This window comes from Streptomyces sp. NPDC054883, from assembly GCF_053610645.1.
In genome coordinates this window covers 1-57,023 of the sequence record NZ_JBSGYT010000017.1, presented here as the reverse complement: position 1 = coordinate 57,023, position 57,023 = coordinate 1, and the positions used below count along the sequence as shown (strand labels likewise).

General features: G+C 73.3%; 49 protein-coding genes, 1 rRNA gene and 1 pseudogene (1 of these 51 running past the window's edge). 13 read left to right on the top strand and 38 right to left on the bottom strand.

Features of this window, described 5'->3' with window-relative positions; translation table 11 throughout:
- The 3 genes from ACWGH1_RS15420 to ACWGH1_RS15410 all read right to left on the bottom strand — a co-directional run.
- Positions 1-282, bottom strand: partial view of a S1 family peptidase gene (locus ACWGH1_RS15420; RefSeq protein ID WP_453355138.1) — the start only. It extends 600 nt beyond the left edge of the window; the window shows 282 of its 882 coding nt (coding positions 1-282); it begins with the start codon at positions 280-282; its stop codon lies beyond the left edge, outside the window.
- 138 nt (positions 283-420) lie between these two features.
- Complete coding sequence (locus ACWGH1_RS15415) at positions 421-1,254, bottom strand: DUF1684 domain-containing protein (protein WP_453355139.1); 834 nt, start codon at positions 1,252-1,254, stop codon at positions 421-423.
- A gap of 79 nt (positions 1,255-1,333) precedes the next feature.
- Complete coding sequence (locus ACWGH1_RS15410; protein ID WP_453355140.1) at positions 1,334-2,611, bottom strand: DUF5685 family protein; 1,278 nt, start codon at positions 2,609-2,611, stop codon at positions 1,334-1,336.
- A 283-nt stretch (positions 2,612-2,894) separates the two neighbouring features.
- On the opposite strand from ACWGH1_RS15410, the gene ACWGH1_RS15405 reads away from it, so the two are divergent.
- Positions 2,895-3,356: a cell division protein SepF gene (locus ACWGH1_RS15405; protein WP_453355141.1), complete on the top strand. Its 462-nt coding sequence runs from the start codon at positions 2,895-2,897 to the stop codon at positions 3,354-3,356.
- A 172-nt stretch (positions 3,357-3,528) separates the two neighbouring features.
- Here the strand turns inward: ACWGH1_RS15405 and ACWGH1_RS15400 are convergent, their stop codons facing one another.
- Positions 3,529-4,698 (bottom strand): acyl-CoA dehydrogenase family protein, encoded by a 1,170-nt coding sequence (locus ACWGH1_RS15400; RefSeq protein ID WP_453355142.1) that lies wholly within the window; start codon positions 4,696-4,698, stop codon positions 3,529-3,531.
- A gap of 103 nt (positions 4,699-4,801) precedes the next feature.
- On the bottom strand, positions 4,802-6,466 hold the full coding sequence (locus ACWGH1_RS15395; RefSeq protein ID WP_453408718.1) for an MFS transporter: 1,665 nt from the start codon (positions 6,464-6,466) through the stop codon (positions 4,802-4,804).
- Between the two features lie 281 nt (positions 6,467-6,747).
- Between ACWGH1_RS15395 and ACWGH1_RS15390 the strand changes: the two genes are divergently transcribed.
- Positions 6,748-7,857, top strand: a complete 1,110-nt coding sequence (locus tag ACWGH1_RS15390) for a mannosyltransferase family protein (protein ID WP_453356467.1) — start codon at positions 6,748-6,750, stop codon at positions 7,855-7,857.
- Between the two features lie 239 nt (positions 7,858-8,096).
- Positions 8,097-9,134 carry a phosphatase PAP2 family protein gene (locus ACWGH1_RS15385; protein ID WP_453408717.1) on the top strand — a complete coding sequence of 346 codons (1,038 nt, stop codon included), beginning with the start codon at positions 8,097-8,099 and terminating at the stop codon, positions 9,132-9,134.
- Between the two features lie 362 nt (positions 9,135-9,496).
- On the opposite strand, the gene ACWGH1_RS15380 is transcribed toward ACWGH1_RS15385, so the two are convergent.
- On the bottom strand, positions 9,497-10,462 hold the full coding sequence (locus ACWGH1_RS15380; RefSeq protein ID WP_453357693.1) for a helix-turn-helix transcriptional regulator: 966 nt from the start codon (positions 10,460-10,462) through the stop codon (positions 9,497-9,499).
- A 221-nt stretch (positions 10,463-10,683) separates the two neighbouring features.
- Positions 10,684-11,355 carry a LysM peptidoglycan-binding domain-containing protein gene (locus ACWGH1_RS15375; RefSeq protein WP_453357562.1) on the bottom strand — a complete coding sequence of 224 codons (672 nt, stop codon included), beginning with the start codon at positions 11,353-11,355 and terminating at the stop codon, positions 10,684-10,686.
- 308 nt (positions 11,356-11,663) lie between these two features.
- On the opposite strand from ACWGH1_RS15375, the gene ACWGH1_RS15370 reads away from it, so the two are divergent.
- Positions 11,664-12,482, top strand: coding sequence for a hypothetical protein (locus ACWGH1_RS15370; RefSeq protein ID WP_453357561.1), 819 nt, complete (start codon positions 11,664-11,666; stop codon positions 12,480-12,482).
- Positions 12,483-12,684: 202 nt separating this feature from the next.
- Positions 12,685-13,089: a hypothetical protein gene (locus ACWGH1_RS15365; RefSeq protein ID WP_453408716.1), complete on the top strand. Its 405-nt coding sequence runs from the start codon at positions 12,685-12,687 to the stop codon at positions 13,087-13,089.
- A 26-nt stretch (positions 13,090-13,115) separates the two neighbouring features.
- Here ACWGH1_RS15365 and der read toward each other — a convergent pair whose 3' ends face one another.
- The 4 genes from der to ACWGH1_RS15345 form a co-directional block, all read right to left on the bottom strand.
- On the bottom strand, positions 13,116-14,579 hold the full coding sequence (gene der, locus ACWGH1_RS15360; RefSeq protein ID WP_453355076.1) for a ribosome biogenesis GTPase Der: 1,464 nt from the start codon (positions 14,577-14,579) through the stop codon (positions 13,116-13,118).
- Positions 14,580-14,654: 75 nt separating this feature from the next.
- On the bottom strand, positions 14,655-15,242 hold the full coding sequence (locus ACWGH1_RS15355) for a lysophospholipid acyltransferase family protein (RefSeq protein ID WP_453355083.1): 588 nt from the start codon (positions 15,240-15,242) through the stop codon (positions 14,655-14,657).
- 56 nt (positions 15,243-15,298) lie between these two features.
- A complete protein-coding gene (gene cmk, locus ACWGH1_RS15350; protein WP_453355077.1) occupies positions 15,299-16,006 on the bottom strand; it encodes a (d)CMP kinase in 708 nt (235 codons plus the stop codon).
- Between the two features lie 184 nt (positions 16,007-16,190).
- Positions 16,191-17,279, bottom strand: a complete 1,089-nt coding sequence (locus ACWGH1_RS15345; protein ID WP_453355078.1) for a prephenate dehydrogenase — start codon at positions 17,277-17,279, stop codon at positions 16,191-16,193.
- A 97-nt stretch (positions 17,280-17,376) separates the two neighbouring features.
- Here ACWGH1_RS15345 and ACWGH1_RS15340 point away from each other — a divergent pair, with 97 nt between their 5' ends.
- The 3 genes from ACWGH1_RS15340 (at position 17,377) to ACWGH1_RS15330 (ending at position 19,006) form a co-directional block, all read left to right on the top strand.
- Complete coding sequence (locus ACWGH1_RS15340; RefSeq protein WP_453355079.1) at positions 17,377-17,715, top strand: DUF952 domain-containing protein; 339 nt, start codon at positions 17,377-17,379, stop codon at positions 17,713-17,715.
- Between the two features lie 96 nt (positions 17,716-17,811).
- A complete protein-coding gene (locus ACWGH1_RS15335) occupies positions 17,812-18,273 on the top strand; it encodes a Rieske (2Fe-2S) protein (protein WP_453355080.1) in 462 nt (153 codons plus the stop codon).
- A gap of 28 nt (positions 18,274-18,301) precedes the next feature.
- Positions 18,302-19,006 (top strand): nucleotidyltransferase domain-containing protein, encoded by a 705-nt coding sequence (locus ACWGH1_RS15330; protein ID WP_453355081.1) that lies wholly within the window; start codon positions 18,302-18,304, stop codon positions 19,004-19,006.
- 6 nt (positions 19,007-19,012) lie between these two features.
- On the opposite strand, the gene ACWGH1_RS15325 is transcribed toward ACWGH1_RS15330, so the two are convergent.
- From ACWGH1_RS15325 to ACWGH1_RS15265, 13 genes are all read right to left on the bottom strand, one after another.
- Entirely contained in the window at positions 19,013-20,062 is a 1,050-nt protein-coding gene (locus ACWGH1_RS15325) for an ADP-ribosylglycohydrolase family protein (RefSeq protein WP_453355082.1), read from the bottom strand.
- Positions 20,059-20,790 (bottom strand): NUDIX hydrolase, encoded by a 732-nt coding sequence (locus ACWGH1_RS15320; RefSeq protein ID WP_453408715.1) that lies wholly within the window; start codon positions 20,788-20,790, stop codon positions 20,059-20,061. The genes ACWGH1_RS15325 and ACWGH1_RS15320 overlap by 4 nt, the downstream gene beginning before the upstream one ends.
- On the bottom strand, positions 20,787-21,926 hold the full coding sequence (locus tag ACWGH1_RS15315; RefSeq protein ID WP_453356861.1) for an AAA family ATPase: 1,140 nt from the start codon (positions 21,924-21,926) through the stop codon (positions 20,787-20,789). The genes ACWGH1_RS15320 and ACWGH1_RS15315 overlap by 4 nt, the downstream gene beginning before the upstream one ends.
- The gene (pnuC, locus tag ACWGH1_RS15310; protein ID WP_453356860.1) at positions 21,923-22,531 is read right to left on the bottom strand and encodes a nicotinamide riboside transporter PnuC; all 609 of its coding nucleotides are present in this window, start codon (positions 22,529-22,531) and stop codon (positions 21,923-21,925) included. The genes ACWGH1_RS15315 and pnuC overlap by 4 nt, the downstream gene beginning before the upstream one ends.
- A gap of 148 nt (positions 22,532-22,679) precedes the next feature.
- Positions 22,680-23,954, bottom strand: a complete 1,275-nt coding sequence (locus ACWGH1_RS15305) for a pseudouridine synthase (RefSeq protein WP_453408714.1) — start codon at positions 23,952-23,954, stop codon at positions 22,680-22,682.
- On the bottom strand, positions 23,954-24,613 hold the full coding sequence (scpB, locus tag ACWGH1_RS15300; protein ID WP_453357513.1) for an SMC-Scp complex subunit ScpB: 660 nt from the start codon (positions 24,611-24,613) through the stop codon (positions 23,954-23,956). Before scpB ends, ACWGH1_RS15305 begins: the two co-directional genes overlap by 1 nt.
- A complete protein-coding gene (locus ACWGH1_RS15295) occupies positions 24,610-25,599 on the bottom strand; it encodes a segregation and condensation protein A (RefSeq protein WP_453357514.1) in 990 nt (329 codons plus the stop codon). Before ACWGH1_RS15295 ends, scpB begins: the two co-directional genes overlap by 4 nt.
- Positions 25,600-26,646: 1,047 nt before the next feature.
- The gene (locus ACWGH1_RS15290) at positions 26,647-27,156 is read right to left on the bottom strand and encodes a hypothetical protein (protein ID WP_453357509.1); all 510 of its coding nucleotides are present in this window, start codon (positions 27,154-27,156) and stop codon (positions 26,647-26,649) included.
- On the bottom strand, positions 27,141-28,301 hold the full coding sequence (locus ACWGH1_RS15285; RefSeq protein WP_453357508.1) for a ParA family protein: 1,161 nt from the start codon (positions 28,299-28,301) through the stop codon (positions 27,141-27,143). Before ACWGH1_RS15285 ends, ACWGH1_RS15290 begins: the two co-directional genes overlap by 16 nt.
- Positions 28,302-28,627: 326 nt before the next feature.
- Complete coding sequence (gene ald / locus ACWGH1_RS15280; protein ID WP_453354555.1) at positions 28,628-29,743, bottom strand: alanine dehydrogenase; 1,116 nt, start codon at positions 29,741-29,743, stop codon at positions 28,628-28,630.
- Positions 29,744-29,895: 152 nt separating this feature from the next.
- On the bottom strand, positions 29,896-31,860 hold the full coding sequence (locus ACWGH1_RS15275; RefSeq protein ID WP_453354554.1) for an AAA family ATPase: 1,965 nt from the start codon (positions 31,858-31,860) through the stop codon (positions 29,896-29,898).
- Between the two features lie 141 nt (positions 31,861-32,001).
- The gene (locus tag ACWGH1_RS15270) at positions 32,002-32,631 is read right to left on the bottom strand and encodes an NUDIX domain-containing protein (protein ID WP_453354557.1); all 630 of its coding nucleotides are present in this window, start codon (positions 32,629-32,631) and stop codon (positions 32,002-32,004) included.
- A gap of 120 nt (positions 32,632-32,751) precedes the next feature.
- Positions 32,752-34,422, bottom strand: coding sequence for a CTP synthase (locus ACWGH1_RS15265; protein ID WP_453354556.1), 1,671 nt, complete (start codon positions 34,420-34,422; stop codon positions 32,752-32,754).
- Positions 34,423-34,893: 471 nt separating this feature from the next.
- Between ACWGH1_RS15265 and ACWGH1_RS15260 the strand changes: the two genes are divergently transcribed.
- Positions 34,894-36,699 carry a glycoside hydrolase family 15 protein gene (locus tag ACWGH1_RS15260; protein ID WP_453354553.1) on the top strand — a complete coding sequence of 602 codons (1,806 nt, stop codon included), beginning with the start codon at positions 34,894-34,896 and terminating at the stop codon, positions 36,697-36,699.
- 91 nt (positions 36,700-36,790) lie between these two features.
- On the top strand, positions 36,791-38,173 hold the full coding sequence (locus ACWGH1_RS15255; RefSeq protein WP_453357061.1) for an FAD-binding oxidoreductase: 1,383 nt from the start codon (positions 36,791-36,793) through the stop codon (positions 38,171-38,173).
- 3 nt (positions 38,174-38,176) lie between these two features.
- Here ACWGH1_RS15255 and ACWGH1_RS15250 read toward each other — a convergent pair whose 3' ends face one another.
- Entirely contained in the window at positions 38,177-39,805 is a 1,629-nt protein-coding gene (locus ACWGH1_RS15250) for a flavin monoamine oxidase family protein (protein WP_453408713.1), read from the bottom strand.
- Between the two features lie 62 nt (positions 39,806-39,867).
- Positions 39,868-41,403: an APC family permease gene (locus ACWGH1_RS15245; protein ID WP_453356736.1), complete on the bottom strand. Its 1,536-nt coding sequence runs from the start codon at positions 41,401-41,403 to the stop codon at positions 39,868-39,870.
- 183 nt (positions 41,404-41,586) lie between these two features.
- On the opposite strand from ACWGH1_RS15245, the gene ACWGH1_RS15240 reads away from it, so the two are divergent.
- Entirely contained in the window at positions 41,587-43,218 is a 1,632-nt protein-coding gene (locus ACWGH1_RS15240; RefSeq protein WP_453356737.1) for a PucR family transcriptional regulator, read from the top strand.
- Positions 43,219-43,442: 224 nt separating this feature from the next.
- Here ACWGH1_RS15240 and ACWGH1_RS15235 read toward each other — a convergent pair whose 3' ends face one another.
- The 5 genes from ACWGH1_RS15235 to ACWGH1_RS15215 form a co-directional block, all read right to left on the bottom strand.
- Entirely contained in the window at positions 43,443-44,570 is a 1,128-nt protein-coding gene (locus tag ACWGH1_RS15235) for a glycosyltransferase family 4 protein (RefSeq protein ID WP_453408712.1), read from the bottom strand.
- 158 nt (positions 44,571-44,728) lie between these two features.
- Positions 44,729-46,447 carry a DNA repair protein RecN gene (recN, locus tag ACWGH1_RS15230; RefSeq protein WP_453408725.1) on the bottom strand — a complete coding sequence of 573 codons (1,719 nt, stop codon included), beginning with the start codon at positions 46,445-46,447 and terminating at the stop codon, positions 44,729-44,731.
- A 93-nt stretch (positions 46,448-46,540) separates the two neighbouring features.
- The gene (locus tag ACWGH1_RS15225) at positions 46,541-47,497 is read right to left on the bottom strand and encodes an NAD kinase (protein ID WP_453354462.1); all 957 of its coding nucleotides are present in this window, start codon (positions 47,495-47,497) and stop codon (positions 46,541-46,543) included.
- The gene (locus tag ACWGH1_RS15220) at positions 47,494-48,309 is read right to left on the bottom strand and encodes a TlyA family RNA methyltransferase (RefSeq protein WP_453354461.1); all 816 of its coding nucleotides are present in this window, start codon (positions 48,307-48,309) and stop codon (positions 47,494-47,496) included. Before ACWGH1_RS15220 ends, ACWGH1_RS15225 begins: the two co-directional genes overlap by 4 nt.
- A 7-nt stretch (positions 48,310-48,316) precedes the next feature.
- A complete protein-coding gene (locus ACWGH1_RS15215; protein WP_453354460.1) occupies positions 48,317-48,577 on the bottom strand; it encodes a hypothetical protein in 261 nt (86 codons plus the stop codon).
- Positions 48,578-48,641: 64 nt separating this feature from the next.
- On the opposite strand from ACWGH1_RS15215, the gene ACWGH1_RS15210 reads away from it, so the two are divergent.
- A complete protein-coding gene (locus ACWGH1_RS15210) occupies positions 48,642-48,989 on the top strand; it encodes an SCP2 sterol-binding domain-containing protein (RefSeq protein ID WP_453354463.1) in 348 nt (115 codons plus the stop codon).
- 34 nt (positions 48,990-49,023) lie between these two features.
- Here ACWGH1_RS15210 and ACWGH1_RS15205 read toward each other — a convergent pair whose 3' ends face one another.
- The 4 genes from ACWGH1_RS15205 to ACWGH1_RS15190 are packed head-to-tail and all read right to left on the bottom strand — an operon-like array spanning position 49,024 to position 53,055.
- A complete protein-coding gene (locus ACWGH1_RS15205) occupies positions 49,024-49,854 on the bottom strand; it encodes an ABC transporter ATP-binding protein (RefSeq protein WP_453354459.1) in 831 nt (276 codons plus the stop codon).
- Positions 49,851-50,927 carry a FecCD family ABC transporter permease gene (locus tag ACWGH1_RS15200; protein WP_453354458.1) on the bottom strand — a complete coding sequence of 359 codons (1,077 nt, stop codon included), beginning with the start codon at positions 50,925-50,927 and terminating at the stop codon, positions 49,851-49,853. The genes ACWGH1_RS15205 and ACWGH1_RS15200 overlap by 4 nt, the downstream gene beginning before the upstream one ends.
- Positions 50,924-51,970: a FecCD family ABC transporter permease gene (locus ACWGH1_RS15195; protein ID WP_453354457.1), complete on the bottom strand. Its 1,047-nt coding sequence runs from the start codon at positions 51,968-51,970 to the stop codon at positions 50,924-50,926. The genes ACWGH1_RS15200 and ACWGH1_RS15195 overlap by 4 nt, the downstream gene beginning before the upstream one ends.
- A 50-nt stretch (positions 51,971-52,020) precedes the next feature.
- Entirely contained in the window at positions 52,021-53,055 is a 1,035-nt protein-coding gene (locus ACWGH1_RS15190; protein ID WP_453354456.1) for an HAD-IIA family hydrolase, read from the bottom strand.
- A gap of 110 nt (positions 53,056-53,165) precedes the next feature.
- Here ACWGH1_RS15190 and ACWGH1_RS15185 point away from each other — a divergent pair, with 110 nt between their 5' ends.
- Positions 53,166-54,437, top strand: coding sequence for a DUF1015 family protein (locus ACWGH1_RS15185; RefSeq protein WP_453354455.1), 1,272 nt, complete (start codon positions 53,166-53,168; stop codon positions 54,435-54,437).
- A gap of 76 nt (positions 54,438-54,513) precedes the next feature.
- Here ACWGH1_RS15185 and ACWGH1_RS15180 read toward each other — a convergent pair whose 3' ends face one another.
- From ACWGH1_RS15180 to rrf, 3 genes and pseudogenes are all read right to left on the bottom strand, one after another.
- Positions 54,514-55,362, bottom strand: a complete 849-nt coding sequence (locus ACWGH1_RS15180; RefSeq protein ID WP_453408724.1) for a hypothetical protein — start codon at positions 55,360-55,362, stop codon at positions 54,514-54,516.
- A gap of 378 nt (positions 55,363-55,740) precedes the next feature.
- Positions 55,741-56,763: pseudogene (locus tag ACWGH1_RS15175) on the bottom strand (hypothetical protein); the annotation flags it as partial.
- A 168-nt stretch (positions 56,764-56,931) separates the two neighbouring features.
- Positions 56,932-57,023: ribosomal RNA gene (gene rrf / locus ACWGH1_RS15170) — 5S ribosomal RNA — on the bottom strand; the annotation flags it as partial.

Genomic DNA, 57,023 nt, shown 5'->3' with positions numbered 1-57,023 from the left:
GGCCGCGTCGGCCCCGGCCTCGCGGCGGATCCTGGCGATGTCGGCCGCCGTGACGGTGGAGTCGGCGGTGACCACGACGGTTCCGCTGGCGGGGTCGGTGTTCCAGGCGGTGCCGGCGACGTCGGCCCGCAGGACGGAGGCTTCGGCCGAGGCCAGCCGGGCGGCACTGAAGCCGCTGTCCTTGGTGTCCGCGCTGGCGGCGGCGGGCAGCGCGAGCGCGGCGACGGCAGCCGCGCCGACGGCCGCCGCGAGCAGCCTGGTACGGGTGATCTTGGTCCTCACTTCGTCCTCCCGGTAAGGGATCGGGGCCCGGCGGCTGTGGGGGTGCCGGTGCCTGTGCGGGACCGGCCGGGGGCAGCGGGTGGGTTCGCCGTGCCCCTGACAAGTCCCTTGAGAGACGCTGACGGGAGTGTCCTGGCGTCAGATTGCTGGAGCAAGGGCGGGTTTCGGCCTTCGCTCACCCGCCGCGACCGCGAACGGCAGGGTGTTGCCCGGCGGCGGGAAGGGGCAGATGAAGTGATCGGCGAAGGCACACGGCGGAAGCAGAGCCCGGTTGAAATCGACGGTCACCGACCGGTCCGCAGCGGGGGCTCCGGGCCTCAGGAAACGGAAACGGTAACTGGAGTCGCCGCTCGTGGAGTCGCCGAACACCGCCCAGAGGCCGCCGTCCTTGCGGTCCACCGCGACCTGGAGGGTGTGCTCCACACCTCCGTGCACGAAGCTCAGCTCGCCGCCGAGGCCGAGCCCCCGGGTCCGCCCGTCGACGTTCTCGACCTGGACGGTCTGGTCCTCGCCATAGGGGCGGAAGTGGCCCGCGAGCACGAAGTCGGGATCGTAGGGCCCCGCCTCGATACCGCCGAAGGCACGGCGGGCCGCGGCGGCCGGGTCGTAGACGCGGACCGCCCACTCCCCCTCCCGCCGGATCACCATGAGGCGTACGTCCCCTGCGGCGACCCGCGCGTGCCCGGCCGGGCCGTCGTCGGCGGCGAGTACGGCGTCACCCGTGAAGGCTGCGCCGTCGAGGCTGAGGCCGTCCCCGGGTCCGGCGGTCACCGCCACCCCGCCGCCGGTGGCGCGCCAGCGTCCCGGAACGGCCGGAATTCGACCGTCCGGGTGGTCGGCGAGCCAGTGCGTACCGATCAGGGAGAGTGGTCCGTAAGGGGCGGACACGGTGGCCAGGCGGCGCTCGTGCCATTGCTTCCAGGCGGTGTCCGGGTCGTCCGCTGCGTAACCGCCCGCTTCGTGATCGCTCATGGCCCTCAGCCCTTCCACACGGGCGCTGGGGAGAACCTCCCGGTACTCCGTCCGGGGCTGCGGGTCACCTGACAGGCGGTCAGCAGCCGTCGCAGGGGCAGCAGCAGTCGCACCCGTCACAGCCGCCGCAGTCGCACCCCCCGCAGTCGCCGCAGTCGCAGTCGTCGCACCACGCGTCGCGCTTCTTGCGCGACCATGGGCCCTCGTGATCGGTGCAGCACAGCCGGCACGTACAGAACAGCCCCACGGCCACCGCGCACCCCGCGAGCAGCCCGCGCCGCGGCTTCTGCGGGGGCAGCCCGCCCCCGCCGCCACCCCAGCCGGGGCCGCCCGGGCCGCCCGGGCCCATCGGCGGGGGCGTCCCCGGCCCGGCCGGCGGGTACGGGGCGTACGGGCCGCCGCTCCCGTACGGCGTCCCGCCCGCGCCCGGGCCCCCGTACCCCTGCGGCGCGGCCCCGAAGCCGCCCTGCCCCGCGGAGTTCACACCGGTGTGGGCGCAGCCGCCGGTCCCGAAGGCGCGGTCCACGGAGGTGCGCAGTTCGTGCACGAGCAGCCGGTGGGCGAGGCCCGCGTCGGTGAACTCCACCTCGCGCAGGGCGAGCCGGATGCCGTGAAGGGCGTCGTCGCACAGCCGCCGGGCCTCGGTGAGGGAGGTGCCGGTGGCCGTGAGGGGGTTCCAGGCGCCCGCCGCGGCGTCGGCGGCCCGGTCCTCCACGGCGTCCAGCAGGTGCGCGAGCCGCCCGAAGCAGCGGCCCGCCTCGGCGAGCGCCGCGGCGTTGCCTGGCCGTCCGGCGAGGATCGCGGTATGCGCGAAGGCCGCCGCGGTCGCGGTCTCCGTCGGCTCGGTGACCACCAGCACGGGCGTGCCGGGCCCGGCCAGGGCCTCGATGCCGCCCTGCCGGTCCACGGCGTCGACGAGCACCGCCGTGTCGAAGCCGAGCGAGGCCCCGGTACGGGCGCCGGCCCGGTCCCAGCCCCGGGCGACCTTGCGGGCGGCGGCCGCGAGCGGGGCCCGCGCCAACAGCCCGTCCCGGTCGGCGACGTGGTCCCGGACCTTCGCCGAGGCCAGCACCAGGGAGACGGCGGCGGCGAGGCGGGCACCCTCCCCGTCGGCCACCGAGGCGGTCCGCATCCCGCGCAGTGGACACGGCCCGGCGGTGCGCCGCGAGCCGGCGGCCGGAGCGGACTGAGCCTCCGTCAGAACGGAGACGAGCAGCCCGTCGTAGTTGGTGACGATCCTGGCGAACTGGCCGTGGTCCCCGCGAAGTGCCAGGCACAGCCCGCACAGATGGGCCGTCCACTCGGCTTTGAACCGCTCCCCCAGCCGGTGCGTGCAAGGTCTGACGATGCCGAACAAGTGCGCTTCCCCCGTGTCATACGCGTGCCTGGCGGGCATGGTACCCAGCCCGGTCGTTCACCCGTACGCCCGCAGGGCTCACCCGGACGGCGTCCGCAGTCGTATTTTCACTCAGTCAGCAGCGGCAGGCGCTCGGAACCTTGACGGTGCAACGGATGTTCTGCACCAGTACCGTCACGAAACCCGTGCGCGCCGACTATCCACTTGGCGCGTTGTCAGCATCATGGACGACCATAGGGGCAGCGGAAGAGAAGACAACTGACCGCGGTGAAAGGAGGCGTCCATGGGTTCGGTGCGCAAGGCGAGTGCCTGGTTGGGTCTCGTGGAGGACAACGACGACGAGCGGTACTACGACGACGACTACGCGGAGGCCGTGGAGCGCCAGCACGGCGGCTCGGTGTCCGGCCCCGGGGACCAGTGGGTCACCGACCCGCGCGTCAAGGTGGCCTCGGAGTCCGCGGTCGAGCACGGCCGGCGGATCGCGACCGTGACCCCCGACGGCTTCCGTGACGCGCGTGGAATCGGCGAGCTGTTCCGCGAGGGCGTCCCGGTGATCGTGAACCTGTCGTCCATGGAGCCGGCCGACGCGAAGCGCGTGGTCGACTTCGCCGCCGGTCTGACCTTCGGGCTCCGCGGCTCGATCGAGCGGGTGGCGACCAGGGTCTTCCTGCTGACCCCGGCCGACACCCAGATCGTCAGCGGCGAAGCGGGCGGCCGTGCCCGCGACTTCTTCAACCAGAGCTGAGCAGGGCCCATAGGGGGTGTCTGACGGATCATGGCCGGGCCCGGCCCGCCTGGCACCGCGGCTTGCCGCGTTGTCGTCGGTCGCCAATGCTCCGCAGTGACTCCCTCCTCCGCCTTGCAATCCACGGCACCAGCCGACCCGCGCTATCCGACCCTGACCCGTCAGACACCCCCTACCGGAAGGCGTCGAGCCCGGTGAGCGCCTTGCCCAGCACCAACTGGTGCATCTCGACGGTTCCCTCGTAGGTGAGGACCGATTCGAGGTTGGTGGCGTGCCGCATGACGGGGTATTCGAGCGAGATCCCGTTGGCGCCCAGGATGGTCCGCGCGGTGCGGCAGATCTCGATGGCCTCGCGGACGTTGTTGAGCTTGCCGAAGCTGATCTGCTCCGGCCGCAGAGTGCCCGCGTCCATGCGCCGGCCCAGGTGGTGGGCGAGCAGGATGCCCTTGTGGAGTTCCAGCGCCATGTCCGCGAGCTTGGCCTGGGTCAGCTGGAAGCCACCGATCGGCTTGCCGAACTGCTCCCGCGTCTTCGCGTAGTCGAGCGCGGCCTCGAAACTGGCGCGCGCCGCACCCATGGCACCCCAGACGATCCCGTACCGCGCGTGGCTGAGGCAGCCCAGCGGCCCCTTGAGCCCGGTGACGCCGGGAAGCACCGCGTCCGCGGGCAGCCGTACGTCGTCCAGCACCAGCTCGCTGGTGACCGACGCGCGCAGCGACCACTTGTGCTTGATCTCCGGTGCGGCGAAACCGGGGCTGTCGGTGGGGACCGCGAAGCCGCGGATCCCCTCGTCCGTCTGCGCCCACACCACCGCGACGGCCGCGACGCTGCCGTTGGTGATCCACATCTTGCGGCCGTTCAGCACCCAGTCGGTGCCGTCGCGCTTCGCGCAGGTGCGCATCGCCGCCGGGTCGGAGCCGACGTCGGGCTCGGTCAGCCCGAAGCAGCCGATCAGTTCGCCGGCCGCCATGCCGGGGAGCCAGCGCTGCTTCTGCTCCTCTGAGCCGTACTTCCAGATCGCGTACATGGCGAGGGAGCCCTGTACGGAGACCAGCGAGCGGATCCCGGAGTCGGCGGCCTCCAGCTCCATGCAGGCGAGCCCGTACTGAACGGCGCTGGCCCCGGCGCACCCGTAGCCCCGCAGGGACATCCCGAGCGCGCCGATCCCTCCGAGCTCCCGGGCCAGCTCCCGGATCCCGGGCAGCTCGCCGCGCTCGTACCAGTCGGCGATCTCCGGCAGCACCCGGTCCGCGGCCCAGCGGCGCACGGCGTCGCGGATGGCGAGGTCCTCGGGGCTCAGCAGATCGTCGAGCCCGAGCGGATCGGTGGGTACGAAGGACACGTGGCCTCCCGGCGGCCTTGGGAAGAAACCTAGCGCCGCAAGTTTCTCCCCGGGGCGCCCGCTTTTCCAGCCCCCACCGGAGCCGGCCGTCGCGGGGCCGGGCTCAGGCCCGGCGCGCCGCCGTGTCGCACTCCGGCTGCGCGCCGGCCGGCCGGCCCTGCGCCGGCAGCCGCAGCGCCTCCGCCGACGGCTCGCCGCACTCCATCACCCGGGGCAGCTTCAGCGCCATCACCGCCCCCGCGAACAGCAGTCCCGCGCTCACCACCAGCGTCACGTGCAGCCCGTGCACGAAGGAGTGCCGGGCCGCCGCGTGCAGCGACTCCCCCGCCGCGCCGCCTAGGCGGGCCGCGATCTGGTACGCCTCACCCAGCGAATGCGCCGCGTTCGCCGAGTCGGTGCCCGACACCCCCGGTACGTGGGCCAGCCCCGGCGCGTACGCCGCGTTCATCACGCTCCCCAGCAGCGCGATGCCCATGCCCGCGCCGAGCTGGTACGAGGTCTCCCCTATCGAGGCCGCCCCGCCCGCCTTGGCCGCCGGCACCTCGCTGAGCATGGACTCGTACGCCGCGAACAGCGTCGTCTGGAGCCCGAAGCCGAGCAGCACGAACCCCACGGTCAGCAGCACCGGCCGGTCCTGCTGACCCATCAGCGTCAGCAGCAGCACCGCGCAGGCGGTCAGCACGAAGCCCAGCGAGACCATCGTGCGCGGCCCGATCCGCTGGAGGGTGTACGAGCCGGTCGCGCCCGCGGCCATGGCCGCGAAGGTCAGCGGCAGCAGCCGCAGGCCCGTCCGGAGCGGGCTCAGGTGGAGCACCAGCTGGAGGTACTGGACGGCGATCAGCTCCAGGCCTACCAGCGCCAGCATGGCCAGCACGATGCAGCCGACGGACGTCGAGAAGGCGGCGCGGGAGAACATCCGCATGTCGATCAGCGGGTGCTTCCGCCGCTTCTGGCGCCGCACGAACAGCACGAGCAGCGCCACGCCGAGCGCCAGCGGCAGCAGCGCCTGCGCGTCGGCGAGGTCCCGCTCCGCGCCGAGCCGCTTGACCCCGAGCACCGCCCCGAGCACACCGCCGACCGCCATCAGCGCGCCCAGTACGTCCCACGGCCCGTCGGCGGAGCCCTTCGACTCCGGCAGCAGCCAGCGGCCCACTGGAAGGATCAGCGCCATCAGCGGGATGTTGATGAGGAAGACCGAACCCCACCAGAAGTGCTGCACGAGGAACCCGCCGAGCACCGGCCCGCTCGCCGCCCCGATCGCGGCGACGGCGGTCCATATCCCGATGGCGAGCGCCCGCTCGCGCCGGTCGGGGAAGACCTGGCGCAGGATCGACAGGGTGGCGGGCATGATCATCGCCCCGCCGACACCGAGCAGGGCGCGCGCGGCGATCAGCACCTGCGCGTTGTCGGCGAGGGCGGCGATCGCGGAGGCGACGCCGAAGAGTCCGTAGCCGAACAGGAGTATCCGGCGGCGCCCGACCCGGTCGCCGAGGGTTCCGAAGAGGATCAGCAGCGCCGCGCACACCAGTGGGTAGGCGTCGACGATCCACAGGAGTTCCATCGCCCCGGGGCGCAGGTCCTCGGTGACCGAGGGGACGGCGACGTGCAGGATGGTCGCGTCGAGCGCGACCAGTACGAGGCTCACGCACAGCACGCCCAGCACCAGCCAGCGGTTGGTCCCGCCGGAGCAGGCGCTGATCCGTTGCCAGGGGGACGCGGGGGAAACCGGAGAGCGCTCACCGTCGCCGGTCGTGTTCGTCCCCGACATGCATGTACCTCCCAGATGATCCCTCGCACTCGGCGGACCAGCGTCTTGTGGAGCCGCGGAGGGTGGTGCGCTTGCGGCGTCCTGCGGGGTCCGGCATCGACTCGCGCGAGTGAAGGGTCAGCGTACGCGAGTTCGTCTGTCCGACACGTGGTCAAGCTCTCATCGTGGTGACGGCCCCCGTGTGGCGTGTGCCACTCCCCCTTTCCCCCTCACTGCACGCACGGCGGCCGCCCGTGGTTCCGGTCCGTGGCCCGGGAACGGCGGCGTCGATAATCGTGCCCGTGAAAGATTTCGTATTGCGTCGGGCCGCGCCCGCGCTGATCGTCTTCGCGGCGATTCGGCTGCTCGGGCTGGCCGCGCTCGCCGGGTGGGGGGCGGCGGCCGGCAGCAGCCCGCACACCTTGCTCTCGGCGCGCTGGGATTCGCTCTGGTACGCCCGCATCGCCGCCGAGGGCTACGGGTACGAGGTGGTCCTGCCGAACGGCGCCGTCCATTCCAACCTGGCGTTCTTCCCGCTGCTGCCCTGGCTGGAGCGGCTCGTCGCCGCGCCCACCGGGCTGTCGTACGGCTCCGCGGGCCTGGTGGTGTCGGTGGTCGCGGGGTTCGCGGCGGCCTGGGGCGTCTTCGCCGTCGCCTGCCTCCTCCACGGCCGCCGGGCCGCGGTGATGGCCGTGGCGCTCTGGGCGGCGCTGCCCGTCGCCGTCGTGCAGTCCATGGCGTACAGCGAGTCGCTGTTCACCGCGCTGGCCGCCTGGGCGCTGTACGGGGTGCTGCGCGGGCGGTGGCTGACGGCGGGCCTGCTCGCGGCCGGGGCGGGGCTGACCCGCCCGGTCGGCGCTGCCGTGGTCGCGGCGGTGTGGGTGGCGGTCGTACTGGCCTGGCGGCGCGGGGAGCGGTCCTGGCGGATGGCGGCGGGAGCGCTGCTGGCCCCGACGGGCGCGGCGGCGTACGTCCTGTGGGTCGGCGCCCGCACGGGCACCGGGCTGCTCGGCTACCTGGACGTACAGGCCGGCTGGGGCAACGGCTTCGACGGCGGCTGGGCCTTCGCCCGGTTCATCGGGGGCCGCCTGGCGTCGCCGGCCTTCGCGGCCGGGGTGGGGCTGATCGCCGGGGTCGTGCTGGTGCTGTGGCTGTACGGGCTGTGCGTGCGCCGGCGCCAGCCCGCGGCGCTGCTGGTGTACTGCGGGATCGTGGTGGCGCTGGCGCTGTGCGCGTCCGGGTACTTCGGCTCCAAGCCCCGGCTGCTGCTGCCCGCCTTCCCCCTGCTGCTGCCCGTCGCGGTGGCGCTGGCGAAGTGGCGGACGGGGCGGGCGGCCGCCGTCCTCGGGGCGCTGGCCGTGGTGTCGGCGGTGTACGGGGCCTTCTGGCTGAACGGGTCGGGGCCCCCGTAAGCGCCGGGCGCCGGCGGGGTGATCACGGAATGGATCATTCCGATCCATGTTTGAGCAAAGTGATTGGGCGGCGGCAATAACCGGCGAGTAAGTGTGCGGACAATTGCCGCGCGGGAGTTCCAACCGCAGTCGAAATAACGGGAATTAAGGCCCGCGTGAGACCAACTCCACATCACATGGTCATCACAAAGCCCGCGTTTCGCCCGGGCCGCCCTTCGGCGCGCGGTAACGTCGATTGAGTGCGTACCGACCAAATGCTGACCCGTCTGGAGCGGGTCTTCGCCCGGCTGGACCGGGAACCAGAGCGACCGGCCCATCTGCAAACTCCGCGGATGAGCCGGCACCGCGTCGTGCTCCTGGCATCGACACTCGTCTTCTACATCGCGATCGTGGTGGCGGTGCTGACCACGTCCTGGCTGGTCCGGCTGGACTGGCAGATCATGTTCTTCCGGCCCTACGAGCAGTGGCCGCAGCTGCACGCCTTCCTCGACTACCTCGTGGTCCTGGGCCAGCGCGGGCCCACCGCCGTCATGGTCGCGGCCTGGCTGGGCTGGCGCTCCTGGCGCCAGCACACGCTCCGCCCGCTGATCACCCTCGGGGTCGCACTGCTGCTGCTGAACATCACCGTGGGCTCCGTGAAGCTCGGCCTGGGGCGGCTCGGTCCGCACTACGCCACCCAGATCGGCTCCGCCGAGCTCTTCGCCGGCGGCGATATATTCCCTTCCGGCCACACCGCCAACGCCGTCGTCACCTGGGGAATCCTGGCTTACCTGGCCTCCACCGTGGTCACCCGCCGGGTGCTGTCCCTGGTGTCGGCCGTCGTCTCGCTGAGCGTCGGCGCCACCACCGTGTACCTCGGCACCCACTGGGTCAGCGACGTACTGCTCGGCTGGTCCGCCGGCCTGCTGGTGCTGCTCGCCCTGCCGTGGTTCGAGCCGCTGATCGCCCGCTCCGAGGCGTACGTCTTCGAGGTGCGGGAGCGGCTGCGCAGCCGCCTGGAGGAGGGGCAGGTCTCCGAGCCGGTCGCCGCCGCGCTCGTCCCGCTGGTCTCCGCGGGCGGCAAGTGGCAGCTGCGGCGCACCGCCGAGACGGCGGCCGGGGCCGGCCCGTCGGGCGGCCACGCCGCCGCCGCGCGGCCCGTCCCGCACGCCGCCGCCCGGCCGCACGCCATCCGGTCCGAGCGCACCCCGGTCACCCCGGTAGGCAGCCGCCGTCCGGCGCACACCGAGCGGGCCGGCGCCCGGAGCACCGCGGCCCGCCCGGTCGCGGGCGGCTGAGCCGCCCGGGCCGCCCGGGCCCCCGCGGGACGGTACGCACAGCCACCCCGCACCACGGCACCGCGACGGCGGGCCGGTTCACCGAACCGGCCCGCCGTTGTCGTTGATATGCCCAGTGCGTCAGCGCAACGCCCGGACGTTCCTCCGTACCGGGTCACGCTTGTGTCACGGATTGTCGACAGTTCCTTGCCGACGCCGCTTGGGCCCGGCACCTCTTCCGGGACCGGAAATGCGTGGGTCCGCAAGGCGATTCCCGCGTGTTCGGAAGACGCTTTTGGAATTCCTCCACCGTCCGCCGGATCCGGCACAATCCCGGTCGGGAATTCCGCCGCGCAGCCGCGGCTGAGCCCCCCTCAGTTTCCTTACATCTCCTTCACCGACCGGTCGAGAAGGTCCCGCAGACGCCGGATCCGCTCGGTCAGCTCCACCGGCTCGACCACCTCGAACTCACAGCCGAGCAGCATGAGGTGAATCACCAGGACGTCGAGGTTCACCGCCCCGGTGCGCAGCAGGCAGCTCCGTGCGTCGACCGGCTCCAGGGTCCCGTCGCTCGGGCCGACGGTCAGCGCGGCCTGCTCCGCCGACACTTTGAGCCGCACCAGCGCCCGCGCCGCGTACGCGCGCTCGGACACGCCCTGGGAGACGTACGCGGCGAGGTCCGCGGCCGGGGGCGGGCGCGGGGTGAAGCGGGGGCCGTGCGGGGGCCGGGGTTCGATCCGGTCGGCACGGAAGGTCCGCCAGTCCTCCCGGCCGAGGTCCCAGGCCACGAGGTACCAGCGCCGCTCGGTGCACACCAGCCGGTGCGGCTCGGCCGTGCGGCGGGTGACGGCGCCGTCGTGGTCCCGGTAGTCGAAGCGCAGCCGCTCGCCGTCCCGGCAGACGGCGGCGAGCCCGGTGAGCACGGCGGGATCGACGGTGGGGCCCTGCGGCCCCCGCAGCATCGGCACGGTGAACTCGTTCAGCGCGGCGACCCTTCGGCGCAGCCGGGCCGGCAGCACCTGCTCCAGCTTGGCCAGGGCCCGTACCGAGGACTCCCCGATCCCCTCGACGCCGTTCCCGGCGGCGGTGCGCAGGCCCACGGCCACCGCGACGGCCTCGTCGTCGTCGAGCAGCAGCGGCGGCAGCTCGGCCCCGACTCCGAGCTGGTACCCGCCGCCGGTGCCGGGGCTGGCGTTCACCGGATACCCGAGCTCCCGCAGCCGGTCGACGTCGCGCCGCACGGTCCGCGGGGTCACCCCGAGCCGCTCGGCCAGCGCGGCCCCGGTCCACTCCCGGTGAGCCTGCAACAGCGACAACAGTCGCAACAACCGCGCGGAGGTCTCAAGCATCCCCAAAGTATCCCGCCACCCCCTCCCTCCCCGCCGGGCACCCTGCCCAGCGGCGGCTCTCCACCGCCGCCGGCGTTTGAGGCGGCTCTTCCAGCCCCGCCACACCTCGCCGTTCCAGCCCCGCCGCGCCCCGCCCCTCCAGCCCCGCCGGCGTTTGAGGCGGCTCTTCCAGCCCCGCCGGCGTTTGAGGCGCGGGCCCGGGCGGAGCCCGGCTCCGGACGTCAGCGCGGAGCCGCCCCCGCAGGCACCGCCCCACTCGCCGAGGGCACCGGCACCGGCACCGGCACCGGCGGAGCAACCGGCGGAGCAACCGGCAACACCAGCAGCGTCCCCGCCGCCACCGCCTCCGGCCGCCCCCCGAGCACCCCCCGGTTCGCCTCGTACAGCGCCCGCCAGCCCCCCGCCACCTTCCGCCGCCGCGCGATCGAGTCCAGCGACTCCCCCTCCCGCACCACGTGCATCCGCCCCGCCAGCCCGTACCGCTTAGAGCACACCGGCCACGCTTCCCAGCCCTGCGTGGCCAGCACCTCCTCCCCCACCCTGATCTGCTGCTCCCGGCGCGCCAGATCGGCCCGCGGCGCGAAGACGAGTCCCCCGTGCCCCTCCCAGGTCGGCTGCCGGAACTGCAGTCCCCCGTAGAACCCGTTGCCCGTGTTGACCGACCAGCGCCCACTGCTCTCGCAGTCCGCCACGCAGTCCCAGGGCCACTCCCCGCCCGGCCCGCAGTCCCCCGGCCCCCGCCCGATCACCCCGGGCGACCCCGGATGCGCCGCCCCCGCGGGCCCGGGCGCCGGCGGCGGCGGAGCCGCGGTCGCGCAGGAGGGGAGTACGAACACCAGCGCGGCGGCGGTCACGGCCGCCGACGCGGCCCACCGGGTCCGGAGGTTGGGCATCGGCCCACGCTACGCACGCCCCCGGCCCCGTCCCGCCCCGCCACGCGGCGCGCCCCCGCGCCCCACCCGGACGGCCGACCCGCCACCCGCCACTCGCCCCGCGAAACGGGCAGCTTCAACCATCAACTGGACTCAACCGAGCCACAGTTGTCACAAACCCGAAGCGCCCAGGAGGCCGTTCACCCTCCCGGGTGGCCGGTTCGATTCCGTTCCCTCAAACGGCGTGACCCCGCGCACCGCTCCCGCGTTGTGCCCGGCGAGCCGGGAACCCCCCGGCGCCCCGCTCGCCTAGTCCGAGGAGCCACCCCGTGCCGCGCATGCTCGACGTCAGTGATGAGGTACGTGCCGAAATCGGTGACGAAGAAGCCGACAGGCTGCTCGTGGGCGACGACGCGCCGGGCAGTTACGACTGCACCTCCTGCCGCACCCCCGGGGACCCCGAGCGCGAACCCACCAGCACGGTGCTGTTCGTCGGGGAAGAGACCGCGGTACTGGCCTTCGCGCACGCCAACTGCATCCCGTCGCAGGTCGTCTCCGTCTCCGAGGAGCAGCTCCAGGGCGCCGTCCGCTCCATCACGGGCGACAGCCCGGCACCGGCCGCCGCCGCGCCCGCGTCCGGCGACGAGCCGCAGGCCGTGCCCGGCGGCCAGGCCGTCCTCGGCATCACCAGCGGCCTGGTCCTGATCGGCGGCGAGCTGCACCCCGCGCTGGTGGTCGAGCCGACCGCGCCGATCGCCCGTCCCGGCTCCACCGGCCCCGGCGACGACTTCCTGCCGCTCCTCATCGAGCAGGGCTTCATCCCGGTCACCGACACCGGCGAGCTGCCCTCCCCGCTGCACGGCTGGTCGGTGCTGCTCGCCGCCGGTCAGCTGCACGCGGTGCTCCAGCCCGGCCCGCAGGGCGGCAGCCCGATCCACTGGTGGCAGGCGCACCATGCGCTCTCCGTCACCGACGGCTGGAGGGCCGCCGTCAACAAGACCCAGCGCGTCCTCGTCTACGCCGCCCCGGTCGGCTCCATCGGTCAGCAGCCCCGCGAGGACCTGCTCCGCGACGCCCTCGACAAGGCCGCGGCCGACGGCCAGCTGGTCGCCGCTTCGATGCCGCTGGCCGGTACGCCGGGCGCCTGACGCCCCGCTCGGCACCCGTCGCAACGGCCGCCCGGACCCTCTCCCCAGGGGCCGGGCGGCCGTGCGTCGTGCCGGCACCCCGGCGGCGAGCTGCGTTTTCGCCCCGGTCAGGCCGCATCCGCAGGGCTTCGGGTTCGTTGGCTGATACGTGCATTCATACGACCCAACCCGCGCCCCGTCCTTTTCGAGCAGCGTCCCCCAGATGCGCCCGTCCCTGGACACCGCTCCGGCCGCCTCGCACACCCCGATCTACGACCTGCTGTATTCGGAGTACCTGCGCGCCTTCCGGGCGCTCCCCGGCGATCGTACGGGCGAGGAGGACCTGGGCTTCACCTCGTTCTCCTACGGCGGCACCTCCACCGGCTTCGCGTACACCGGCGGGGGCGGCGGCTCGTACGGCAGCGGCTGGACCCGTTCCTCCTGGCAGCCGGCGGACGCCTGGCAGCCCGCGTACGCCCCGGCCCCCCAGCCGCTGCCGCAGCCCTCGTACGCGTACGCGGGGAGCACGGGCGGCGGCTACGAGGCCAACGGCAGCGGGCGGCAGTACCAGACCGGGATGCAGCACATCCCGGCGGCCCTGCCGCCCGCTCCGCGCCGGGGCTACTGACCCCGGCGGCGCGTCACCCCGTACGTCTACTTCTTCTTCTTGTACTGCGCGCCGCGCTTCTCGCGCACCCGCACCGAGATGTGGAGCGGGGTGCCCTCGAAGCCGAACTCCTCGCGCAGGCGGCGCTCGATGAAGCGCCGGTAGCCGTGCTCCAGGAAGCCGGAGGCGAAGAGGACGAACCGCGGCGGCTTGCTGCCCGCCTGGGTGCCGAACAGGATGCGGGGCTGCTTGCCGCCGCGGATCGGGTGCGGGTGCGCCGCGACGACCTCGCCGAGGAAGGCGTTCAGCCGGCCGGTGGGGACGCGCGTCTCCCAGCCGGCGAGGGCGGTCTCGATCGCCGGGACCAGCTTCTCCATGTGGCGGCCGGTGAGCGCCGAGACGTTCACCCGGGGCGCCCAGGAGACCTGCTGCATCTCGGTCTCGATCTCGCGCTCGAGGTAGTACCGGCGCTCCTCGTCGAGCTCGTCCCACTTGTTGTACGCGATCACGATGGCGCGGCCGGCCTCGACGGCCATGGTGATGATGCGCTGGTCCTGGACGCTGATGGTCTCGGTCGAGTCGATCAGGATGACCGCGACCTCCGCCTTCTCGACGGCGGCGGCCGTGCGCAGGGAGGCGTAGTAGTCGGCGCCCTGCTGGAGGTGGACCTTCTTGCGGATGCCGGCCGTGTCGACGAACTTCCAGGTCACGCCGCCCAGCTGGATCAGCTCGTCGACCGGGTCACGGGTGGTGCCGGCCAGTTCGTTGACGACGACGCGGTCCTCCTTGGCGACCTTGTTCAGGAGGGAGGACTTGCCGACGTTGGGGCGGCCGATCAGCGCGATGCGGCGCGGTCCGCCGAGCGGGGCGGCGCCGAAGGTCTGGGCGGGCGCCTCGGGCAGCGCGTCGAGGACGGCGTCGAGCATGTCGCCCGTGCCGCGGCCGTGCAGGGAGGACACCGGGTGCGGCAGCCCGAGGCCGAGGGACCACAGGGAGGCGGCGTCGGATTCGCCGCTCAGGCCGTCGACCTTGTTCGCGCACAGCACGACGGGCTTGCCGGCCCGGCGCAGCAGCTTGACAACGGCCTCGTCGCTGTCGGTGGCGCCGACCTTGGCGTCCACGACGAAGACCACCGCGTCGGCGGTCTCGATGGCGTACTCGGCCTGGGCGGCAACGGCCGCGTCGATGCCGAGGACGTCCTGCTCCCAGCCTCCGGTGTCGACGACCTTGAACCGGCGGCCGGCCCATTCGGCCTCGTAGGTGACGCGGTCGCGGGTGACGCCGGGCTTGTCCTCGACGACCGCCTCGCGACGGCCGATGATGCGGTTCACCAGGGTCGACTTGCCGACGTTCGGGCGGCCGACGACGGCGAGGACGGGGAGCGGGCCGTGGCCGGCCTCCTCGATCGCGCCTTCGACGTCTTCGAGGTCGAAGCCTTCCTCCGCGGCGAGCTCCATGAACTCCGCGTACTCGGCGTCGCCAAGTGCTCCGTGGTCGTGCTGGTCGTTCATGAAGTCCGTTCCTCGTCGTCCGTGGTGATCGGTGGCAACCGCGCAGCGCGGTTCCACTACTAGGTCAAGTCTCGCTCAGCGCCCGGTGAGGCGCTTGGCGTCGGCCAGGTGGGCGGTCAGCCGGTCCTGGATGCGTACGGTGGCCCCGTCCAGCGCGGTGCGCGTGCGGCGGCCGGTGCCGTCCCCGGCGTCGAAGGCGGAGCCGAAGACGACGTCCACCCGGCTCTTGAGGGCCGGGAGTCCCTTCACCAGCCTGCCGCGGCTCTCGGTGCTGCCGAGGACGGCGACGGGCACGATGGGCGCGCCGCTGCGGACCGCGAAGTACGCGAGTCCGGCGCGGAGCGAGGCGAAGTCGCCGTCGCCGCGGGTGCCCTCGGGGAAGATCCCGAGCGCGCCGCCGTTCTCCAGGACGCCGAGGGCGCGGCCGACGGCGGTCCGGTCGGTACCGGTCCGGTCCACCTTCACCTGCCCGATCCCTTCCAGGAAGGGGCCGAGGGGGCCGACGTACGCTTCCTTCTTGATCAGGAAGTGCAGCGGCCGCGGCGCGGTGCCCATGACCATGGGGCCGTCTATGTTGTGGGAGTGATTCACGGCGAGGATCACGGGGCCCGTGGCGGGCACCCGCCAGGCGCCCAGTACGCGCGGCTTCCACAGCCCGTACATCAGGCCGATGCCGATCCGCCGCCCGACCGCCGCACCCTTGAGGGAGGGCGTATCGCTCACCTGCGTACCGCCCGCTTCTCTTCCACCAGGGTGACCACGCACTCGATGACCTGCTCCAGCGTCAGCTCGGTGGTGTCCACCTCGACGGCGTCGGGGGCCTTGGCGAGCGGGGAGGTCTTGCGTCCGGAGTCGGCCGCGTCCCGCTTGATCAGGGCTTCCTTGGTCGCCGCGAGGTCCGTGGCCTCCTTGCCCGGCAGCTCGCCGTTGCGGCGGGCGGCCCGGGCCTCGGCGGAGGCGGTGAGGAAGACCTTGAGGTCGGCGCCGGGCAGGACGGTGGTCCCGATGTCCCGGCCCTCGACGACGATGCCGTCGGCGTCCTGGGCGGCCTCGGCCGCGATCGAGCGCTGGAGCTCGGTGATCAGGGTGCGCACCTCGGGTACGGCGCTGACGGCGCTGACCTTGGAGGTGACCTCCTGGGTCCGGATCGGGCCGGAGGCGTCGAGGCCGTCGACCGTGATCGTGGGCGCGCTCGGGTCCGTGCCGGACACTATGGCGGGCTTGCCGGCCGCGAGGGCGATCGCCTGCGGGTCGTCGGTGTCGACGCCGTTGGTGATCATCCACCAGGTGATGGCCCGGTACTGGGCACCGGTGTCCAGGTAGCGCAGGCCGAGCTTGGCGGCCACGGCCTTGGACGTGCTGGACTTGCCCGTGCCGGAGGGACCGTCGATGGCGACGATCACGGCGGCCGGAGCTGCGGTTTCCACGGTGCGGGCACCTTCCTGGTTGCGCGTACGTGTCCGGGCGCGCCAAGAGCGCCCCTCCTCCAGGTTACCGGGCATTTCCAGCGCCCCCACCGCCCGGCCGGAACCCGGCCTCCCGGGAGGGCGCCCCCAGGCCGCGCGCGGCCCGGGCGCCGCGGCCGGCCCGCGCCTTACCTCCGGCCGTGCCCTACTGCTGGCGCAGCGCCCAGCCGCGCTCGCGCAGCTCGGCCTCCAGGACGGGGACGGCCCGCGGCTCCACCATCAGCTGCACCAGGCCCGCCTGCTGGCCCGTCGCGTGCTCGATCCGTACGTCCTCGATGTTGACCCCGGCCCGGCCCGCGTCCGCGAAGATCCGCGCCAGCTCCCCCGGGCTGTCGCTGATGAACACGCCGACCGTCTCGTACGCCATGGGCGCCGCCCCGTGCTTGCCCGGGACCCGGACCCGGCCGGCGTTGCCCCGCTTCAGCACGTCCTCGATGCCGGCCGCACCGCCGCGCCGCTCGGCCTCGTCGCCGGACTGGAGTCCGCGCAGGGCCTCCACCGTCTCGGCCAGGTCGGAGGCGATCCCGGCGAGTACGTCGGCGACCGGACCGGGGTTCGCCGACAGGATCTCCACCCACATCCGCGGGTCGGAGGCCGCGATGCGGGTCACGTCCCGGATGCCCTGCCCGCAGAGCCGGACCGCCGTCTCGTCCGCCTCCTCCAGCCGCGCCGCCACCATGCTCGACACCAGCTGCGGGGTGTGCGAGACCAGGGCCACCGCCCGGTCGTGCGCGTCCGCGTCCATCACCACCGGGACGGCCCGGCACAGGGCCACCAGCTCCAGTGCGAGGTTCAGCACCTCGTGGTCGGTGTCCCGGGTCGGCGTGAGCACCCAGGGCCGGCCCTCGAACAGGTCCGCCGTCGCGGCGAGGGGGCCCGACCGCTCCTTGCCGGCCATCGGGTGGGTGCCGATGTACGCCGATGCGTCCGCGCCGAGCGCGGCCAGCTCCCGCCGGGGGCCGCCCTTGACGCTCGCGACGTCCACGTAGGCCCGGGCGAGGCCGCGTCCGATCGCGTCGGCCAGCGCCGCCGCGACGTGCGCGGGAGGTACGGCCACGATCGCGAGGTCGACCGTGCCTTCGAGGGGCTCGTCGGTGCCCGCGCCCAGCGCCGCGGCCGTACGGGCCTGCGCCGGATCGTGGTCGACGAGGTGGACGGTGATGCCCCGGGCGGTCAGGGCGAGCGCCGCGGAGGTGCCGATCAGTCCGGTTCCGATGACGACGGCGGTTCTCACGGGGCGCTCCAGGGTGATCGCGGGACGGGGTGCCTGGCTCAGGGTAGCCAGCCCCGGCGGCCCGGGGGCCGCCGCCCGTTGCGGTAGAACGGGCGGCATGATCTTCCACATCGTCCCGCTCGCCGACTGGACCGCCGCGCCCGATCTCCCGTACGCCCCGCCCTCGCTCGCCTCGGAGGGGTTCGTGCACTGTTCGGCGGACCGCGCGACCGCCCTCGCGATCGTCGAGTCCCAGTACCGGGAGACGCCCGGGACCCTGCTGGCCGTGGAGCTCGACGAGGGCGCGCTGCTCCCGGAGGTCCGCCGTGCGGGTGAAGGCGGTCGCTATCCGCACGTCCACGGACCGTTGAACCGGGACGCGGTGGGCCTCGTGTGGGAAGTCGTACGCACACCAGGCCGTCCCGCCTCACTGGCCCCATGGCGGCCGGGAACCTGAGGCGGGGCGGACAGCATGGCGCGGCGGGCTTCTCCTGGAGGCCGGAGCACGCCAGGATGCTGCTCGCCCAGCGGCCACGAAGCGAGGAGAACGTTCATGAGCGACCCCACACCCACCGCCCGGCGCACCGTTCTGGCGGCGGGGGCAGTGGTCCTGGCCGGCGGCGCACTGGCCGCCTGCGGCGGTGAGGACAAGCCAAAGGACCAGACCGGCAGCTCCCCGGCCGGCGATGGCGCCGCGTCGCCCACGCCTTCCTCGGGAGGCGCCGCCAAGCCGCTGCTGAAGTCCTCGGACGTCCCCGTCGGGGGCGGGACGATCCTCAAGGCCGAGAAGCTGGTGGTCACCCAGCCGACGGCAGGCTCCTTCCGCTGCTTCTCGGCGGTGTGCACGCACCAGGGCTGCATCGTGGGCACGGTGCAGAACGGCACCATCGACTGCCCCTGCCACGGCAGCAAGTTCGAGATCGCCGACGGGGCGGTGGCCCACGGCCCGGCGACCCGGCCGCTCCCGGAGCAGAAGATCACCGTGGCCCCGGACGGCAACATCTCCCTCGCGTAAGGGGCCCGGCCCCGCCTAGGCTCCGGGGATGAACGAGCCGACCACGCCCGAGGAGACCCGTCTCGCCCTCGTACGCGACCACACCGTCTACGCGTGCGTCATGGGCTCCCGGGCGTTCGGCCTGGCGACGGAGGCGAGCGACACCGACCGGCGCGGTGTCTACCTCGCCCCGACGCCGCTGTTCTGGCGCTTCGACAAGCCTCCCACGCACGTGGAGGGGCCCCGGGACGAGGAGTTCTCCTGGGAGCTGGAACGGTTCTGCGAACTCGCCCTGGGCGCCAATCCGAACATCCTGGAGTGCCTGCACTCCCCGCTGGTGGAGCGGCTCACCCCGGTGGGCGAGGAGCTCCGCTCCCTGCGCCCGGCCTTCCTCTCCCGCCAGGCGCACACCAGCTTCACCCGCTATGCCGCAAGCCAGCACCGCAAACTCCGCGCGGACGTCCGCATCCACGGCGCCCCGCGCTGGAAGCACGCCATGCACCTGCTGCGCCTGCTCCTGTCCTGCCGTGACCTGCTGCGCACGGGCCGGCTGACCATCGACGTGACCCCGCACCGCGACCGGCTCCTCGCGGTCAAGCGCGGCGAGCTGACCTGGACCGAGACCGATGCCTGGACGTCCCGCCTCACGGCGGAGTGCGAGTCCGCCCTCGCCACCAGCCCGCTTCCGGCCGGGCCGGACACCGCCCGCGTGGCGGACTTCCTGCACCGCGCCCGCCGCGCATCGGCCGGGTAGCGCCGCTCAGGCGTCCCAGAGCGCGCCGAACTCCAGCAGCTCGTCGCGGTGTTCGATCCGGTCCTGCCAGTCGGCGGGCCAGGCCGACGCACCGAGGTGGGCGCCCGCGAAGGCGCCGGCGAGGCAGGCGAGGGAGTCGGAGTCGCCCTTGGTGCACGCGGCGCGGCGCAGCGCGAGGAGCGGCGCCTCGGGGAAGAGGAGGAAACACTGCAGGGCCGTCGCGAGGGCCTCTTCGGCGATCCAGCCGTCGCCCGTGGTGAGGCACGGGTCCGTCTCGGGGGACGGGGCGCGCAGGGCCGCGGCGAGGCGGTCCAGGACGGCGAGGCAGTCGTCCCAGCCCCGTGCCATGAAGGACTCCGGGGTGGCGTCCGAGGCCGTGCGCATCCACAGGTCGCCCAGCCAGCGCTCGTGGTAGCGGGTGCGGTTGTCCAGGGCGTAGGAGCGCAGCAGGCCGACCAGCCCCGTGGGCTCCGCGCCGCGCGCCAGCAGCTGGACGGCATGCGCCGTCAGGTCGGAGGCGGCCAGCGCCGTCGGGTGGCCGTGCGTGAGGGCCGACTGGAGCTGCGCGGCGCCCGCCCGCTCCTCCTCCGTCCAGCCGGGTACCAGGCCGACGGGGGCGACGCGCATGTTCGCCCCGCAGCCCTTGGAGCCGATCTGGCTGGCGTCGCGCCAGTCCCGCTCCGGCTCGTCCAGCAGCCGGCAGGCGCGCAGGCAGGTGTTGCCCGGGGCCCGGTTGTTCTCCGGGGAGTGGTACCAGTCGACGAACTCCTCCCGGACCGGACGCGTCAGCCGCAGCGGGCCGATCCGGCCGCGGTCCGTCGCCGTCCGGACGCCGCGCGCCAGGGCCAGCGTCATCTGCGTGTCGTCCGTGATGAGCGCCGGTCGGGGCAGCCGCATCTCCCGCCACGGGCCGGTCTTCGCGAGGATCGACGGCACATCGTGGAACTCCGTCGGAAACCCGAGGGCGTCCCCGAGGGCCAGGCCGATCAGGGCGCCGGTGGCGGCGCGCTTCGCGGCCGGGGCCTTGGCCGGCGTCGCGGTCGTCGTCTGCGTCATCGCGGGTGTCCTTCCGTGGGGCGGAGCAGGGGCGGGTGCAGGGCCGTCGCCGGTCCCGGGCGGTAGAGCGCGGCCGGTTTGCCGCGGCCGCCGGTCAGCCTGGCGGCCCCCGGTACGGCCTCGACGAAGCCGGGCGTCGCAAGGACCTTGCGGCGGAAGTTGGGGCGGTCCAAGGCCGTGTCCCAGACGGTCTCGTAGACGGCCTGGAGCTCACCGAGGGTGAACCGGGGCGGGCAGAAGGCGGTGGCCAGGCAGGTGTACTCCAGCTTCGAACCCACCCGGGAGCGGGCGTCCGCGAGGATCACCGCGTGGTCGAACGCCAGGCCGGCCGCCTCGTCCACCGGCACCCAGCGGGCCCGGTCGGCGTCACCGCCGCCGTCCGCCGCGGGCTCGGGCATGTCGGGGACCAGCGCGGTGAACGCCACCGAGACCACCCGCATCCGGGGGTCGCGGTCGGGTTCGCTGTAGGTGCGCAGCTGTTCGAGGTGCAGGGCCGCCACCAGGGCGGACGAGAGGCCCGTCTCTTCGGCGAGTTCCCGGCGGGCAGCCGTCTCGGCGGACTCGCGGGGCAGCACGAAGCCGCCGGGGAGTGCCCAGGCGCCGGCGTACGGTTCCCGGCCGCGCCGGATCAGCAGGACGTGCAGGGCGCCGCCGCGCACGGTGAACACGGCGAGGTCGACCGTCACGGCGAACGGCTCGAAGGCGTGGGGGTCGTAGGCCGCGTTCACCGGCCCTCCGGCCGTACGCCGCCGGACTGCCGTACACCCTCGGGCTGCGCGACGTTCTCGGGGAGCGGGTCCGCGAAGTACCAGCCCTCGGCCAGCAGTTCACCGACCGCCGCCACGGCCGCCGCCAGCCGCGCTTCGCGGTCCCCGCGCATGACGAGGAAACGCCTGCCGGTCCGCTCCAGTTCCTGCCGGAACCGGCCCGTCATCCAGGGCCGCAAGTGCTCTCCGTCGCGCAGGCCGTCGTCCTCGAAGGGCACGTCGGCGTCGTCCGTCAGCAGGTAGAGGTCGCGCCGCGTCAGGGCGGCGATCTTCTCGACCCCCTCGTTGCGGGTGCCCAGGTACCGCTCGTGCCAGATCCCCGTGGCGAAGGAGTCGGTGTCGCAGAACAGGACCGGTGAGCCCAGCCGGGCGGCGCGTTCCTCCTCCGCGTCCTGGCGCCGGGCGATCACCGGGAACTCGCGGGAGGCGAAGGTCACGTCCGCCCAGGAGGCGTCCGGGTCGGCGGCCCGCGCCGCCGCGAGCTTCTCCTCGCTGTACCGGCGCCCGTACTCGGCGACCCAGCCGGTCTTCGACCACACCCCGCCCAGCCGCCGGTAGTGGGCGGCCAGGTCGCGGGACAGGGTCGTCGTGCCCGTGGACTCGGCGCCCAGGACGACGACCCGCCGGGTCAGGGCCGCCCGTACGCCCGGCCCGAGGAACTCCCAGCAGCCGGCCGGGTCGGCGCGCACGGCCGTCCCCGACACCGGGAACAGCGTCCGCTCCCGGTCCACGAGGACCTCGCGGGCGCCGAAGCGCCGCGCGAGTTCGCTCCCGTACGCCTCCGAGGTGAAGACGGCGTCCACCCGCCGGGGCACCGCGGCCCGGAAGATCGCCATGTGGGCTTCCCAGACCGCGGGGTCGTGCAGGTCCACGGGGATGTCGTCGACCGCGCCGACCACCTGGGCGCCCGGGTGTTCCTCGCGCATCCAGGCCACCCGGTCCGCCAGCGGCACCGACTCCACGGAGGCGGCGCAGACCAGGACGGTCAGCCGCTCGCACTGGTCCTGGGCGGTGCGCACCAGGTGGTGGTGGCCGGCGTGCGGCGGGTAGAACTTGCCCAGCACCAGCCCGTGCCCGTACCGCTTACCGCCGCTCACGCCGTCGCCTCCACGGCCGTACGGACGCCGCGGCCGGCCAGCTCGCGGCGCCAGCCCGCCAGCCCGGCCACGCACAGCAGGAGGAAGCCGCCGTAGAGCACGGAGGTCAGGTAGAGCCCCTTGTAGACGTACAGCGGGATGTAGACGAGGTCGGCGGCGATCCACAGCCACCAGGACTCCAGGAGCTTGCGGCACTGCCCGTAGGTGGCCATGAGGGACAGTGCGGTGGTCAGCGCGTCCCAGAACGGGACGGTGGAGTCGGTGACCCGGCCGAGCAGCAGGGTCAGCGCGAGCATCCCCACCGCCCCCGCCGCGGCGAGTGCGGCCCATTCGGCGCGCGTGGTGCGGCGCACCGGCAGGGCCCCGGCGGTTCCTGGTCCACCCCCGTGGGTCCAGGACCACCAGCCGTACGCGGCGAGGGCGATGAAGACGATCTGCAGGCCGGCGTCGGCGTAGAGGCCGGCCTGCGCGAACAGCACGATGAAGAAGACGTTGTTGGCGATGCCGATCGGCCAGTTGGCGATGTGCTGCCGGGCCACCAGCCAGACGCACACGGCGCCCGTGACCGACCCGAGGATCTCGGTCCAGCTCGTGTTCCAGCCCATGACGGCCCCACTCCCTTAATAGTCACAGTGACTATAAACAGCGCCGGGGTACCGGGACAAGAGGGATACCGCGCGGGCAGGACCGCATACGGGAGAACCCGCGGCGCCCGAAGGCACCGCGGGTTCTGTCCGAGCCGGGCGGGACGGACTACAGACCGACCTCGCGCATCAGCATGCCGACCTCGGTGTTGGTCAGGCGGCGCAGCCAGCCGGACTTCTGGTCGCCCAGCTCGATCGGCCCGAAGGCGGTGCGCACGAGCTTGTCGACGGGGAAGCCAGCCTCCGCCAGCATGCGGCGGACGATGTGCTTGCGGCCCTCGTGCAGGGTCACCTCGACCAGGTAGTTCTTGCCGACCTGATCCAGGACGCGGAAGTTGTCGGCGCGGGCGTAGCCGTCCTCCAGCTCGATGCCGTCCTTGAGGCGCTTGCCGATGTCCCGGGGCAGGGAGCCGGTGATGGCGGCGACGTAGGTCTTCTGCACGCCGTACTTGGGGTGCGTGAGGCGGTGGGCCAGCTCGCCGTGGTTGGTGAGCAGGATGATGCCCTCGGTCTCGGTGTCGAGCCGGCCGACGTGGAACAGCCGCGTCTCGCGGTTGGTCACGTAGTCGCCGAGGCACTGGCGGCCGTCCGGGTCCTCCATGGTGGAGACGACGCCGGCGGGCTTGTTCAGCGCGAAGAACAGGTACGACTGGGTGGCGACGGTCAGGCCGTCCACCTTGATCTCGTCCTTCGGCTGGACGCGCTTGCCCTGCTCCAGCACGATCTCGCCGTTGACCTCGACGCGCGCCTGCTCGATGAGCTCCTCGCACGCGCGGCGCGAGCCCATGCCGGCGCGGGCGAGCACCTTCTGCAGACGCTCGCCCTCCTCCTCGGCGCCCGGGAAGGTCTTCGGGGTCTTGACGACCGGCTTGTCCGCGTACCGGTCGCGCACGCGCTCCTCGATCCGCGCGTCCAGCTCGCGGGGGCGCGACTGGCCGCTGCGGCTGCCGGGACCGCGGCGCGGGCCGCCGGCCCCGCCGATGCCGGGGGTCTTGGAGGGCTTGGGGCCGCCCTTGGCACCACCGCGTGCGGCCGCGCCGCGCGCACCGCCCCGGGCGCCGTCGGAGGCGCCGCGGGCGCCGCCACCGCCCGCCTTGGGGCCGCTGCGGCCCGAACGCTCGCCCTCGGGGCCGACGTCGTAGCGCCGCTCCTCGGGGCGGGGGTTGCGCGGACGCTGGGGCGCCTGGTCGCGGTCACGGTCGCGGGAACCGCCCGCGCCCGAGCCCGAGCCGCCACCGCGGTAGCCGCCACCGCTGCCGGAGCCGCCGCCGCGGTAGCCACCGCCCGCGCCGGAGCCGGCGCCGCGGGAGTTTCCGCGCCCGCCACCACCGCCGCCGCTGCTGTTCCTGTTGCCGCCGCCGTTGCCGTTACCGCTGCTTCGCATCAAAGTTCCGTCGTCTTGTCGTCTTCATCGGTATCCGGTGCATCCGGATCGAACGACGGAACACCCTCTTGCGTCTCGGCTTCGATCGCGTCCGCCTCGGGGAGGAAGGGCGCGAGCTCCGGGAGCTCGTCCAGGCCGCGCAGGCCCATCCGCTCCAGAAAGTAGTTCGTCGTCCTGTACAGGATCGCACCTGTTTCGGGTTCCGTCCCCGCCTCGGCCACCAGACCGCGCTGGAGCAGGGTCCGCATGACCCCGTCGCAGTTGACCCCGCGGACCGCCGAGACCCGCGAGCGGCTCACCGGCTGGCGGTACGCGACGATGGCCAGGGTCTCCAAAGCCGCCTGGGTGAGACGGGCCTGCTGGCCGTCCAGGACGAAGGCCTCGACCGCCGGGGCGTACGCGGCCCGGCTGTAGAACCGCCAGCCGCCGGCGACCGGGCGCAGCTCGAATCCGCGCCGCTGGACGGTGTACTCGTCGGCGAGCTCGCGCAGGGCGTCCGCCACCTCGCGCGGGCTGCGCTCCAGCACCTTGGCCAGGTGCTCCTCGGTCGCGGGCTCGTCCACGACCATGAGGACGGCCTCCAGGGCGCCCTTGAGCGCGAGCCCGGCCACGTCGGCCGTCTTCTCGGCCACGCCGGTCCCCTCGGCCACCTCGGTCATTCCTTCGCCTCCACGATCTGGTCGAACTCGTCGGTCACCGTCGGCATGCCGTCGCCGTCCCCGCCGCTCCAGCGCACCATGAGCGCCCCGAGGGCCTGCTCCTGGTCGAGGACCACCGCCTTCTCGCGGTAGAGCTCCAGCAGGGCCAGGAAGCGCGCGACGACGGTGAGGGTGTCCGGGGCGCCCTCGGTGAGCTCCTGGAAGGTGGCCTCGCCGCGGGCCTTGAGCAGGGCGACGACCAGACCGGCCTGCTCGCGGACGCTGACGAGCGGGGCGTGGATGTGCTCGACGTACACCTGTGGCTCGGCGCGCGGCCGCATGGCCTGTACGGCGAGCCGGGCGAAGCCGTCGGCGCCGATGCTGATGACGACCTCGGGCAGCAGCTCGGCGTGGTGGGGCTCCAGGCCCACGGTACGGGGGTACCGCTTTCCCTCCTGCCGGGTCCAGTCCTGGAAGAGCGCGGCGACCTGTTTGTACGCCCGGTACTGGAGCAGCCGGGCGAAGAGCAGGTCCCTGGCTTCGAGCAGGGCGAGGTCGGCCTCGTCCTCGACCTCGGCGGCCGGGAGCAGGCGGGCGGCCTTGAGGTCGAGGAGGGTCGCGGCGACGACGAGGAACTCGCTGGTCTGGTCGAGGTCCCAGTCGGGGCCCATGGCCCGGATGTACGCCATGAACTCGTCGGTGACCTGGGAGAGGGCGACCTCGGTGACGTCGAGCTTGTGCCGGGAGATCAGCTGGAGCAGCAGGTCGAACGGCCCCTCGAAATTGGCCAGCCGCAACGTGAACCGCCGCTCCCCGGCGCCGGAGGGACCGGGGCGGTGGTCGGTGCGGTCCGGGTCGGTGCGGTCCGGCGCCACCGCCGCCGTGGCCGGTGCCGCCGTGGCCGGTGCCGCCGTGGCCGGTGCCGCCGTGGCCGGTGCCGCCGTGGCCGGTGCCGCCGTGGCCGGTGCCGCCGAGCCGAAGGGGCCGGCATCCGGGACCGCAACCACCGGGGCCGCTTGCCCGGTGAACCCCCGCTCGGCCCCACCCGCGACCGGGGGGCCATCCGGGCGACGGACGCCGTCAGGCGCTTCCGCCGCCACCGCGCCACGGGCTCCGGCGGCCTGAGCCACCGGAGCTTCGTGATCCCGGGGCCCGTGGCCCTGCACGGCCACCGCGCCGGGAACCCCCGCACCGGGGGCCGCCGAGCCAAAGCCGCCGGCGGGGGAACCGGGACGGTGGACGTGTTCGGCGCCGAGGGGCGCGGAGTCCTGGTGCGCCGGGGTGACGGGCCCGGCGTCCGGAGCCTGCGGGGTGGCGGTGCCGGCCGCCTCCGGCTCGCGCGGGCCGCGGCCCTCGGCCTCGGCGCCGTCCGCCCCGTGAGCGGCCGGGGCAGCGGCCTGCGGGCCGCGTCCCAGGCTGCGACGGGGCGGGCGGCCGGGTTCGGCGGGAAAGGGCATCGGGATCCAGGTTCGGGTGGTACGGAGACGACCGTGCCAGCAGCCTAACCACCGGCCCGCCCCCTCCCGCCGACCGGCGCAACCCGATCCCCCGCGTCGGACACGGAGCGGCGGTCGCCCCGGGTAATGCCCCGCCCGGCCGGGGCCGGGCACCGACCGCCCGGCCGAAGCCGGCCCGCCGGCGCACGCCCAGCCGCGCAGACCGGACAACGCCAGAGTGCGGACGATGGGGCCCGGCCCCACATGCGCCGGGGCGGGAGCGGGAGGGCAGCGGTGGCCGGCCGCGTGTACGGACACCGGCGGCGGGGCGTTGCCTGGTCCTGTGGCCGGGAAGGTCACCAGGGCCCGGTTCCCCAGCTCCCCCCGGACTCCGTCCGGGGGCGGTGGCCGGGGGACGGGGTGCCGTGCCGGGCGCCGCGACCGGGGGTGCCTCTGGGGGGCCCCGGACGGAGTCCGGGGGAGGTAGCCGGAGGAGGACCTATCCGGCCCCGGTCCGTCGGACACCCCTGGCCGGAGCGGGGGTGCGGCCGGGCCGCGCACGGGGGCTAGCGGCCGGGGCCAGGCGGGGGCGGTGGCGTGCGCGCCGCCCGGGGCGGCTCAGCGGCCGCGCAGGCGGCGGACCAGGATGCTGGCGTCGCCGCGCGACTCCAGGTCGGCCAGGACCACCGCCACCGCCTCGCGGACGATGCGGCCGCGGTCGACCGCCAGGCCGTGCTCCCCGCGCAGCACCAGCCGGGCGTGTTCCAGGTCCATGAGCTCCTCCGCGGAGACGTAGACCGTGATCTTCTCGTCGTGCCGTTCGCGCCCGCTGGGGCGCCGGTTCGCGCCCCGGCCCTGCCCCTTGCCCGGCCGGGGCGAGGACGCCCCGGCGGCGGTGGCAGAACCTTCCTGCGGGCGCCGCTGCGGGCCCACCGCCGGTTCCCCGGCCTCCCGGCCGCCCCGGCCCTCCTCCGGCGAAGGCGCCGGCAGGGGCGACGGTGACTGCGAGGGCGCGCCGTTCGCCGCCGGCTCCTCCACCCCCCGCCTCGGCGAGGACGACTGGAGCGCCATCCCCCCGGTCGTACGGAACAGTTCGTCGGCTCCGGGCAGACTCACTCGGCGGGACACCGGGCGAGCACCTCCCTGGCCAGCTGGCGGTAGGCGGCGGCACCGACGGAGTTGGAGGCGTACGTGGTGATCGGCTCACCGGCGACCGTGGTCTCCGGGAAGCGCACCGTGCGGCCGATGACCGTGTGGTAGACGTGGTCGTCGAACGCCTCGACGACGCGCGCCAGCACCTCACGGCTGTGCACCGTACGCGAGTCGTACATCGTGGCGAGGATGCCGTCGAGCTCCAGCTCGGGGTTGAGCCGCTCCTGCACCTTCTCGATCGTCTCGGTCAGCAGCGCCACACCGCGCAGCGCGAAGAACTCGCACTCCAGCGGCACGATGACCTTGTGAGCCGCCGTCAGGGCGTTCACGGTCAGCAGGCCGAGCGAGGGCTGACAGTCGATCACGATGTAGTCGTAGTCCTGCATCAGCGGCTTGAGCGCCCGCTGGAGGGTCGACTCGCGCGCGACCTCGCTGACCAACTGCACTTCTGCCGCGGACAGGTCGATGTTGCTCGGCAGCAGGTCCATGTTGGGAACGGCCGTCTTGAGCAGCACCTCGTCGGCCGACATGCCCCGCTCCATGAGCAGGTTGTAGACCGTCAGGTCGAGTTCCATCGGGTTGACACCGAGGCCCACGGACAGCGCGCCCTGCGGGTCGAAGTCGACGAGCAGCACGCGGCGCCCGTACTCGGCGAGCGCGGCGCCCAGATTGATGGTCGACGTGGTCTTGCCCACGCCGCCCTTCTGGTTGCACATCGCGATGATCTTCGCGGGACCGTGGTCGGTCAGCGGGCCCGGGATCGGGAAGTACGGCAGCGGCCGTCCGGTCGGGCCGATCCGCTCGCGGCGCTGGCGGGCAGCGTCGGGGGCGAGAGTGGCCGCGTACTCGGGGTCGGGCTCGTACTCCGCGTCGGGGTCGTAGAAGTGCCCTTCGGGCACCTTGTCGTAGTCGGCGAATCCCACGGGCTGTTCGCCGCTCGGGTCGCCGGCCCTGGAGTTCACGTCTAGGCCGTCCATGCTCTTTTGGGGCGTCGTCATGTGCTGGTGGTTTGCGAAGGTGCGGACTGCGACGGAGCCGACAGCCTCGGCCCTGGCGGGACCTCGGCCCCGCTCTGGCGTTCCTGCTCGACCACCCCCAGGAGCAAATGTCGACTCATTCACAAGTCGTCTTACCTCCTCGGACGTGACCAGGACACTTATCGATAGGTCAGCGTGGCACCATGCCGACGGTTGGCGACTCTATGGCGTGTCACCACTCAGCGGCAACACAATCCGCCGGACCCGCCGCGTTGTGTCGGCAAGCGAACACCACTCTGTCAAGGGCGTACGAGCTGTCACTGCGAAGTTTCGCGGGTGCGCGAAAGGGTTAAAGGGTTACGTTCGAGGCGAGTTGAACGGCGTCCCCGCGCACCGCGCAAACACCTCCGGCCGGACCTTGCGGGCAAGGTCCGGCCGGAGACGTGAGATTGACGTCAGTCGTTGACGGGTCAGCCGAGCAGCGTGTTCAGCGGCAGGGTCTCGAGGCCGTGAGCCTCGGCGACGGGACCGTAAACAACCTTGCCGTCATGGGTGTTGAGGCCCAGCGCGAGCGCCGGGTCACGACGCAGCGCCTCGACCCAGCCGAGGTTCGCGAGCTGCACGATGTACGGCAGGGTCGCGTTCGTGAGGGCGTAGGTGGAGGTGTTCGGCACGGCGCCCGGCATGTTGGCGACGCAGTAGAAGACCGAGTTGTGGACCTGGAAGGTCGGCTCGGCGTGGGTGGTCGGACGCGAGTCCTCGAAGCAGCCGCCCTGGTCGATCGCAATGTCGACAAGGACACTTCCGGGCTTCATCTTGGCGACGAGCTCGTTGGTGACCAGCTTGGGGGCCTTCGCACCCGGGATCAGCACCGCGCCGATGACCAGGTCGGCCTCGATGACGGCCTTCTCCAGCTCGTAGGCGTTGGAGACGATCGTCTTGATCTTCGTGCCGAAGATCTTGTCGGCCTCGCGGAGCTTGTTGATGTCCTTGTCGAGCAGGGTCACGTGGAAGCCCATGCCGATGGCGATCTGCGCGGCGTTCCAGCCGGAGACGCCGCCGCCGATGACCACGCACTCGCCGGCGTGGGTGCCGGGGACGCCGCCGGGGAGCACGCCGCGGCCGCCGGCCGAGCGCATCAGGTGGTAGGCGCCGACCTGCGGGGCCAGCCGGCCCGCGACCTCGGACATCGGGGCGAGCAGCGGGAGCGCGCGGTTCGCGAGCTCGACCGTCTCGTACGCGATGGCGGTGGTGCCGGACTCCAGCAGGGCGTCCGTGCACTCGCGGGAGGCCGCCAGGTGCAGGTAGGTGAAGAGGGTCTGGTCCTTGCGGAGGCGGTGGTACTCCTCCGCGATCGGCTCCTTGACCTTCAGCAGCAGGTCAGCGGTCTGCCAGACCTCGTCGGCGGTACCGAGGATCTCGGCGCCCGCGGCGACGTACTCGGCGTCCGTGATCGAGGAGCCGACACCGGCGTTCTGCTCGACGAAGACCTGGTGGCCGTTACGGACGAGCTCGTGGACACCGGCGGGGGTGATGGCCACGCGGAACTCGTTGTTCTTGACCTCGCGGGGGATGCCGACCTTCATCGTCGATCACGGTCCTTGGCTCAGGGGATATTTCGGGGCACTTCCATACATACCCGCCCACAAGAACGCGCAACGGGATGCACCACGAGATGACGTGGTGAAGCCAGTCTAATGAAGGATGAGTCGCTGTCTAGCCTTGCAAACAAATAATCTCAGTCGGAATCACTGCGGATTTCGCAGGCTGCGGGGTCGTCTCCCAGCAATCTGTCGGCTGCGGACCGGTGCAGCCGCGCGGCCGCCGGGTCGCCCAGCCGGTCGAGCGTGTCGGCCAGTCGCACCTGGAGGGCGGCCTGGAGCCGCAGGTCTCCCGCCTTGCGCGCCAGCTCGACGGCCTGACGGCAGGTGTGCAGCGATTCCGCGGGCCGGCCGGCGTACTCCTGGATGCGCGCCATCTCGCTCAACGCCTTTGCCTGGCCGGGGACATCGGCCAGTCTCCGGTACCCCGCGGCCGCCGCCCGCCAGCTGCGCAGCGCGTCCCCGTACCGGCCCGCGTAGGTGTGTACGTTGCCCAGCCGTCCGTACAGCCGCGCCTCGTCCGCGCGCTCCCCCCGGGCGAGTGCCTGGGACAGGGCCCGGCCGAACCAGTCGCAGGCCCGGTGCCAGTCCGCCAGCTCCTGGTACGCACCGCCTACGGATTCCATCGCGCGGCCCGTCGCGTAGGGGTCGTTCGCCGCCTTTCCGGCGTCCAGCGCGGCCCGGTAGCGCTCCAGCGCCTCGTGGGTGCGGCCCGTCTCGGCGTCCAGATCGGCCAGGTTCAGCAGCGCCGCGGCCCGCTCCCGGTGCAGCCCGCGGCGCTCGGCGACGCCGAGGACCAGGCGGTGCAGCCCGTACAGCTCGGGCGCGGCGGCGGTGGTGCCGCGGTGCTCGGCCAGGGCCCGGACGAGGGCGGCGACCAGCCGCCGGGCGAGGGTGTCGAGCTCCCCGTCCGCCACCGCGAGGGAGGCCGACGCGGTCAGGGCGGGCAGCCGGGTGTCCAGCCAGGTCGCCGCCGCGCGCCGGTCGGGGAAGCGCAGCGCGCGCGGCAGCCCGTCCAGCCGCTCCCGTACGTGTTCCTCGTCGTCCGCGGCCATGGCCCGGCAGGAGCCCAGCAGCCGCACGGTCCGCTCCAGCATCCGGGCCCGGGCCAGCTGCACTTCGGCGGGCCGCTCCCTGGCCTCCAGCAGCGCCCGCAGCAGTGGTGCGAGGCAGCCGGGCAGCAGGAACAGCCCGTCCTGCGCGTGCCGTACGAGGCCCAGCCCGGCGAAGTCCTCCAGGGTGGACTGAGCCGCGGCGACGGAACAGCCGGCGAGGGCGGAGGCGGTGTGCGAGTCGACGATGCCGGCGGGCGCGAGCGGAAGCAGCCGCAGGGTGCGCTGGGCGGGCTGCGGCAGGGACTCGTAGACGAGCCGGAAGGCGCGGCCGAGCGGCCCATCGGTGCCGGGCGGCATGTCGTGGAGCTGCTTGGCCACGTCGGCGACGGAGGCCTGCGGATGTGCGGCGAGCCAGCCGCCGGCCAGGCTGAGCGCGGCGGGCTGCCCCCCGCACTCCTGGGCGAGGGCCTCGGCGGCGAGCGGGTCGACGGTGATCCGGGTGTCGCGGATGCCACCGGCGAGCATCTTGACCGCCGAGGGGGTGTCGAGCCCGCCGAGGGTGCAGGGGCGGACATCCGGAATCCCGGTGAGCGGCCCCTCGGCGGTGACGACCACCAGGCATTCGGGGGTGTCGGGCAGCAGCGCGTCGACTTGGTGCGGGTCGGCGGCGTCGTCCACGAGCAGGACGGCCCGCTTGCCCTTGAGGGCGGTGCGCAGGGCGGAGCTGAGGTCGTCTTCGCAGGCGCCGGGCGGGGTGGGCCGCCCCAGCCCCTCCAGCAGGGTGCGCACCGCCCGTTCGGTGGCGACGGTTCCGCCGCCGGGCAGGGTGAGCCGTACTCTCAGCAGCCCGTCGGGGTACTGGTCGCGGACCTCCCGTACCAACTCCTCGGCCAGTGCCGTGCGTCCCGAGCCCGGACGTCCGGCGATGAGGAGCACCCGCGCGCGGGGGGCCTTGGCCTTGCGGCCCGAGAGGGTGTCGAGTCCGGTCCGCGCGATGTCCTCGCGCAGCTCCTTGAGCTCACGCCGCCGCCCGACGAAATCCGTCACGGATCCGCTCCTCTCCCTGCCTTAGGGTTGCCGAGCGTAGTTCACGCAGAGCGACGGTCCGTGTCGAGCGCGGCGGGTGGATCGCCCGATCGGATCAGCCGATCGTCACATCAGCAGCCCGTCCGGCCCAGCGGCCACCTCCTACGCCACGTACGGCCGGGCCGGCCAGGGCGCCAGGGCCGGGCGCAGGGAGTCGGTCCCGCCTTCGCGGGCGAGGGCCGCGGACAGCGCGAGGACCCCGGTGACCAGGCCGGGGTTGCCGAGTTCGCCGGCGAGCACGCCCCGCACCAGCTCCTCCAGCGGGACCCGGGCCAGCTCCATGTCGGCCTCCTCCTCGGACGCCGCGAAGCGCTCCCCCGGGGCCTGGGCGAGGTCCCGCGCGAGGAAGATCCGGATCGCCTCGTCGGACCCGCCGGGGGTGGCGAAGAAGTCGACCAGTACCCGCCAGTCCCGGGCCTCGACGTGCGCCTCCTCGTAGAGCTCGCGCTGCGCCGCGTGCAGCGGGTTCTCGCCGGGCACGTCCAGCAGTCCGGCGGGCAGCTCCCACAGCTTGTGCCGCACCGGGTGCCGGTACTGCTTGAGGACCAGGACGCGCTGCTCCCCGTCGAGCGCGAGTACGCACACCGAGCCGGGGTGCACCTGGTAGTCGCGGCGGACCACCGCCCGGTCCGGCATCCGCACCTGCTCCGAGCGGACCGCCGTCTTCGCGCCCTGGAACGGGGTCCGCGAGGCGACGACCTCCCAGGACTCCGGTGTGTCCGCGATGCCGATGCCGGTGTCGATGCCGTTGTCGTTGCCCATGGTCATCCCCATGCCCAGTACCTTCCGGAGAAACGCGACAGCCGGGGCACGATCGCGTGCCCCGGCTGCCTACGTTATGCGCTTACGCGATCACTTCGCCGACTGCTGGCGCTCCACCGCGGCCTTGATCAGGCCCGCGAACAGCGGGTGCGGCCGGGTCGGGCGGGAGCGGAGCTCCGGGTGGGCCTGCGTGGCCACCAGGTAGGGGTGGACCTCGCGCGGGTACTCGACGTACTCGACGAGCTTGTTGTCCGGGGAGGTGCCCGAGAAGACCAGGCCGGCCTTCTTCTCCAGCTCGCCGCGGTAGGCGTTGTTCACCTCGTAGCGGTGGCGGTGGCGCTCGTCCACGTACGCCTGGTCGCCGTAGACCTCGCGCACGATCGAGCCCTCGGTGAGCTTCGCCGGGTACATGCCCAGGCGCATGGTGCCGCCCAGGTCGCCCGCACCCTCGACGAAGGCCAGCTGCTCCTCCATGGTGGAGATGACCGGGTGCGGGGTGGAGGCGTCGAACTCGGTGGAGTTCGCGTCCTCGATGCCCGCCAGGTTGCGCGCGGCCTCGATGACCACGCACTGCAGACCCAGGCACAGGCCCAGCAGCGGGATCTTGTGCTCGCGGGCGTAGGTGATCGCGCCGACCTTGCCGTTGACGCCCCGGTCGCCGAAGCCGCCGGGCACGCAGATCGCGTCGACGTCGCCCAGCTGCGCGGCGGCGTCCTCCGGCGTCTTGCAGTCGTCGGAGGTGACCCACTTGATCTGGACGCGGGCCCGGTTGGCGAAGCCGCCGGCGCGCAGCGCCTCCGTCACCGACAGGTAGGCGTCGGGCAGGTCGATGTACTTGCCGACGAGCGCGACCTTGACCTCGTGGTCGGGGTTGTGGACCCGGTCCAGCAGGTCCTCCCACACCGTCCAGTCGACGTCGCGGAAGGGCAGGTCGAGCTTGCGGACGACGTAGGCGTCCAGGCCCTCGGTGTGCAGCACCTTGGGGATGTCGTAGATCGACTTGGCGTCGATCGCGGCCACGACCGCGGCCTCGTCGACGTCGCACATCAGCGAGATCTTGCGCTTGATGGACGTCGGCACCTCGCGGTCGGCGCGCAGCACGATCGCGTCGGGCTGGATGCCGATGTTGCGCAGCGCCGCGACCGAGTGCTGGGTCGGCTTGGTCTTCAGCTCGCCGGACGGGCCGATGTAGGGGAGCAGCGAGATGTGCACGACGAAGACGTTGTCGCGGCCGACCTCGTGGCGGACCTGGCGGACGGTCTCCAGGAACGGCAGCGACTCGATGTCGCCGACCGTGCCGCCGACCTCGGTGATGACCACGTCGACGTCGTCGGTCGCCATCCGCCGGATGCGGTGCTTGATCTCGTTGGTGATGTGCGGGATGACCTGCACGGTGTCGCCGAGGTACTCGCCGCGCCGCTCCTTGGCGATGACCTGCGAGTAGACCTGGCCGGTGGTGACGTTGGCCGAGCCGTCGAGATCGACGTCGAGGAACCGCTCGTAGTGGCCGATGTCCAGGTCGGTCTCGGCGCCGTCGTTGGTGACGAACACCTCGCCGTGCTGGAAGGGGTTCATCGTGCCCGGGTCGACGTTCAGGTACGGGTCGAGCTTCTGCATCGTGACCCGCAGGCCGCGCGCCTTCAGCAGCGCACCCAGGCTGGAGGCCGTCAGGCCCTTGCCGAGGGACGAAGCGACACCCCCGGTGACGAAGATGTGCTTGGTCGTCATGGCTGTGCTGTTTCGAAAAGCAGCGGGCGGCATAGCCAAGAGGGGGCTCCCGTGGTCGCGAGGTGAGGTGCGTCCGGCGCCGATCCGCGGAGATCCGAGGGTCTCTGGGGGCGCCGAAGCTGCGGTTTCGGGGCTCCTGATTCGCACAGGCAGACCACCGGTCCACGGGGTACCAGCCTATCAGCGCCCGGACCCGTCCGCTTCCGGCCACGCCTCCCGGGCCTTCGCCGGAGCCGGCCGGGGCCCGCCGGGCTGGGGTATCCGCCCTGGTCACCCGTTCGGCCGAGTCACATTGTCCCGGGGCTTAAGGAGATCACTAGTGTGCCGTCATATCCTGCTCGAATATCGCTGCACATCGCCGCCGAGCAGTCCGGCATACGGTGTAACCACGCCACATCCGGCAATCTAGGCTCGACGCGGGGATCCCTTCACACAAGTGACCGCGCATCCGCGCATTGCAAGCGCCCTCAGGGGCGGACGTGGCTGTTCGACTGGAGATGCAACGTGTCCGGGCGCATCGAGGATTACGCACTGATCGGCGACATGCAGACCGCGGCTCTGGTCTGCCGGGACGGGGCCGTGGACTGGGCATGCCTGCCACGCTTCGACTCCCATGCTGTCTTCGCGAGCATTCTCGGCACCGAGGAACACGGGTTCTGGCGGGTCGGCCCCGCGGTCCCGTCCGGCACCCCGGCCCCCCGGGCCGACCGCCGGCGCTATCGCGGTGACTCCCTGGTGCTGGAATCGGAGTGGGACACGCCGCGGGGGACCGTGCGCGTCATCGACTTCATGCCGCCCCGCGAGGACCACGCCCCGCAGCTGATCCGCATCGTCGAGGGGGTCAGCGGCCGCGTCCCCATGCGCTCCGCCCTGCGGATGCGCTTCTCCTACGGGCGGATCGTGCCGTGGGTGCACAAGGTGGACGGCCGCACCGTGGCCGTCGCCGGCCCGGACTCGGTCTGGCTGGACACCGACGCGCAGACCTACGGCAAGGACCTGACGACGTACTCCGACTTCACCGTCGGGCCGGGCGACCGGGTGGCCTTCGCCATCAGCTGGCAGCCCTCCCACAAGGGCGCCCCCGAGTGCCCCGACGCCGAGGCGGCCCTGGAGGCCACCGCCGACTTCTGGCGGGGGTGGGTCGAGCACTGCACGTACCACGGCCCCTACCGGGAGGCGGTGGTCCGCTCCCTGATCACGCTCAAGGCGCTGACGTACGCCCCCACGGGCGGGATCGTCGCCGCGCCGACCACCTCCCTTCCGGAGGAGATCGGCGGCGTCCGCAACTGGGACTACCGCTACACCTGGCTGCGGGACGCGGCGATCACCCTCTCCTCGCTGCTGCGCACCGGCTACCGCGACGAGGCTTCGGCCTGGCGGGACTGGCTGCTGCGCGCGGTCGCCGGCGACCCGGAGAACCTGCAGATCATGTACGGGATCGCGGGCGAGCGGGAGCTCGGCGAGACCGAGCTGGACTGGCTGCCGGGCTACGAGAACTCCCGCCCGGTCCGCGTCGGCAACGGCGCCGCCCACCAGCTCCAGCTCGACGTGTACGGCGAGGTCACCGAGGCCCTGCACCTCGGCCACATGACGGGCCTGGCCCGCAACGACTACGCGTCGGTGCTCCAGTTGAAGCTGATCCGCTACCTGGAGACCCACTGGAACGAGCCGGACGAGGGCATCTGGGAGGTGCGCGGGCCGCGCCGCCACTTCGTGCACTCGAAGGTCATGGCGTGGGTCGCGGTGGACCGCACCGTCAAGCTGATCGAGAGCGGGGACGTGGACGGCCCGCTGGAGCGCTGGCGTGAGCTGCGCGACGAGATCCACGCCGACGTGTGCGAGAAGGGCTACGACAAGGAGCGCAACACCTTCACCCAGTCCTACGGGTCGAAGGAACTGGACGCCTCCCTGCTGCTGATCCCGCAGATGGGCTTCCTGCCGCCCGACGACAAGCGGGTCATCGGCACCATCGAGGCGATCCAGCGCGAGCTGTCCACCCAGGACGGTTTCATCCTGCGCTACCCGACCGCCGGCGAGGACGCCGGTGTCGACGGCCTGGAGGGCGACGAGGGGGCGTTCCTGGCCTGCTCGTTCTGGATGGCCGACGACCTCGCGATGATCGGCCGGGTCGACGAGGCCCGCAGGCTCTTCGAGAAGCTGCTGTCGCTGCGCAACGACCTCGGCCTGCTGGCGGAGGAGTGGGACCCCAAGCTCCAGCGGCAGGTGGGCAACTTCCCGCAGGCGTTCAGCCACGTTCCGCTGATCGACACGGCGCTGCGGCTGACGGCGAGCGGGGCGTACGGAGGCTGACGCCGGTCCCGGCGCACTCCGGCGCGCCGGGACGGCGGCCCCCGCCTAGGCTGGAAGGGTTCTTCGCCCGCCACGGAAGGAGGGGTGGGTCATGGCACCCTTCACCAAGGCGGCCACGGCACTTGCCGCGTTCCGCGAGGATCTGGCCGGGGAGGTCTTCGCCCCCGGTGATCCGGGCTACGACCAGGCCCGCACCGTCTTCAACGCGATGATCGACCGGAGGCCGGCCGTCATCGCCCAGTGCGAGAGCGTTTCAGACGTCGTCACCGCCGTGCGTTTCGCGCGGGACCTGGACCTGCACGTCGCGGTGCGCGGCGGCGGCCACAGCGTCGCCGGGATGTCCGTCAACGACGGCGGCGTCGTCATCGACCTGCGCCGGATGCACGAGGTGACGGTCCACCCGGCGGCGAAGGCCGTGCGCGTCGAGGGCGGGGCGACGATGAGCCACCTGGACCGGGCGTGCCAGCCGTACGACCTGGCGACCACCGGCGGCCGGGCGTCCACGACCGGAGTGGGCGGCTTCGTCCTGGGCGGCGGGAGCGGTTGGCTGGACCGGAAGTTCGGGCTGGCCGTGGACAACCTGCTGGGCGCGGAGCTGGTCACCGCGGACGGCAGCGTGGTGGAGGCCACCGCCGACGAGAACCCCGAGCTGTTCTGGGCGCTGCACGGCGGCGGCGGGAACTTCGGCGTCGCCACCTCGCTGACCCTGCGCCTGCACGACCTGCCGGCCGTGTCCATCGCGTTCCTGCTCTACCTGCCCGAGCACGGAGGTGATGTGGTCCGCACGTTCCGGGAGGTCATCGGGGCCGGCCCGGCCGAGGTGAGCGGGGCGGCGCTCTACCTGACCGGGCCGCCCGCGGAGTTCGTCCCGCCGGCCCTGGTCGGCAAGCTGCTGGTGGGCGCGCTGGTGACGTATGCGGGCCCGGAGGAGGAGGTGCGCAAGCTCGCCGAGCCGCTGCTCGCGATCCCGCACGAGGTGGAGATGGTCACGGGGATCCCGTACGCCGATCTCCAGTGCATGCTGGACGACCCGGCGGGCCTGCGGAACTACTGGTCGGCGGAGTACCTGACGGGCCTGCCGGACGAGTTCGTGGACGTCTTCTGCGCGCGCGGGGAAGCCATGCCGGTGCCGACGGGCTCCCAGCACCTGGTCCTGCCGCAGGGCGGCGCGATCGCGGCCGGCCCGCAGGAGTGGCCGGTGCCGTACCGCGACGCGCCCTGGGCCGTGCACCCCTTCGGCATCTGGGAGGACCCGGCCGACGACGAGCGGTGCCGCCAGTGGGTGAAGGACGTCCGCACCGGCGCCCGGCCCTGGAGCACCGGCGCGGTGTACCTCAACTTCACCGGCGACGAGGGACCCGAGCGGGTGGCCGCGGGGCTCGGCACGGAGAACCTGAACCGGCTGGGTGCGGTGAAGCGGCGGTACGACCCGGACAACGTCTTCCGCTTCAACCACAACGTCCAGCCCGCGTAGGCACTACGAGAGAGCGGTGATCACCTCCCGGGCCGCCCGCTCGCCCTCGGTGGCGCCGCCTTCCATGAAGCCCTGGAAGTCGTAGCTGCAGTGCTCGCCGCCGATGTGGACGCGGCCTTGGGCGGTGCCCTCGTACTTGGCGTACCGGTGCAGGTAGCCGGTGGGCCAGTACGAGTAGGCGCCCAGCGAGTAAGGGTTCAGGTGCCAGGCCGAGAGCTGGGCCCGGCCGTTCCACACGGATTTGGTACCGGGGAAGAAGGCGTCGACGCCGGTCAGCACCCGGCCCGCGAGGTCGCGCACGTACGGGTCGGTCTCGGTGGCGAACGGCGAGCCGGGGGTGAGCGCCCCGGCCAGGCTGCCGCCGCCGTACTGGAGCAGGATGCCTCCCGTACCCGGCTGGACCTTGGTGGTGTCCCAGACCTGCTGGACGGGCGAGTCGGTGAAGCAGTCGCCGGCCGAGACGCCGGGCCAGGGGCCGGTGCCGCGCCAGGGGCGGGCGGTGAACTGCATGTTGAGCTTCGTGCAGTAGCCCATGCGGGCGTCGCGCAGCAGGTTCTTCATCAGCGGGTCGAAGCCGGCCCCGGACAGGTCGATCCGCTGGAGGATCGGCAGGGGCAGGCACAGGACGGTGTGGTCGGCGACGACCGTGCGGACGGCCCCGGCGTCGTTGAAGGTCAGCGTCTGGGTGCCGTCGGCCGCCACCTTCACGGCGACCAGTTCGCGCCCCATCACGAGCGAACCGGCCGGCAGCGCCTGGGCGATGGCGTTCGGGAGGCGGTCGTTGCCGCCGGTGATGTGGTAGCGCTCGTTGGACAGGCCCCAGACGTTGAAGTTGCCCGGGTTGGGCTGGTAGCCCATCAACAGGACCAGGGCCAGGGCGGACTGCCGGGTAGTGTCGGCCCCGTACTCGACGTTGTAGGCGACGTCGATGAACCGGCCGAGCTGCGAGGAGTGCCCGCCGGGGACGCGGGTCTCGATCCACTCGTAGAGCGTCATGTCGTCGAGGGCGACGCCGGCGGGGGTGCTGGAGTTCCAGGAGACCTCGCCGGCGTCCTGGAGATCGCGGTGCAGCGCCTGGTAGACGGCCTTGAAGTCCTCGTCGGCCTGGGTGCGCGGGTAGTAGGTGCCGTTGAACCAGAGGATCTCCTCGGCGCCGTTGGGGCCGCCGCCGAGGAAGTCCTCGACGGGCAGGTTGAAGCGCCGGCACAGTTCCAGGATCTTCTTGTGGCTGGTGTCGACCAGCTCACCGCCGATCTCGGAGGTCTGGCCGTACGCCCAGTGCGTGCGCTGGCTGTACATGCGGCCGCCGACCCGGCTCGGGTTGGCTTCGTAGAGCGTGCAGGCGACGCCCGCGTCCTTGAGCGTGAGGGCCGCCGTGAGGCCCGATATGCCGGCGCCGACGACGGCGACGCGGGCCGGTGAGACGGGCGGCTTCGGGGCGGGGGCCGGCTCGGCGGCGGACGCGCCCGCGGCGGAGGCGAGGACGGTTCCGAGACCGAGGGCGGCGGCCCGGCCGAGCAGTTCGCGGCGGCCGAGGCCGCGGACCTCGGCCACGGGCAGGGCGAGCCGGCGGGCGGCCGCGTGCTCGGCGGCGAGCCGGCGGAGTGCGTGCATCTGGGGCGTACGGGCCATGGCGGGGGCTCCTTGTCGGGGGGACGCTGGGGGTGGGCAGAGCCGGTGGGGTCGGGCGCCGGTCAGCGGACGGTCGCGGCGGCCGGGGCGGGCTCCTCGGCCCGTTCGGCGGAGTCCTCCAGCACGACGCGGCCGATGATCTCGTAGCGCTCGGGGGCCTTGAGCTTCAGCCACAGGCCGAGGCCCAGGCCGCCGAAGAAGACGGCGCCGACGATCCAGGGGATGAGGGTGAAGAAGAAGGAGTCGGCGGCGAGCCCGGCGGCGGTCTCCATGTTGACCACCAGCAGGACGACCACGGCGGCCATGGCGATTCCGCCGATCAGCGGCGCCGTGAAGGTCTTGAACCAGTGCCGGTCCTCGGGGTGGTTCTTGCGGAAGTAGCCGATCACCGCGAAGGAACAGAGCGTCTGGACGATGAGGATCGCCATCGTGCCGAGGATCGCGAGCAGCGTGTAGAGGTGGATGTACGGGTCCTGGCCGGTGAGCCAGAACAGCGCGACCAGGGCGGTGGCGATGGCGGTCTGTACGACCGAGGAGATGTACGGCGACCCGTGCTTGACGTGCGTACGGCCCAGGGCGGGGTGCAGGAAGCCCTCCCGGCCGATGGCGTAGAGATACCGCGCGGCGCACTGGTGGAAGGCCATGCCGCAGGCGAACGAGCCGGTGAGCAGCAGCCACTGGAAGGCGTTGACGGCCCAGCCGCCGATGAAGGTCTGGGTCGGTGCGAAGAACAGGTCGAGCGGGCTGGCGGAGGCGGAGAGCTCGACCGATTTGGCCAGGCCGTTGCCCGCGATGGTCATCCAGGAGACGTAGATGTAGAAGAGGCCGACGCCGACGACGGAGATCAGGGTTGCCTTGGGGATCACCCGCTTCGGGTCGCGGGACTCCTCCCCGTACATCGCGGTGGATTCGAAGCCGACCCAGGACCAGAAGGCGAAGAAGAGGCCCAGCCCGGCCGAGGCGCCGGTGAAGGCGTTCTTCGGGTTGACCGGTTCGACGGGGATGCCGTCGGGGCCGCCGCCCGCGATCAGGACGGCGGTGGCGACGGCGAACAGGACTGCGATCTCGGCGACCAGCATCACTCCTAGGGCCTTGGCCGTCAGGTTGATGTCGAAGTGGGCCAGGACGGCGGTGACCGCGAGCATCGCGGCGGCGTAGAGGATCCAGGGCAGGTCGACGCCGAGCTGGTCGTGGACGGTGGTCTTGGCGAAGTAGGAGAACACGCCGACGATCGAGGCCTCGAAGACGATGTAGGCGAGGACGGCGAGCATGCCGGAGGCCATGCCGGCGATCCGGCCGAGGCCGTGTGAGATGTACCCGTAGAAGGCCCCCGCGGCGGTGATCCGCTTGGCCATGGCGACGTAGCCCACGGCGAAGACGGTGAGCACGGCGGTCGCGAAGAGGTAGCCGGCGGGGGCGCCGGTGCCGTTGCCGAAGCCGACCGCGATGGGCAGGTTGCCGGTCATCGCGGTGATCGGCGCGGCGGTGGCGACGGCCATGAACACCACCCCGACCAGGCCGACGGAGTTGGCCTTGAGCCGCTGGACCTGGGGGGCTGCGGCCGCCGCGGGCGGGGTGCCGGTGACATCTCTGCTCATGCCGTCCTCGTTCCTGTCGGGAGGGGCGCCACTCTGTCGGTGGGTGACGCACACCACAATCGGCAGGCAGTCCGATAATCTCCTTGCGTGTCATACGAGTTGTCGGGCCGGAAGGGGACGGATCGGGCGCCGAAACCGCCCGGTGATGTGCGGGGAACACGACGGGCGGTACCGTCCCGCGATATGGACAATCAGGGCGGCATCACGGTTCAGCGGGCGCTGGAACTGCCGGGGCTGCGCAGCGGACTGCCGGAGGTGGTGGCCTGCGCCGACCGCCTCGGCCGCACGGTGCGCTGGGTGCACGCGGGCGAGGTTCCCAACATCGCGTCCCTGCTCAAGGGCGGGGAACTGCTGCTGACCACCGGACTGGGGCTGGGCACCCGGCCCGCCGAGCAGCGGGCCTTCGTCCGGCGCCTCGCGGACCGGGGGATCGCCGCGCTCGTCGTCGAACTGGGGCCCCGCTTCACCCGGCTGCCCGCAACCATCGTCGAGACCGCCCGCGCGGCCGGCCTGCCGCTCGTCCAGCTGCACCGGGAAGTCCCCTTCGTCACGGTGACGGAGGAGGTCCACACCGAGATCGTCAACGGTCACTACGCCCTGCTCCAGCGCGCCGAGGAAGTCCACCGGCGGTGCACGGAGGCGCTGCTGGGCGGTGGCGGGATCCCGCAGGTGCTGCGCATCGTGGCCGACTTCACGGCGAACCCGGTCTTCCTGGAGACCCCCGACGGTCAGCTGCTGTACGCCGCCGGCCCGGCGGCCGGCGACGCCGCCGCGGATCCCCTCCAGGTGTGGGAGGGCCTGCGGGGCCAGCGCGAGGCCGAGCCGTCCGGCAACACCGTGGTCATCGACGTCCCCGGCGGCGGCCCCGGCACGGGCTCGGTCCGCGCCCGGGTCGTCCTGCTGGGCGTCTCGTCGCCGCTGCTGCCGGTGCACCGGATGGCGGCGGAGCGGACGGCGGGGGTGCTGGCGGTGGTACTGATGCAGGCGCGCCAGGAGGACGAGCTGGCCGCGCGCGGCCGCGGCGACTTCCTGACCGACCTCGCGGAGGGCCGCATCTCGGCGGAGGACGCGCCGGCGCAGGCCCGCGTCCTCGGCTTCCGGCCCGGGGCGGGGCCGCTCCTGCCCGTCGTCATGCGGCTGTCGTCGGACCTGGGGCCGTCGGGGAACTGGGCGGTGCTGGCCCGGGCGGTGCTGGAGGAGCTGTCCGCCGTCGGCGTGCCGGTGCTGCTGGGGGTGCGGCCGGTGGAGGGGCGGGTCCCGCTGCTGGTGTCCTTGCGGACCGAGTCGGAGCGCACGACGGTGGCGGACCGGGTGGCGGCGGCGCTGCGTGCGGGGGTGGAACGCGCGGGCCTGGACCGGGCGGGGGCGCCGCCGGCGGTGGTCGTCGGCGTCTCCGGCAGCTGGGCGGCGGCCTCGGCGGGCCTGCGCCACGCGGCGGAGACGGCCACCGCCGCGCACGGCCTGCCGGCCCGGCCCTGGTACGACGCGCGCCGCCTGGACATCGACCTGCTGTTGTGGCGGCTGCGGGAACACCCCGACCTGGCCGCGTTCGTGGACCGCGCGATCGGGGCGCTGCGGGTCCACGACGCGGCCTCGCGGCCGCCGCTGCTGCCGACGCTGGAGACGTACCTGGCCCATGCGGGCCGCAAGGCGGAGACGGCGCGTGAGCTCCACCTGAACCGGCAGACCCTGTACAACCGCCTGGCCCGCATCTCGGAGCTCCTGGGCACGGACCTGGACGACCCCGAAACGGTCCTCTCCCTCAGCCTGGCCCTCCGCGCCCGCCGCCACGTGGCCACGCCGGCCCCTTCTTGACGCGCCCCCGCCTTCTTGACGCGCCCCTCGCGCCGCTCGGCCCCTGGGGGCCTCCCGGGCTTCGGGCCGCTGCGCCGGACTCCGTCCGGCCGGCGGCCGGGCGGCGGGCTCGGCCGGGGGCGCCGGTGGGCGCCGTCGTGCTGGGGCGCCGCGCATATCAGCCCCGCCGGCGCTTGAGGCGGCGGGCCCGGGAGAGCGCCCCGCAGGGCATCCGCACCGGTCGGCTAGGCCCGCCGGCGGTCCATCAGTTCGTCGTACACCGACAGGACCTGCGCCACCGTCTCGTCCTCCGACGGCCACGTCGCCGCCTGCACCGGCCCCGCCGCGGCGAGCCGCGCCCGGCGGGCCGGGTCGGCCAGGAGCGCCGTCACCGCGTCCGCCAGCGCCCCCGCGTCCCCGTACGGCACCAGCACCGCCGCGTCGCCCACCAGTTCCGGGACTCCCCCGACCCGCGTGGCCACCAGCGCCACCCCGGCCCGCAGGGCCTCCTGGGCCAGCAGCGACCGGCCCTCCCAGCGGCTCGGCAGCACCGCCACGTCCGCCGCCGCCAGCAGCCGGTCCGCGTCCCGGCGCCGCCCCAGCAGCCGCACCGGGAGGCCCTCCGCCTCGATGCGCCGGGTCAGCTCGGCCCGTAACGGCCCTTCCCCCGCGATCACCAGCAGCGGTACCGGGTCCAGCGCCCGCCATTCCCGCGCCGCCTCCAGGAGCAGCCCGTACCCGCGCCGCGCCACCAGGCTGCCGACCGCGATCAGCAGCGGCCGCTCCACCGCGCCCAGTTCCGCCCGCACCTTCTCCGGCTCCACGGGCTCCGGCACCGCCGCCACCGGTACGGCCACCGCCGCCAGCCGGGCGTCCCGCGCCCCGCGCAGTCGTGCCAGGTCGACCTGGTCCGGGGAGGCGCCGAGCACCACCGACGCCGCCCGCGCCACGTGCCGTTCCAGCAGCCGGCCCATGCGCCCGAGCGCGCCCGGCGTCTCCGGGGCGCCGCCGTGCCAGGTCACCACCAGTGGTACCCGCCGCCCGCGCCGGTCCCCGCGCAGCGCCAGAGCGGCCCGCATCCCGGCCCGTACCCCGTGGGCGTGCACCAGGTCCGCCCCCGCGCAGGCGGCGCGCAGAGCGGCCGCCGCGTCGGGCGTGAACTCGGCCCCGGCACCGGTGAAGTCGTACGCGCCCTCCGCCTCGGCGGGGGCGCACACCGTCACCCGTACGCCCCTGGCGGCGAGCCCCGTCGTGAGGGAGCGCACGTGCGCACAGCTCCCCGCCCCCGCGCCGCCGAGGACCTGGACGGTACGCAGCGGCTCCCGCCCGTACGGCTGCGCGGGGGCGGGGGGCGGAACCGGGGAGCTGCTCACGGGCCGAAGCTCCAGGGTGAGGGAGTCAGAGACGTCGCCCAGAATGCCAGTCCGCACGCGCGTTCCGGGACCATACGGGTGCGGATCCCGCGGGAGATACCACCGGACGCCCCCCAGCCTCACCCACACGGGCTACGACCGCGCGGGCCGGGCGATCCCTAGCCGTCCGCGCGGGCCGCGGCCAGCAGTTCCTCCGCGTGCGCGCGCGCCGTCTGCGAGTCCTCCTGGCCGGCCAGCATCCGCGACAGTTCGCGGATCCGGTCCTCGCCCTCCAGCACGGTGACCCCGCTGCGCGTCACCGATCCGTCGACGGTCTTCTCCACCAGCAGCTGCCGGTCCGCGAAGGCCGCCACCTGCGGCAGGTGGGTGACGACGACGACCTGCGCCGAGCGGGCCAGCTTCGCCAGCCGCCGGCCGACCTCCACGGCCGCCTTGCCGCCGACGCCCGCGTCGACCTCGTCGAAGAGGTACGTCGGCACCGGGTCGGACCCGGCGAAGACGACCTCCACCGCCAGCATGACCCGCGACAGCTCACCGCCCGAGGCGCCCTTGGCGATCGGCCTGGGCTGCGCCCCCGGGTGCGGGGCCAGCAGCAGCTCCACCTCGTCGGCGCCCGCGGGACCGTACGCGACGGGCCGGCCGTCGACCTCCACCCCCTCGGGGTCCTCGGTCTGGCGGATGTCGAAGGTGACCCGGGCGTGCGGCATCGCCAGCGAGGCCAGCTCGGCGGTGACGTCGGACGCGAACCGCGAGGCGGCCTCCACCCGGGCGTCCGTCAACGCCTGTGCCAGCTGGGAGAGTTCGGTCCGCAGCCCGTCCCGCTCGGCGGTCAGCTCCGCGATCCGCTCGTCGTCGCCGTCCAGTTCCAGCAGCCGCGCGGAGCCCTGCTGGGCCCACTGGAGGACGGAGTCGACGGAGTCCCCGTACTTGCGGGTGAGCTGGGTGAGGGCCGCCCGGCGTTCCTCCACCGCGGCCAGTCGCAGCGGGTCGGCGTCGAGGTCATCGGCGTACCCCGCGAGTTCCCCGGCCACGTCGGCCAGCAGGATGCCCAGCTCCCCGATGCGTTCCGCCAGCGCGCCCAGCGCCGGGTCGTGGGCCCGTACGGACTCCAGCGCCCGGTGCGCGCCCGCGACGAGCGTGTTGGCGTCGATGCCCTCGGGGTCCTCGGGGTTGCCGGCGAGGGCGGCGTGCGCGGCCTGCGCCGCCGAGGCGAGGGATTCGGCGTGGCCCAGCCGCTCGGCCTCGGCGGCCAGTTCGGCGTCCTCGCCGGGCAGCGGTTCGACGGCCGCGATCTCGTCCAGTCCGAAGCGCAGCAGGTCCGCCTCCTGGGCGCGTTCCCGGGCCCGGGTGGTGATCTCCGCCAGCTCCGCGGCTACCGCGCGCAGCCGCCGGTAGGCGCCGGTGTACTTCTCCAGGGGGACGGCGACCGCGTCCCCGGCGTACCGGTCGAGCGCCTGGCGCTGCCGGGCCGGGCGCAGCAGTCCTTGCTGGTCGGTCTGCCCGTGCACGGCGACGAGGTCGTCAGCGAGTTCGGCGAGCAGGCCGACGGGTACGGAACGGCCGCCGACGTGGGCCCGCGAGCGGCCCTCGGCGGAGACGGTCCGGCTGATCAGCAAGGCGCCGTCGTCGAGTTCGGCCCCGGCCTCCTCGGCCCGCAGGGCGGCGGGGGCGCCCTGCGGCAGCACGACGCGGCCCTCGACCACGGCCGCCTTGGCGCCGATCCGTACCAGGGCCGGGTCGGCGCGACCGCCGAGCAGCAGCCCGAGGCTGGTGACGACCATCGTCTTGCCCGCGCCGGTCTCGCCGGTCACCGCGGTGAAACCGGGCGACAGCTCGACCACCGCGTCGTCGATGACCCCGAGCGACCGTATCCGCATCTCCTCAAGCACGGGACGACGATACCGAGGTTTCAGCGGTGCCATGCGACGTCACCCTCCGAGAGTTTCCCGAACGGATGTGCTAATAGGGCACTAATGCGGCGCCCCGCGCCAGCCCGAGACGGGCAGGGCGAACTTCGCCACCAGCCGGTCGGTGAAGGACGCGTGGTGCAGCCGGGCGAGCCGCACCGGCACCGTCCCGCGCCGGACCTCTACCCGCGCCCCGGACGGCAGCTCCAGCATGCGCCGTCCGTCACACCACAGGACCCCGTGCGGGGTCCCGGTCTGCACCTCCACCGCCAGCACCGAGTCCGGCGAGGTCACCAGTGGCTTCGCGAACAGCGCGTGCGCGCTGATCGGCACCATCAGCAGTGCCTCCACCTCCGGCCAGACGACCGGCCCGCCCGCCGAGAAGGCGTACGCCGTCGAGCCCGTCGGCGTCGCGCAGACGATCCCGTCGCAGCCGAAGCCGGACACCGGACGCCCGTCGATCTCCAGGACCACCTCCAGCATCCGCTCCGGGGACACCTTCTGGACCGCGGCCTCGTTCAGCGCCCAGTCCCGGTGGACCACGTCACCGTTGGTCCGCACGAGCACGTCGAGGGTCATCCGCTCCTCGACCTCGTACGCGCACGTCACCACCCGGTCCACGACCTTGTCCAGGTCGTCCCGCTCGGCCTCGGCGAGGAAGCCCACCCGGCCCAGGTTGACGCCGAGCATCGGCACCCCCGAGCCGCGCGCGAACTCCGCGCCCCGCAGCAGGGTCCCGTCGCCGCCGAGCACGATGAGCAGCTCGCACCCCTCCAGGGCCCCGGGCGTGCCTTCCGCCACCAGCTCCACCTCGGGCGGCAACGGCAGGTCCACCGCCTCGTCCGCGAGGACCCGTACCCCCAGACCCGATTTCAGCAGCCCCCGGACCACGAGCTCGGCACTTCGGATGGCCGCCGGCCGCCCGGTGTGCGCGACGAGGAAGACGGTCCGCCCCTGCGTCGGATCCGTCCCCCCCGCTCCTGAAGTTCCCGCTTCTGACGTTCCCGCTGCATCGGTCACTGCGGCCCCTCCGCCACTGCACGATCGACATCCCCCGGGTCGAGTGCCGGTGCCCCCGCCCGCAGCCACAGAAAGTACTCGACGTTGCCCGACGGCCCGGGCAGCGGGCTCGCGGTCACCCCGAGCACCCCCAGCCCCAGCTTCCAGGCCTGCGCCGCGACGTCCCGTACGGCCTCCGCGCGCAGCTCGGGGCTGCGCACCACTCCGCCGCTGCCCAGCCGGTCCTTGCCGACCTCGAACTGCGGCTTGACCATCAGCACCAGGTCCGCGCCGGGCGCGCAGCACCGTACGAGCGCGGGCAGCACCAGGCCGATGGAGATGAAGGACAGGTCGCCGACGACGAGGTCCACCGCAACGCCGTCGAGCAGCTCGACGGTCAGCTCGCGGACGTTGGTGCGGTCCTTGACGGTGACCCGCTCGTCGCTCTGCAGCGACCAGGCGAGCTGCCCGTAACCGACGTCGACGGCCATGACGTGGGCGACCCCGGCGCGCAGCAGCACGTCGGTGAAACCCCCGGTGGAGGCGCCGGCGTCCAGCGCCCGGCGGCCTTCGACCGCCAGGCCCTGCGGCCCGAAGGCGGCGAGGGCGCCCGCCAGTTTGTGGCCGCCACGTGAGACGTAGTCGGGGTCGCTGTCGTCCTTGAGGACGACCAGGGCCGCGCTGGTCTCGACCTGGGTGGCCGCCTTGGTGGCGGTGGTGCCGCCCACGGTCACCCGGCCCGCGGCGATCAGCTGGGCCGCGTGCTCCCGCGAGCGGGCCATGCTGCGGCGTACCAGTTCGGCGTCCAGGCGGCGGCGTGCCACTCCTGCCACGTTCGGTTCAGCTCCTGTTTTCGTACGGTCCGGGGACGGGCGGTGCGTCCAGCGCGGTCAGCGCGTCGCGCAACCCCCTGTGCACATCCTCGTACACCTCGACGTGTGCGTCCGCCGTGAGGTGGTCGACGGCCGCCAGCCGCTCCAGCGGACCGTCCACCCCGGCGTGTCCGGTGGGAGTGCGTACGACGCCCAGCGGCGCGGGCCCGGCGGGCTCGGCCGGGGCCACGGGTCCGTCCGCGGCGGCTTCCGGTGCTTCGTCGGTCATGCCCCGACGCTACCGCGAAGCGCGCCGCGACCACGTACGGCTCTGCGGTACGGTCGTGATCACGATGGCTACCACCGAGGAGTGCCGCGAAGCACTCGACCGGCTCTCAGACAACCTGGCCCGGGCCCAGGGCGACGTGCGCGGCGCGGTCGCGCTCGACCGCTCCCTCAGCTGCCACATCACCGACCTGGACCGGACGTTCTCCGGCCGGCTCGACGGGGGCCGGATCCGGGTCGACGCGCTCACCCCCGGGCCGCCCGCCGCCAAGGCCCAGATCCGGCTCGCGATGACGGGCGACGACCTGCTCGCCCTGGTGGCGGGCGAGCTGAATTTCGCCCGCGCCTGGGCCTCGGGCCGGGTCAGGCTGGAGGCGGGCCTGCGCGACCTGCTCCGCCTCAAGAGCCTGCTCTGACCCGCGGAGCCCGGCCCGGCCGCGGAAGCCGGGTTCAGGCGGACAGCCGCGTACGCGCCTTGCGGGCGGCCGGGACCACCAGCGGCGTACCGGTCTCCGGGTCCTCGATGATCTGGCAGCGCAGCCCGAACACCTCCTCCACCAGCCCGGCGGTGACCACCTCGGCGGGCGGCCCCTCGGCCACGACGACCCCGGCGCGCAGCGCGATCAGGTGCGTGGCGTAGCGGGCGGCGTGGTTGAGGTCGTGCAGCACGGCGACCAGTGTCCGGCCCTGGTTCTCGTGCAGCTCGGCGCACAGGTCGAGGACGTCGAGCTGGTGCTGGATGTCCAGGTAGGTGGTCGGCTCGTCCAGCAGCAGCAGCGGGGTCTGCTGGGCGAGCGCCATCGCGATCCACACCCGCTGGCGCTGCCCGCCCGACAGCTCGTCCACGGCCCGGCCGGCCAGCTCGGCGACGCCGGTCGCGGCCATCGACTCGGCGACGACCCGCTCGTCCTGCTGCGACCACTGCCGCAGCAGCCCCTGGTGCGGGTAGCGGCCGCGCGAGACGAGGTCGGCGACGGTGATGCCGTCGGGCGCGATCGAGGACTGCGGGAGCAGCCCCAGCGTCTTGGCCACCTTCTTCGCCGGCATCGACGCGATGGCCTGGCCGTCCAGCAGGACCTGCCCGGCCGACGGTTTCAGCATCCGCGACAGGGCGCGCAGCAGCGTGGACTTGCCACAGGCGTTGGGGCCGACGATCACCGTGAAGGAGTTGTCGGGGATCTCCACCGAGAGGTCCTCGGCGATGACCCGCTGGTCGTAGCCGAGGGTCACGTTCCGCGCGGTCAGCCGCTGCTGCACTTGCCCACTCCTCAAGTCGCTCATATACGTCCCGCCTTGCGCTCGGTGACGAGCAGCCAGAGCAGGTAGACACCGCCGACCAGCCCGGTCACCACGCCCACCGGCAGCTGGTCCGCCCCGAAGGCCCGCTGCGAGGCCCAGTCCGACACCAGCAGCACCACGGCCCCCATCAGGGCGCCGGTGAGCAGGTTCGGGCCGGCCGACCGGGTCAGGCGCCGGGCCAGCTGGGGTGCGGCCAGCGCGACGAAGCTGATCGGCCCGGCCGCGGCGGCGGCGGCCGTGGTCAGTACGATCGCCGCCGCCATCAGGAGCAGCCGGGTCCGTTCCACCCTGACGCCCAGGGCGTGGGCGGCGTCGTCGCCCATCTCCATCATCCGCAGCGCCCTGCCCTGCCCGAGGACAAGCGGGAAGACCACCGCGCAGGTCGCCAGCAGCGGCCACACCTGCGACCAGTCCCGGCCGGCCAGCGAACCGGTCAGCCAGACCAGCGCCCGGGTCGCGTCGACGAGCTTCGCCTTGGTCAGCAGGTACTGGATGACGGCGACGAGCATCGCGCAGGCCCCGATGCCGACGAGCACGAGCCGGTAGCCGTGGATGCCCTGCTGGTACGCGAGGAGGTACACGGCGGCGCCGGTGAGCAGCCCGCCGGCCACCGCGCCCAACGCCACCTCGGTGGAGCCGCCGTGGAAGACGATGATGACGGTGAGGGCGCCGACCGCCGATCCGTAGCCGAAGCCGAGCAGGTCCGGGGAGCCCAGCGGGTTGCGGGACACGGACTGGAAGACGGCGCCGGCCATCCCGAGCGAGGCCCCGACGAGCAGCGCGACCAGCACCCGCGGCAGCCGCAGGTCGTTGACGATGAAGTCGTCGGCCGGGCTGCCCCCGCCCAGCAGGGTCCGCACCACGTCCAAGGGTGCGATCTCGAACTCGCCGGTGCCGGTCAGCACGACCGCCATGACCAGCGCCGCGGCCGCCAGCAGCAGCCCCGCGGCCAGCGCCCGCGGCTGCACGCGCAGCGCCGTCCCGCCGGGTCCGCGCAGCACCCGCGACCGGCTCCTCGTGGACTTCTGCGGCTTCGCCGCCGTCGTCTGCGTCACAGCTGGGCCATCCTCTTGCGCCGGACGAGGTAGATGAAGACCGGGCCGCCGACGAGCGCGGTGACGATGCCGACCTGTAGCTCGGCGGGGCGGGTGACGACCCGTCCGATGACGTCGGTGCCCAGCAGCAGTACGGGGGACAGCACCGCGGAGTAGGCGAGCACCCAGCGCATGTCCGGGCCGGTGATGAGCCGCACCAGGTGCGGGATCATCAGCCCGATGAAGAGGATCGGCCCGCAGGCGGCGGTCGCCGCCCCGACCAGCAGGGTGAGGGCGGCCATCGCGACGATCCGGGTCCGCGTCAGGTTCGCGCCGAGCGCCCGGGCGGTGTCGTCGCCCATGGCCATGGCGTTGAGCGGCCGGCCGAGCGAGAGCGCCAGCACCGCCCCGGCCACCAGGAAGGGGGCGACCTGGCGGACGGTGTCCATGTTGGCCGAGGCCAGCGAACCGACCGTCCAGAAGCGGAGCTTGTCCAGGGCCTTGCTGTCCATCAGCTGCACGGCGTTGATGTAGCCGACCAGGGCCGCGCTGGCCGCCGTACCGGCGAGCGCGAGGCGCACCGGCGTCGCGCTGCGGCTGCCGCCGAGCAGGTAGACGACGACCGAGACGACGGCCGCTCCGAGGAAGGCCCACCAGACGAACTCGCTGAGCGAAGAGGCGCCGAGGAAGCTGATCGCCGAGACGACGGCAGCCGCGGCGCCCGCGTTGACGCCGAGGATGCCGGGCTCCGCGAGCGGGTTGCGGGTCAGCGCCTGCATCACCGCGCCGGACAGGCCCAGGGCGAGGCCCACCAGCACCCCGAGGAGGGTCCGCGGGACCCGCAGGTCGCGCACCACCACATCACCCGGGGTCCCCGCGTAGTGGAACAGGCCGTGCCACACCTGATCGAGGGGCATCTGCTTGGCGCCGACGGCGATGCTCGCCACCGCGACCAGGGCCAACGCCGCGAGAGCGGCCAACAGGCCTGCGGCGCGGGCGCCGTTGCGGGCGCGGGAGGCGGCGACGGGCGCGGCGCTCGGTTCGGGGGGACTCTCGACCAACACGGAAGTTAGGTTAGCCTACCCTGCTCCGATCGAGATCCCCCGGTCGCGGCCTACAGCTCCAGCCGTGCCAGCGCCTTCCCGGCGTCCAGCGCCGCGGAACCCTCCCCGGCCGACGTCCAGGCCGCCGCGCAGAGCGCCCGCAGCCCGTCCAGCGGGTCACCGTCCTCCCCGCGCAGGCTGAGTACGCCGTCCAGCGCGACCGCCGTCCACGCGCCGCAGCGGAACCCGTCCCCGGCCGCCACGACCTCCGGCTGGCCGGTCAGCAGCCCGCGCAGGTCCCGGTCCACGTACGTCGGCCGGTGCTTCGGCGCGGCCCGCAGCAACTGCGCCGCGTCGGTAACCCCGGTCAGCACCAGCAGCGAGTCCACGTCCCCGTTGAACGCGCCCTCGATGTCCGTGTCCAGCCGGTCCCCGACCACCAGCGGCCGCTCCGCCCCGGTCCGCAGCACCGTCTCCCGGTGCATCGGGGGCAGCGGCTTGCCCGCCACCTGCGGCTCCGCGCCCGTGGCGATCCGTACCACCTCCACGGCGGCCCCGTTGCCCGGCGCGATCCCGCGCGCCCCGGGAATCGTCAGGTCCGTGTTCGACGCGTACCAGGGCACCCCGCGGTTGACCGCGTACGAAGCCTCCGCGAACCGCCCCCACGCCAGGTCCGGGCCGCCGTACCCCTGCACGACCGCCGTCAGGTCCTCCTCGTCGGCCGACTCCACCGGCACCAGCCCGCGCTCCCGCAGCGCGACCCGCAACCCGTCCCCGCCGATCACCAGCACCTTCGAACCCGGCGCGACCTGATCGGCGATCAGCCGGGCCACCGCCTGCGCCGAGGTGATCACCTCACCCGCTTCCGTCGGGATCCCCAGCTCGCACAAGTGCTCCGCGACCGCGTCCGGGGTCCGCAGCGCGTTGTTCGTGACGTACGCCAAGTGCATGCCCTCCGCCCTGGCCGTCCCGAGCGACTCCACCGCGTGCCCGATGGCCCGGCCGCCCGCGTACACCACCCCGTCCAGGTCCAGCAGGGCCGTGTCGTACGCCTGGTGCAGACTCCGCTCACTGCCCGCGGGACTGGTCCTGCTCTGCCGGGTCATCGTGTCCGCTCCCTCGTCCACTCGATCTTCGATCGATTCTGTCCGTAGCTGCCCTGCCCAGTCACTCCCCCGATCATCCCGCACCGTGAGACGCGTCTTACCATGCACCAATGACCACATCTGGTAACGCGGACCGAGGACTGCGCCTGATCCCCTTCCACGGACTGCGCTATGACCCCGAACGCGTCGGCAGCCTGGCCGCCGTCACCTCGCCGCCCTACGACGTGGTCGTACGACCCGACGGAGTCGACTACCTCGAATCCGCCGACCCGCACAACATCGTCCGCCTGATCCTCCCCCAGGCAGAGACCCCCGCCGACCGCAACGAGCAGGCCGCGCGCACCATGCGCCACTGGCTCGCCGAGGGCGTCCTCAGCGCCGACCCCGAGGCCGCCCTGTACGTGTACGAGCAGCGCAAGCCCGGCGTGCTCCAGCGCGGCGTCATCGGCGCCCTGGCCCTGACCACCGCCGACGACGGGATCGTGCTGCCCCACGAGGACGTCATGCCGCACGTGGTCACCGACCGCGCCGGCCTGATGCGCGCCACCTCCGCGAACCTCGAACCGCTCCTCCTCACCTACCGCGGCGGCGACCCCACCACGGGCGCGGCCGCGGTCATCGAACGGACCGCGCAGCGGGAGCCGCTGCTCTCCACCGTCACCGAGGACGGGTTCCGGCACAGCCTGTGGGCCGTCACCGACCCCGCCGACCTGGCCGCCGTCACCGCCGACCTCGGCCACCGCCAGGCCCTCATCGCCGACGGGCACCACCGCTGGGCGACGTACCTGCGCCTCCAGCAGGAGCACCCCTCGCCCACCGCCTGGGACTTCGGCCTCGTACTGCTCGTGGACACCGCCCGCTACCCGCTCCAGGTCCGAGCCATCCACCGGATGCTGCGCCGGCTCCCGAAGCCGCAGGCGCTGGCCGCGCTCGACGGATCGTTCCGCATCCGCCCCGTCGAAGGCCCGCTCCCGCTCGCCCTGGAAGCGCTCGCCGACGCGTCGGAACGCGGCAACGCCTTCCTGCTCACCGGTGACGGCACCTTCCACCTGGTCACCGACCCGGACCCGGCCCTCATCGAGCGCACCGTCCGCCACGACCGCCCCGAGGCCTGGCGCCGGCTGGACGCGACGGTGCTGCACGCCGCTCTCCTCGACACCCTGTGGCAGATCCCCGACGAGCCGGAGCACATCTCCTACATCCACGACTCCGCCGCCACCGTCGAGATGGCCGAACGCCACGGCGGCACGGCGGTGCTGCTGCACCCCGTACGGGAGGACGTGGTCCGCGACCTGGCCCGCCAGGGCGTCACCATGCCCCGCAAGTCGACGTCCTTCGGCCCCAAGCCGGCCACCGGCCTGGTGCTGCGCAGCCTGGACTGACCCGCGCCGGCACCGCTGCGGACATGCGAAAGGGCGGTACCCCCGGGAAGGGGGTACCGCCCTTTCAGTTCAGCCGTCAGGCCTTGTCGCGGCCCTCGGCCCGCTCCGCGTCGCCGGCGGGGGCGTCGAGGGGCTCGTACTCCTCGTCGTCCTCGTCGTAGTACTCGGCCTGATCGGCGGCGCGCTCGGCGGCCGCCACCTCGGCGTCGTCCTCGTCCTCTTCGATGTCGTCGACGCCGTCGGCGTCGTCAACGTCTTCGGGGCCTTCGAGGTCGTCGTCCTCGTCGTCCAGCACGGCGGCGTCCACGAACTCGACCCCGTCGAGCTCGGCGAGCCGGTCGGAGGCGTCCGTCGCCTGGTCCTTGTCGGCCTCGGCGGTCTTGGCGAACCACTCGCGCGCCTCGTCCTCACGGCCGGCCGCCAGCAGGGCGTCGGCGTAGGCGTACCGCAGACGCGCGGTCCACGGCTGCACGGAGTTCGAAGCCAGCTCCGGGCTCTGCAGGGTCACGATGGCGGCGTCCAGCTCGCCCATGTCCCGCCGGGCACCGGCGGCCACGAGCCGCATCTCGACCTGGCCGGCCTTGTCCAGCTTCTGCACCTCGGGCTCGCCGGCCATCGCCAGCGCCCGCTCCGGACGGCCGAGGCCGCGTTCGCAGTCGGCCATGACGGGCCACAGCTCGACGGAACCGGTCATGCGCTTGGCGGCGCGGAACTCCGCGAGCGCCTCGCTGTACTTCTGCGTGGCGTACGCGGCGAAGCCGGCGGCCTCGCGGACGGCGGCGACGCGGGAAGCGAGCCGCAGGGCGATACGGGCGTACGCGTACGCCTGCTCGGGGTCCTCGTCGATCAGCCGGGCCACCATGACCAGGTTGCGCGAGACCTCCTCGGCCAGGCCCTTGGGCAGGCTCAGGAGCTCCTGACGCACGTCGGCGTCGATCTCGTGACCGGTGACGTCCTCGTCGATCGGAAGCCGCTTGACCGGGTCGCGGTCACGGTCGGCGCGGAAGTCGCGGTCGCCGCCACGGTCATCACGGCCGCCACGGAACCCACCGCGGTCGCCGCCACGGTCACCGCGGTCGTCACGACGGGGATAGCTGGGACGGTCGCCGCCACGGTCGTCACGACGCTGGAAACCACCACCGGTGGGACGGTCACCCCGGTCGTCACGACGCGGGTAGCTCGGACGGTCCCCACCACGGTCATCACGACGCGGGTAGCTGGGGCGGTCGCCGCCACGGTCGTCGCGGCGCTGGAAGCCACCGCCGGTGGGGCGGTCACCCCGGTCGTCACGACGGGGGTAGCTGGGGCGGTCGCCGCCACGGTCGTCACGACGCTGGAAGCCACCACCGGTGGGGCGGTCACCGCGGTCGTCACGACGGGGGTAGCTCGGACGGTCCCCACCACGGTCGTCACGGCGCTGGAAGCCACCACCGGTGGGGCGGTCACCGCGGTCGTCACGACGGGGGTAGCTGGGGCGGTCGCCACCACGGTCGTCACGGCCACCGCGGAAACCACCGCGGTCATCGTCACGGCGCGGGTAGCTCGGGCGGTCACCGCGGTCGTCACGACGGGGGTAGCTGGGGCGGTCGCCGCCACGGTCGTCACGACGCTGGAAACCACCACCGGTGGGGCGGTCACCGCGGTCGTCACGACGGGGGTAGCTGGGACGGTCCCCACCACGGTCATCACGACGCTGGAAACCACCACCGGTGGGGCGGTCACCCCGGTCGTCACGACGGGGGTAGCTCGGACGGTCACCGCCACGGTCATCACGACGCTGGAAACCACCACCGGTGGGACGGTCACCCCGATCGTCACGACGGGGGTAGCTCGGACGGTCACCGCCACGGTCATCACGACGCTGGAAACCACTACCGGTGGGACGGTCACCCCGATCGTCACGACGCGGGTAGCTCGGACGGTCACCACCACGGTCATCACGACGCTGGAAGCCACCACCGGTGGGACGGTCACCGCCACGGTCGTCGCGGCGCTGGAAGCCACCACCGGTGGGACGGTCACCGCCACGGTCGTCGCGGCGCTGGAAGCCACCACCGGTGGGACGGTCACCCCGGTCGTCCCGACGCGGGTAGCTCGGACGGTCACCACCACGGTCATCACGACCCCGGTAGCCACCACCGGTGGGACGGTCACCGCCGGCGGCGGGGCGCCCACCGCGGTCGTCACGGCGGAAGCTGCCGCCGGCACCGGTCGGACGGCCACCGCGGTCGTCGCGACGGAAACCACCACGGTCACCGCCACGGTCGTCACGGGCCCCGCGGTAGCCGCCCCTGTCACCGCCGTCGTTGCGCCGAGGCTCGCGCTCCGGACGATCGTCGGGAGAGTTGGACATGGGTGTGACTCCTGTCTTCGGGGTACCGCTAGTCATTCTCGCGCAACCAACCCATGGCCGCGCTTCGGCGTAAAGAGATACAAAAACAAAAGGACCCTTGGTCCAGCGTTGAACGCTGGACCAAGGGTCCTTTGAAAGATTGTTCGGCGGCGTCCTACTCTCCCACAGGGTCCCCCCTGCAGTACCATCGGCGCTGAAAGGCTTAGCTTCCGGGTTCGGAATGTAACCGGGCG

Bases quoted from the DNA above. Each gene is read 5' to 3' on its own strand.
- ACWGH1_RS15415 (WP_453355139.1), bottom strand. From the start codon at position 1,254: ATGAGCGATCACGAAGCGGGCGGTTACGCAGCGGACGACCCGGACACC.
- ACWGH1_RS15405 (WP_453355141.1), top strand. From the start codon at position 2,895: ATGGGTTCGGTGCGCAAGGCGAGTGCCTGGTTGGGTCTCGTGGAGGAC.
- ACWGH1_RS15395 (WP_453408718.1), bottom strand. From the start codon at position 6,466: ATGTCGGGGACGAACACGACCGGCGACGGTGAGCGCTCTCCGGTTTCC.
- ACWGH1_RS15380 (WP_453357693.1), bottom strand. From the start codon at position 10,462: ATGCTTGAGACCTCCGCGCGGTTGTTGCGACTGTTGTCGCTGTTGCAG.
- ACWGH1_RS15375 (WP_453357562.1), bottom strand. From the start codon at position 11,355: ATGCCCAACCTCCGGACCCGGTGGGCCGCGTCGGCGGCCGTGACCGCC.
- ACWGH1_RS15365 (WP_453408716.1), top strand. From the start codon at position 12,685: ATGCGCCCGTCCCTGGACACCGCTCCGGCCGCCTCGCACACCCCGATC.
- der (WP_453355076.1), bottom strand. From the start codon at position 14,579: ATGAACGACCAGCACGACCACGGAGCACTTGGCGACGCCGAGTACGCG.
- ACWGH1_RS15355 (WP_453355083.1), bottom strand. From the start codon at position 15,242: ATGTACGGGCTGTGGAAGCCGCGCGTACTGGGCGCCTGGCGGGTGCCC.
- ACWGH1_RS15340 (WP_453355079.1), top strand. From the start codon at position 17,377: ATGATCTTCCACATCGTCCCGCTCGCCGACTGGACCGCCGCGCCCGAT.
- ACWGH1_RS15335 (WP_453355080.1), top strand. From the start codon at position 17,812: ATGAGCGACCCCACACCCACCGCCCGGCGCACCGTTCTGGCGGCGGGG.
- ACWGH1_RS15330 (WP_453355081.1), top strand. From the start codon at position 18,302: ATGAACGAGCCGACCACGCCCGAGGAGACCCGTCTCGCCCTCGTACGC.
- ACWGH1_RS15325 (WP_453355082.1), bottom strand. From the start codon at position 20,062: ATGACGCAGACGACGACCGCGACGCCGGCCAAGGCCCCGGCCGCGAAG.
- pnuC (WP_453356860.1), bottom strand. From the start codon at position 22,531: ATGGGCTGGAACACGAGCTGGACCGAGATCCTCGGGTCGGTCACGGGC.
- ACWGH1_RS15305 (WP_453408714.1), bottom strand. From the start codon at position 23,954: ATGCGAAGCAGCGGTAACGGCAACGGCGGCGGCAACAGGAACAGCAGC.
- scpB (WP_453357513.1), bottom strand. From the start codon at position 24,613: ATGACCGAGGTGGCCGAGGGGACCGGCGTGGCCGAGAAGACGGCCGAC.
- ald (WP_453354555.1), bottom strand. From the start codon at position 29,743: ATGAAGGTCGGCATCCCCCGCGAGGTCAAGAACAACGAGTTCCGCGTG.
- ACWGH1_RS15265 (WP_453354556.1), bottom strand. From the start codon at position 34,422: ATGCCGCCCGCTGCTTTTCGAAACAGCACAGCCATGACGACCAAGCAC.
- ACWGH1_RS15255 (WP_453357061.1), top strand. From the start codon at position 36,791: ATGGCACCCTTCACCAAGGCGGCCACGGCACTTGCCGCGTTCCGCGAG.
- ACWGH1_RS15250 (WP_453408713.1), bottom strand. From the start codon at position 39,805: ATGGCCCGTACGCCCCAGATGCACGCACTCCGCCGGCTCGCCGCCGAG.
- ACWGH1_RS15245 (WP_453356736.1), bottom strand. From the start codon at position 41,403: ATGAGCAGAGATGTCACCGGCACCCCGCCCGCGGCGGCCGCAGCCCCC.
- ACWGH1_RS15240 (WP_453356737.1), top strand. From the start codon at position 41,587: ATGGACAATCAGGGCGGCATCACGGTTCAGCGGGCGCTGGAACTGCCG.
- recN (WP_453408725.1), bottom strand. From the start codon at position 46,447: ATGCGGATACGGTCGCTCGGGGTCATCGACGACGCGGTGGTCGAGCTG.
- ACWGH1_RS15215 (WP_453354460.1), bottom strand. From the start codon at position 48,577: ATGACCGACGAAGCACCGGAAGCCGCCGCGGACGGACCCGTGGCCCCG.
- ACWGH1_RS15210 (WP_453354463.1), top strand. From the start codon at position 48,642: ATGGCTACCACCGAGGAGTGCCGCGAAGCACTCGACCGGCTCTCAGAC.
- ACWGH1_RS15205 (WP_453354459.1), bottom strand. From the start codon at position 49,854: ATGAGCGACTTGAGGAGTGGGCAAGTGCAGCAGCGGCTGACCGCGCGG.
- ACWGH1_RS15190 (WP_453354456.1), bottom strand. From the start codon at position 53,055: ATGACCCGGCAGAGCAGGACCAGTCCCGCGGGCAGTGAGCGGAGTCTG.
- ACWGH1_RS15185 (WP_453354455.1), top strand. From the start codon at position 53,166: ATGACCACATCTGGTAACGCGGACCGAGGACTGCGCCTGATCCCCTTC.